The organism is Brockia lithotrophica (assembly GCF_003633725.1).
Classification (GTDB): Bacteria; Bacillota; Bacilli; order Thermicanales; family DSM-22653; genus Brockia; species Brockia lithotrophica.
Genome location: NZ_RBIJ01000006.1, coordinates 57672 through 114276 on the forward strand (window position 1 = coordinate 57672; position 56605 = coordinate 114276).

Below are 56605 nucleotides of genomic sequence, written 5' to 3' on the forward strand. Positions count from 1 at the left end.
GGGATCTACGAGCGCGTGCCGCGTCTTGGCGAGCCCGCGGCCGAAGGCGCTCCCGATCTTCTCCCCCGCATCGCCCAGGGTGCGGCGCAAGCGATCCCAAAGTCCCACAAAAACCCACCTCCGCGTCACCGGCCGTTTTCCCGGTCTCATCCCGCGCCCGGATGCGCCTTTCGTTCGCGCTCCTCCCCCAAGCAGCCCTACGGCCTACGGAGAAGTGCGGAGGGTCACCTCCGCTTCTTCGTCTACGTCTTCGAGGGAGACGGAGAGGATTCGGCTCGTGCCGTCGTCGTCCAAAACGACGCCGTAGAGGACGTCGGCAAAGGCCATCGTCTTTTTCCGATGCGTGATCACGAGGAGCTGCGTCCGTTCGCGAAAGCGGCGAAGGAGTTCGCCAAAGCGCCCGAGGTTTCCCTCGTCCAAAGCGGCCTCCGCTTCGTCGAGGATCACGAACGGCACCTCGCGCACCTGAAGGAAGGCGAAGAGAAGCGCCAGGGCCGCCATAGCCCTCTCGCCACCGGAGAGGAGCGTAAGCGGCATGCGCCGTTTGCCGGGCGGCTCGAGGACGACCTCTACGCCGCCCTCCAGAGGATGCGCGGGATCCGTCAGGACGAGATACCCTTGCCCGCCGCCGAAGAGAAAGGCCACGTGTTCGCGAAAGGCGGCGTCCACGCGCGCAAAGGCTTCGCGAAACCGCTCCTCCATCTCCCGCTCGAGCCGCCGGAGGAGTTCCGTGAGGCGCCGTTTCCCCGCCTCGAGATCCTCGAGGCTTGCGGAAAGCTCCTCCATGCGGCGCTCGATGCGCGCCTCTTCCTCGAGCACGTACGTGTTTACCGACCCGAGTTCGGCGAGGGCGGTTTCGAGGGAGGCGAGCCGTTCTCGGGCCGCCGGAACCTCGTCGTCCGACAGCGGTGCGTAGCGCTCGCGCGCCGCCTCCGGAGGTAGGCGGAGCGTCGCGCGCAGGCGATTCCGCACTTCCTCGGCGCGGAGTTCCGCCTCGCGCGCGCGGGAAGCGTGTGCCTCGCGCCGGCGCACGAGTTCTACGCGGGCGGCGTCCACGCGGCGAAGCCGTTCCTCCGCCTCCTCCGCACGGCGACGGACGGCGTGCAGGGCCGCGTCGTAGCCCGCGAGAACGCGCTTCCTCTGCTCGAGTTCCCCGTCGTACCGCACCAGTTCATCGGCGTACGAGCGGACTCGTTCCGCCTGCGCCCGGACGTGTCTCTTCCCCTCGCGGTAGGCTTCCCAGGTTCGCGCAATTTCGTCCCGAAGAGAGGCCGCAACCCTTTCGAGGTCCGCAAGCGCGCGCGCGTTTGCTTCGGACTTTTCTTCGAGCCGCGCCCGGCGGATCCGAAGCTCCCCCTGTCGCCTGTGAAACTCCTCTCGTTCCCGCCGCCGGCGCTCCGCCTCGCGGGCGCGTTCTGCGAGTTCCGCGGCGAGGGAAGTTTCCTCCGCCTCCGCCCGGACCAGTCCCGCCCGAATTTCGGCGAGTTCTCGCTTCAAGTCGGAACGCGTAGCCTCCGAGAGCGCGAGTTCCTCGTCCGCAGCCCGAAGCTCCGCCGCGAGGACTTCCGCTTCCCGCTGCGCCCGCAGGACCTCTTCCCGGCGATCCCGCTCCTCCTCCTGAAGGGAAAAAAGCCGAGCACGAAGCTCCTCTTCGGCGCGCGCGTTCGTTTCCTCGGCGGCGCGGAGTTCTTCCGTAGCTCGGAGGATCTCGCCGTGTTCCGACTCTGCCCGGCGGAGTTCGGCTTCCGCGGCGCGCAAGACCTGCTCCGGCGGGAAGGAGGTGCGGCCACCGCGTCCGCGCGGTCTCGGCGCCCCTCCCGTCATCGCTCCGCCGGGATGGACGACGTCGCCTTCGGGCGTGACGACGCGCGTGCGAAAGCCCAAGAGGCGGGCCGCCTGGGTGGCCGCCGCGAGCGTTTCGGCGAGCACCACCTGTCCGAGGAGGTGGCGGACGACTACGGCGTAGCGCGGTTCGGTGCGCACCCATTCGGCAAGGACGCCGCGCACCCCGGGTACGCGGGCGAGAAGATCCCGCTCGCGCGGCGGAAGCTCCCGCGGCCGGAGGGTGTCCAGAGGGAGAAAGGTCGCCCGTCCCTTTCCCCGCTCCTTCAAGAAGGCGATGGCGCGCCGCGCGTCGCCCTCGCTTTCCACGACGAGATGCTCCCACGCACCGCCCAAGGCGACGTCCACGGCGAGGCCCAACTCCTCCGGAACGTCGAGGAGGGAAGAGACGGTGCCCAAAATCCCGCCCAGTTCTTCCCGCGCCGCGAGGACGGCCCGCACGCCCTCTCCGTAGGCCAAAGAAGCCTGGTGGGCCAGTGCCGCCACGCGCGCCCGCAGCCGCTCGAGCTCCCGTTCCGCCTCGAGGAGCCGCGCCTCTGCCGTTCGGAGGGCGCGAGCCGTCTCCTCCCGCCTCTTCCTCCGTTCGGCCAGTTCCGCGCGCACCCGCTCGAGCTCCGCACGCACGCCGTCGAGTTCGGCCTTTGCCCTTTCGGCGGCGCGGAGGGCGCGGTCGTGCCGTTCGGTGAGCTCCTCCCGCTCCGCGAGAAGCTGACCGCGGCGACGGTCGAGGCGGGCGAGCTCTTCCTCGAGGCGTCGGAGTTCGCTTCGCAACCGGGCGGCTTCGCGCGCCGCGGCAAAGGCGCGGTCCTGAAGCTCGGGCAAAGGATCTCCGTCTTCCCCAAACGGCGCGGAAAGCTCGGACTCCTCGCGGGCGAGGGTCGCGAGCTCCGCGGCGAGCTCATCCCGTTCCGCCTTCGCCCGGACGAGGGCGGCGCGGACGTGCCGACGTTCGGCGAGCGCCTTGCGCAGTTCGTCGCGCATGCGGACGAGACCTTGCCGCCGCTCCGCGTCCGCAGCCTCGAGGGCGAGGAGGTCGCGCAAGACGGCCTCGCGGCGGGCGCGAAGGGACTCGTATTCCCCCTCCTCCCTGCGCTTCCCCGCCCGAAGGCGCTCTTCGGCGTCCCGGAGCCGGGAAAGCCGCTGCGCCAGCCGCGTGCCCTGCTCCCGCACGCGTTCCTCCGCCGCCTCGAGCGCCTGAGCCAGGCGAAAGGCTCGGGCCGCTTCCCGCTCGTGGCGCAAAAGCTCCGTGAGGAGGAGTCGGCCCTCGACCTCAGCGAGCTCCTCGCGAAGCGCGAGGTAGCGCCGCGCGCGCTCCGCCTCTTCCCGCAGAGGGGCACGCTCTTCCTCGAGGGCGGTCAAGAGATCGCGGACGCGGGTGAGGTTCGCCTCTACCTCCGCGAGGTCCGCCTCGGCCTCGCGCTTCCGTTCGCGGAAACGTCGGATGCCCGCGAGTTCCTCGAAGGCCGTACGCCGCGCCTCGGGACGTTCGGCGATGAGCGCGTCCACCTCTCCCTGCCCGACGATGGCAAAGGCCCCCTGCCCGAGCCCCGTGTCCAGGAAAAGGGTAGACAGATCCTTCAGGCGCACCGGAGACCCGTTGATCCACGCGGCGCTCTCCCCGTTGCGCAAGATCCTCCGCGTGACGGAAATCTCCTCGTAGGGCAGGGAAAAGAAGCCGTCGCGGTTGTCGAGGACGAGCGTGACCTCAGCGTAGCCGAGCCCCCGCCGCGCGGCGCTCCCCGAAAACACGAGGTCTTCGAGGCGGGAACCGCGCAGCGCGCGGGCGTTCGCCTCCCCAAGGACGAACCGCACGGCGTCGATGAGGTTGGACTTTCCGCTGCCGTTTGGACCGACGATGGCCGTTATCCCCGGCGCAAAGCGTACCCCGGTCTTCCGCCCGAAGGATTTAAAGCCGTAAAGCCAAAGTTCGCGCAGGCGCAAGCCTCCACCTCCCCGCGCGCTGCCGACGAGGAGCCCGGAGAGGATTCCGGGTCATTCCCCTCCGTCCCCCGCGTCGAGGTACGCCTCCACGCGTTCCAACGCCTCCCGAGCCGCCTGCTGCTCCGCCTCTTTCTTGGATCTTCCCGCTCCTCGCCCGATTTCCCTGCCGTTCAGGAGGACGACGGCGACAAAACGGCGGTTGTGGGCGGGGCCGCTTTCTTCAACGATCTCGTAGCTCAAGGCGTACTGCGTCCCGTACCGTTGGACGATTTCCTGGAGGAGGCTCTTGTAGTCCTGGTCGAGGCGAAATTCCCCCCGCTTCACGCGGGGAAACACGAGGACGTCCAAGAGGCGCCGGGCCGCCTCGAGCCCGCCGTCCAAGTAGACGGCCCCGATCACCGCCTCGAAGGCGTCGGCGAGGATCGAGGGGCGCTCACGTCCCCCGGAAAACTCCTCGCTGCGACCGAGGAGGAGGTACTCCTGTAGGCCGAGCTCGCGGGCGTAGAGGACAAGGGATTCCTCGCGGACGATCTGCGCCCGGAGCTTGGTCATCTCCCCTTCGGACAAGGGAGGCGCGAGGTGAAAGAGGAATTCAGAAACGAGGAGTTCGAGGACGGCGTCGCCGAGGAACTCCAGGCGTTCGTTATCCGGAGGCGCTTCCGCCGTTTCCTCCCAGTCGTGGGCGTAGGACGCGTGCGTGAGGGCTTCGCGGAAGAGCGCGCGATCGCGGACCGCAATTCCCCATGCGGTGAGGCGTGCGAGAAGGGCGTCGACGCTCGGCGTCGGGGCTTCCCAGTCTCCACTCACCGGGCTTCCTCCTCCGAACCTTCGTCTGCGCCAGTCGCACCGCCGCCCTCGTCGTAGCGCCTGAGGGCGAGGACCGCGTTTTGCCCGCCAAAGCCAAAGGAATTCGACAGCGCAACGCGGACGTCCGCACGCCGCGCGACGTTGGGCACGTAGTCGAGGTCGAGTTCTGGGTCGGGTTCCTCGAGGTTGATCGTCGGCGGTACGATTCCCGTCTTGAGCGTCATCACCGTCGCCGCAGCCTCCACGGCACCTGCCGCTCCGAGGAGGTGGCCGATCATCGACTTGTTCGAACTCACGAGGAGCCGGTAGGCGTGCTCGCCGAAGACCGATTTGATCGCCTTTGTCTCGCACCGGTCGTTGTATTCCGTGGCGGTTCCGTGGGCGTTCACGTAGTCCACGGCTTCCGGGGGAAGGGAGGCGTCGGCGAGGGCGTGGCGCATGGCCTCCGCCATTCCCCGGCCTTCGGGGGCGGGAGCCGTGATGTGGTAGGCATCGGCGCTCATTCCGAAACCCACGACTTCCGCGAGGATGGGTGCCTTGCGTGCGCGGGCGACGCTCAGACGCTCGAGAACGAGAACCCCCGCGCCCTCTCCGATGACGAAGCCGTCGCGACGACGGTCGAACGGTCGGCTCGCCCGTGGCGGATCGTCGTTGCGCGTGGACAGAGCCCGCGCCGCACCAAAGGCCGCAAAGGCGATCGGCCGCACGGCTGCCTCCGCTCCGCCGGCGAAGATGACGTCCGCCTTGTTCGCCCGGAGAAGCTCGTACGCGAGCCCGAGGGCGTGCGTCCCCGTCGCACATGCCGACACGGGGGCGAAGTTCGGCCCGCGGGCGCCGAGCTCGATGGCCACGTAGCCCGCAGGCATGTTCACGATCATCATGGGGACGAAAAACGGGCTTACGCGCCGCGGCCCGCGGGAGAAGAACGCGGAGAAGTTGTCTTCGAGGGTACCCATCCCCCCGACACCCGAACCGATGACGACGCCGACGCGTTCCGGGTCCCACGCTCCGGGATCGAGCTGCGCGTGGCGAAGCGCCATCTTGGCGGCGGCCACCGCAAAGAGGATCGTCCGGTCGAGGCGACGCGCCTCGCGGGCGTCCACCCACATCTCCGGATCGAACCCCTTTACCGTGCCCGCGATCTGCGTGGCGTACCCCGTGAGGTCGTAGTCCGTAACGCGCACAATCCCGCTCTTTCCGGCGACGAGGTTTTCCCAAAAGGTCTCCAAATCGTTTCCGATGGGCGTGACGACGCCCATCCCCGTGATCACGACGCGTTCCGACACCCGTACCACCCCTCTGCGCCAAGGCTCTCGCCGGAAAAACCCCTCCGGAAGCGCGAAGAGGGGGAAGGGCTTCCCTTCCCCCTCCCCGATCGGACGGGCCGCCGAACTTTCGGGCGGGAGCAAAGCCCGGCTTCCTTCCGGCAGAGTCCGCGTCCCCGCGGTCCCCGGGCCGCCTTCCTCCCGCAACCGCTCTTCCGGACGAAATGCCTCAGCCCTTGTGGTGCTTTTCAATATACTCGATCACGTCCTGCACAGTCTGGATCTTTTCCGCGTCTTCGTCCGAAATCTCGAGGCCGAAGGCGTCCTCGAGTTCCATGACGAGTTCCACGAGGTCCAGCGAGTCCGCCTTAAGGTCTTCGCGGAAACGAGACTCCGGCCGTACCTGGTCGGGCTCCACGTTGAGGCGTTCGACGATCACACCCTTGATCTTCTCGAAGAGTTCGTCGCTCATTGGGAAGGGCACCTCCTTGGGGGATTATACCACAGTCCGGGCAAGGCCCGCCCGACGCGCCAGAGGGCTCTAGCCTCCTTCGTCTACGTGACCATGCCCCCGTCGACGACGAGGACGTGCCCGGTGATGTACGCGGCGTCATCTCCGGCCAAGAAGCGCACGGCGCGCGCCACATCTTCGGGGGAACCGAAGCGCCCCGTAGGGATCAGGCGCAACAGCGCCTCCTTGGCCGCCTCGGGAAGCGACTCCGTCATGTCCGTCTGGATGTAGCCCGGAGCCACAGCGTTTACGGTGATCCCGCGGCTCGCGAGCTCCTTCGCCGCCGCCTTCGTGAGCCCGATGAGGCCAGCCTTCGCCGCGGCGTAATTCGCCTGACCCGGATTCCCTACGAGGCCGACGACGCTGGCGATGTTTACGATCCGCCCGCGGCGCGCGCGCACCATGTGCTTTGCGGCAGCGCGCATGAGATAGAAGGGCCCCGAAAGGTTCGTGCGGATGACCTCTTCCCACTCCTCGTCCTTCATGCGCAAGAGGAGGTTGTCGCGCGTGATCCCCGCGTTGTTCACGAGAATGTCCAACCTCCCGAAGCGCTCCAGGGCGAGGGAGACGAGACGATCCGCCTCCTCGGGCCGAGACACGTCCCCCTGCTCCGCAAGCGCTTCTGACCCCAAGCCACGGATTGCCTCCACCACGGCCTCCGCCGCGTCGCGCCGACCGCGGTAGACGACGAGCACGCGCGCCCCGCCCCGGGCGAGTTCGAGGGCGATCGCCCGCCCGATCCCCCGCGAGGCGCCGGTGACGAGGGCAACCCTCTCGGCCAGTTCCACGGATGTCACCTCCTTCGGGACCGCGTCCCGCTCGATCTTTCCCCAGCTCCTCACGACTCTTCCCGCACGCCTCCTGCGCTTCGGAGGCGATCCGCGACGGCTCGGGCCTCTGCCCACGAGGCGACGTTGTACAGAGAAAACCCGGGATCCGTCTTGCGCACGAGCCCCGTGAGGACGTTCCCCGGGCCCACCTCCACGATCGTCTCCACGCCGAGGTCGCGAAGGGCGCGAACCGTCTCCACCCACCGCACGGGGCGGACGAGCTGGTCGAGCAACGCCTCGCGAATTTCCGCGGCACTCCGCACGGGACGCGCCCAGGCGTTTACGAGGACGGGCACGGTGGGTTCCCCGAGGTCGATCTCGCGAAGGACCGCCTCCAACTCCTTTCGGGCCGGCGCCATATAGGACGAGTGAAAGGGCCCGGCGACGCGAAGGGGGACGACGCGCCGCGCGCCGAGCGCGAGAAGGCGTCGCCCCGCTTCTTCTACGCCCGCCGCACGTCCGGAGACGACCACCTGCTCCGGGGAATTCACGTTGGCCGCTTCCACGCCGAAATCCTCGCCGAGGGCGCTCACCTCTCGGCATACGGATTCCACGAGATCCGGGGAAAGACCGACCACGGCGGCCATCGTCCCCGGATTTTGCCGCGCCGCCTCCGCCATCGCCACCCCCCGGGCGTGTGTGAGGCGGATCCCCTGGGCGAAGTCGAACACGCCGGCGGCATAGAGCGCCGCGTACTCGCCCAGGCTGTGCCCGGCGACGACCGCGGGAGGAGGGGCACCGAGATCCCAGAGGACGTCGTAGAGAAGGGTCTCCACGAGGAAAAGCGCCGGCTGGAGGACGACGGTCTCCGTAAGCGCCGCTTCGGGGCCGCGAAGCACGAGTTCCGCAAAGGGAATCCCCGTAAGCTCTTCCGCCAAGCGGAAGCGCTCGCGCGCCCACGAAAACTCTTCCCAAAGGTCGCGCCCCATCCCCACCTTCTGCGCACCTTGGCCGGGAAAGACGTAGGCGACGGGAGGAACGGAGGATGCGCGGCTCACGGCTCCGTCTTCCCCCGCGCAAGCGCCGCCTCGAACTCTCCGGTCCTGAGCGGTGAGGGAACGCTCCAGCGAAGGACGGTGGCCGCCCACGTGAGCCCCCCACCGAAGGCGACGAGGAGCACGACGTTCCCCGGAGAAAGGCGGCCGGCGCGGTACGCTTCGTGAAGCGCCACGGGCGTCGAAGCGGCCGACATGTTGCCGTAGCGGTCGAGGTTGACCACGACCTTTTCCGGGGGGAGCTGAAAGCGCTCCTGCGCCGCGTCGATGATTCGGAGGTTGGCCTGGTGCGGAACGAGGAGGTCGAGGTCGTCCTTGGTGAGCCCCGCGCGCCGAAGGGCTTCCTCAGAGGCTTCCGCCATGATCCGCACGGCAAACTTAAAGACCTCGCGTCCGTTCATCTTGAGGAAGTGCTGGCGTTCCTCCACCGTGCGGTGGGATGCGGGAAGGCGCGACCCCCCGGCGGGAAGTACGAGGAGGTCAGCTCCCCCGCCGTCCGCCCCCAAGACGAAGGAGAGAAATCCGCCTTCGGCCACCGGTCCGACTACCGCGGCTCCCGCGCCGTCCCCGAAGAGGACGGCCGTGGTGCGGTCTTCCCAGTCCGTGATCCGCGAAAGGACTTCCGCACCGACCACGAGGACGTACCGCGCCCGACCAGACTCGACGAAGGAGGCGGCGACGGCAAGTCCGTAGATAAACCCCGAACACGCCGCAGACATGTCAAACGCCCAGGCGTTCCAGGCGCCGAGCCGACGCTGGAGGAGGGCGGCGGTGGAGGGAAACACGTGGTCCGGCGTGGTGGTCGCCACGAGGATCCCGTCCAGATCGGCCGCAGCAATCCCCGCCACGCGGAGTGCCTCTTCCGCCGCGGGAAAGGCGAGGTCGGAAGCCGCCTGGTCTTCCCGGGCGATGCGCCGTTCGCGGATCCCCGTGCGCGTCCGAATCCACTCGTCGGAGGTGTCCATTTTCCGCTCAAGGTCGAAATTCGTAAGCACCTGTTCGGGAACGTAGGCCCCCGTCCCGAGAATTCCCGCACGTACGGCCACGCGCTCACCCCCAACACGAACTCTCAGAAACCCGCATGCCACCTAAAAACCCCGGAGGGGGCCACGACCAAGATCCCCTCAGACCTCTCCGCCCGTCCCGTCCTCCTCCGTTTCTCCCTTCCCCGCCGCCAGACTTTCGACGAGCCTTTCTTGGAGGTCTGCGGCGAGAAAGCGGCGAATCGTGCGGAGGGCGGCCACGAAGGCCCGCGCGTCGCTCGACCCGTGTGCCTTAAACACAGGACGCCTGAGGCCGAGAAGGGGGGAGGCGCCGTACTCCTTGTAGTCGAAGCGGCGCAAGACCTGCTTCACCGCCGGGAGGGCGAGAAGCGCCCCGAGCTTCGCCCGAAACGTGGACGTAAAGGCCTCCTTGAGGGCGTCGAGGGCGAACTGCGCCGTGCCCTCCACGGCCTTGAGAAAGACGTTCCCGCTGAAGCCGTCCGTGACGACGACGTCGGCTACGCCGAAGAGGACGTCCCGCGCCTCCACGTTGCCCACGAAGTGCACCGCGGGCGTAGCACGAAGGAGGCGGTAGGCTTCCTTGGCCAGGGCGTTCCCCTTCCCCTCTTCCACGCCCACATTGAGAAGCCCGACGCGTGGACGATCGACGTCAAGGATGAAGCGGACGTACGTCTGCCCGAGGAGGGCGTAGTCGAGCAGGTGGTGGGGCTTCGCGTCCACGTTGGCGCCGATGTCCAAGACGAGGACGCCCCGGCCGTCGGCCGTAGGAAACACGGGGGCGAGCCCCGGACGCTCCACGCCCCGGATGCGCCCCACCTTGAGAAGCCCTCCCGCCATGACCGCCCCCGTGCTCCCGGCGCTCAGGAAGGCGTCCGCCTCTCCCGCAGCGAGGAGCTCCAGCCCGCGGACGATGCTCGCGTCGGGCTTGCGCCGGAGGGCGCGCACGGGCTCCTCATCGTTGGCAATCACCTCCGGGGCGTGCACGATCCTACAGCGCTCCGCCTTCGAAGCGAGCCCCTGGCGGGCTAGCGCGTCGCGCAAAAACGCCTCGTCCCCCAAGAGGAAAAACTCCAACTCGGCGAAGTCTTCGCTCCCGCACACCTGCTTCAGCGCTTCCAGAGGGGCCTCCGGCGCGTAGTCTCCACCCGTCATGTCCCACGCGATCCGCCAACGCCCGCTCACGACCGGTCCCCCCGCGCATGGGCAATCTCCTGAACGACGAACTCTCCGGAAAACACGACTTCCCGCACGCCTCCCGGCCGTAGGGCTTCTGTGACGACGCGCACCCGTCTACGCGGCCCTTCCCGAAGGACCACCTCCGCCTGAGCTACGAGGCGATCCCCCACACGGGCGGGGCGGAGGAAGCGGACGCTCGCGGAAACGGTGACGGCGAGAGGGGCATCGACGAGCGCCACGGCGAGAGAATTCGCTTGCGCGAAGAGGATGTGCCCGCGGGCGATGTCCGCGTGGCGAAAGGTGTGGACGCGTTCCACCGCGAGGTGCGAACGCCCCCGCTCCTCGAGCCGAAGCTCCTCCAAGAAGCCGAAGAGGTCTTCTTCCACGAGGGAGCGAAGGGAGTCGACTTCCCCCTGGGCTACCCGGCGCACGCGGGCCCGCATCTCGGGGATCCCGAGGGCGTGCCGATCGAGGCGGATCGTCTGCACGCTCACCCCGAGACGCCGGGCGAGTTCCTCGTCCGTAAGGAAGGGATCTTCCTCGAGAAGGCGCACGAGCTGCGCCCGTCGCTCCTCACGCCGAGACCGCCTCCGGCGCGCCTGCGCCCGAACGGAAGGAGCGGGCTCAGGGCTTTCCCTCGGCCCTTCCTCCCCGCTCGGGCCTACAGAATTAGCACCAGGTGATAAAAGCTCCTCCTTCACTTTACACCACCCCGCACTTCCGCACAAGAGGCCAATACGGTTTCCGAGAACAAGCGGTACCCGGATTCCGTGAGGTGGATCCCGTCGGCACCTACGTACGTGCGAAAGTCCTCCCGTCCCAAAAGGAAGGCGCCGCGCAAAAGAACGCGCGGAATTTCCAGACGCTCCGCGACCCAGGCCACGGCAGCCGCGTAGCGTTCCTGCCACCAGTGGATACGCGTCACGGTGCCGAGCCACCTCAAGATCGCGTCGGCACGCTCCGGAGAACCCCGCGAAATCCAGGCAAAATACCTCTCCGCCACGAGAGGCGGGGGGACGAGAAAGATCGGTTCCGCGCGATAGGCCCGGGCCAATCCCGCAATCTCTCCGAGGTCGCCCGTAAACGCGTCGAGGCGGCGACGCGGGAGGTGCTCAGAGTCGGGAGAGGCGGCGACGGCATCCCAATCGAAATCGCAGTCGTTCCCGCCGAAGTGGACGAGCACCCAGCTGCCCCGAAGCCGCTCGGGACTGCGGAGGGCGAACTCTCGCAAACGTTCCAAACCATCGCGCGCCGTAGCCCCCATGAACGCGAGGTCTGCGACGACTTCGTGCCCCTTACGGGCGAGGGCGTTGGCCACCCGTGTCCGCGCGAGGGCGTACCGACGCCGCACGTCGTCCCATACGATCCCACGAAGGAGGGAGTCCCCTATGAGAACAAACCGTCCCACCCCGTACGCCTCCTCGACGTGAACTCCCAAGCCATACCTTCGTCCGAAGCTTACCCCCGCCCTCTCCTCCCGAGACAACTTCGCATTCGGCTCATCCGAGCGCGACTCCAGCATACCACAAGACCCAATCTCCCCTCTCCCGCGGACGCGCTTGCATCGGAGACGGCGCCAATCCTCGCTCCCGTGACCCAGACGCGCCGACGCGCAAACGAAAAAGCCGCAAGGGGGCAATCCCCTTGCGGCCAACCGGACCGGGCGGCACACGCGACGGGAAGGAGTATTCCTCTATTCCTCGTCCTCGACGTCCAGAACGCGTACCCCCTTGTAGTAGCCGCAGTGGGGGCAGACGCGGTGGGGAAGCTTGTACTCGCCGCAGTGTTCGCAGCGCACGAGCCCGGGAAGTTCCAGCTTGTAGTGCGTCCGACGAAGGCGCTTCTTCGTCTTCGAAGTCCTATGAAACGGTACGGCCACGAAAGCTCACCTCGCCTCGATTTCCTTTCCCGCGTTTCGCCAACCGCTTCGCCTACTAGGAAGGATGTCCGTCCGGTTCCTCGGGAACCAAGAGCGCGCGCAACGCCTCCAGGCGCGGATCGACCGCCTCGACCTTACAACCACATGGCCCTTCGTTGAGGTTTTTCCCACATACCGGGCACAACCCTTTGCAATCTTCACGGCAGAGCGGCCGGTCGGGGAGAGAAAGGATGAGCCAGTCTTCCAAGTGCGGGAGAAGGTCGAAGGCGTCTTCCTCTACCCACTCGACGAGTTCGCGCACGGGAAGATCCTCCGCAGAAGCGGGAGGTGCCCCGCGGCGGAAGGTCTCGTCTACGGAGACGCGAAACGACCGTTCGAACTCGCTTAGACAGCGAACGCATACGAGCCGTGCGGCAAAGCTCAACGTACCCGCCAGGTAGATGGCACCGTCTTCCCACCATGCGGATCCGTCGAAACGAGCCGGAGTGACATTTCGTACCTCCGGCCGCGCGTACACGCGCTCCGAAGGGGAAAAGGTGACGTGGAGCTCAAGCGGCGGGCGCCCCTCGAGGGCGCGCTCGCGGAGCTCGGAAAACGAAAGGCGCAACGTCCTTCCCCCCGCATCCAGACACGCCGGTCATTATATCCCATCCGGTACGCCGTGTCAACGTACACCACGGACGTCGGTCCTTCCTGCGACACGCGGGCGGATCTCCGCCCTTTTGAAACCTGTTAGTACGGTATTTAACTTGATATCATGAAAAATCGAGCGTTGTTAACAATTCGTTCAAGAACTCTTCGCCTTTTCCCCTTTTCCTCGGGGTACCCCCGGACGTACAATCGGACCGGAGAGAAAGAATGTGAAACTTTTATCAAAGGAGGCGCAGTTCATGCAAGTGCGTCCGTGGACCCGCCGCGTGGCCTTCTTGGCCGCAACCTTTGTGCTCCTCCTCCTCCCGTTGGCCGCATGTTCGGGAAAGGCGAGCGAAACCCCCCAAACGCAGGCGCCGTCGGGATCGTCCGCCGTATGTCCCCCGTGCACGTGTGACAAGGACGCCTACCTCAAGGACAAGGTAAAGGAACTCTTTACCTTCATTCGGTCGAACGCAGGAAGCGTAGGCCTGAACGCGCAGGCGGTGAACGAGCACCTCAACGACTACATGATCGTCGACCTGCGCAAGCCCGCCGACTACGAGAAGGAACACATCCCGGGAGCGGTGAACATCCCCTTCCCGACCAACGGGACGCCGGACAACGACATCGTGGCGAAAATGGACACCCTCCCCAAGGATAAGCCGATCGTCGTCTACTGCTACTCGGGGCAAATGGGATCTTTTACCACCGCACTCCTCCGCCTCGAAGGCTACGACGTGCGGAACTTGATGGGCGGCTTCCCCTCCTGGCTCAAAGCCGGCCTGAAGACGGAAGGGACGGAGGCGGGTAAGTCCGCTCCCCAGAGCCAGACTCCCGCTTCGGGAGGAGCGCAGACGCCCGCGCCTTCCGGCGGCGGCTCGAGCGGCGGAGGCGGCGGCTGCGGAGGTTGATCGGCCGAACGGAAAGCCCCGCGTTCCGAACATCCGTCTCCGAGCTTACCTGCACGGACTCCCTAAGAGGAAGCGAAATCCCGAGATTTCTCCCGCCGTACGGGTCTCCCTGTACGGCTTTTTATTTTTACTATGCAAATATTGTAAATACGACAGAGGGGCGCTTCATAGTTCTGTCACAAAAAACGCTTTGTGAACGCTAACACAAAGAGAGGCGAAAGGTATAATAGAGGCGAATGCGGCCCGAGATCTCCTACGAGAATCCGGACGGAATTCGCCACCAAGGAGGGGTCACGATGCAGCGGAGACGCACCCGTTGGGCCCTTGCGACCTTCGTCGCGGTCCTCGCCTTTGCCCTCGTCCTCGCCGGTTGCGGGAAAACCCAAAGCGAAATTGTAAAGCCGCCCGAGGACGTCGCCAAGGCGAACCAGCCGCAGCCCGTACAGACGTGCAACGAGCAGGACATCCTCCTCCAAAAGGTGAAGGGTGACTGGAACGCCATGCGTTCCTCCTTCGGCGCCGTTTACCTCTCTCCGGACAAGGTGAAGGACAAACTCGGCGACTTCTTCATCGTCGACCTTCGGAAGCCCGCGGACTACGCCACCAGCCACATCCCGGGCGCCCACAACATTCCCTTCATGCCCTTCGGCACGCCGGACACGGACATTCTCGCCAAACTCGACACGTTGCCCAAGGACAAGCCGATTCTCGTCTACTGCTATAAAGGGCAAACGGGGGCTTACGTCACCGCCGGACTTCGCCTCCTCGGCTACGACGCCCACAACCTCTCCGGGGGCTTCGGGGCGTGGGTAGACGCCAAGTTGACCACGGAAGGTGCGCCGCAGGGTGAGGCTCCCGCTCCGGCGCAGACGGCTCCCGCACCTTCGGGCGGTGGCGGCGGCGGTTGCGGCGGTTGATCCGAAAGGTGTCCGTTGGCGCACGGCAAAACGGCCGGGAGATTCCCGGCCGTTTTGCTTTATCCGTCTTTCCGTTCGGGTTCCGGCTCCTGGCGCAGGATTTCCTCGAGCCAGGCGACGAGCTTTGCGTAGCGTTCCCCTCGCGGGGTCGCCTCGAGTTCCGCGCGAAAGTCGCCGAGCCAGTCGAGGTGTTCGCGGATGAACAACCGGGCGGCCTCCGGTTCGCCGGCTTCGAAGAGGAAGGCCAGAAATTCGAGCTCGAGCGTGAGGTGATCGGGCATGCTCGCGTATTCAGAAGGCAAGGTGATCCCCAATTCGTCGTACAGGTGGCGCATGTGCACCGCGGGATCCCCGTAGAAGTACCCTTTTTGCCCCGCCATAGGCACCTCCGCGTCGGGATCCTCCGTCCACGGCTTGTAGATAGACTCCACCGGCGGGGCATACGGGTGGACCGTACCGGAAACGGCGCGGCGGTAATCCTCCGCAAACTCTTCGAAGGAAGGCCAGAGCTCCCGCAAATTGGGAACCGTTGTGACATACCCCGCCTCGTGCAGCAAGCGGGAGAGGTCTTCGGGAAAGCGGGAAGAGGTGAACTCCCGGTAAAAGCCTTCCTCAGGGGGTTTGAAAAACTCGGCAAAGAAGCGGTAGAGTTCCGCCTTGGCGGAACGGGTACGCTCGTCCATTCGTTTTCCGACCCGACGGCGTGAGGTAGGGCGCACGTCGAACCGGACGCCACCTCCTCCCATGGAGTTTGCCTGCCCGTGCAAAAGCCCGAACGGGCAGACGGATGCCGACGCGACCGCGGGAGTCCTGCCCCGTCACCGGCTCGGGCGCGGGGCGAATTGGGCGGCAAAAAAGTCCGGTGGAAGGCGCCGCGCACGGCACACGGGACAGAGAGTTTCCGGATCGCTGGGGCGCGCGCGGAAGGGGCTGCCGCAGCGGGAACACGTCCGTTCTTCGAAGGCGACGAGCTCGCGCTCGGAAACGGGGGGAGAAGCTTCCCAGCGGACGTCGATCGCCTTGCGCGGACAGAGAACGGCGCACTTCTCGCACCCCAGGCAGCGTCCCTCATCGAGGACGAGCACCGCTTCGCCCCCACGGGAGCGCCAAGAGAGGGCTTCCACAGGACAGACGCGCACGCACACGTCGCATCCGTCGCACGTCTCTCCTACGGCGAGGGTGGCCGTGAGCGCGAACTTCTCTCCGTATCGGAACGTGCGGAGGGCAGGAACCGAGGAAAGCCGCCCCCGGTACAGGCGCTTTTTTGCCAGCGCCCGTCCTGCCCCGAAGTCGTTCGCTTGCCCTTCACCGGCGGAGGAAGGGCCTGAAGGCACAGGGGCCTTCTCTACCTCGCCTTCCCCGCCTTGCGAAGGAGAAGCCGCCTCCCGAGGTCCCGCCAAAAGCTCGCGAATCCTCGGCGGAAGGAGGTGGTGAAACACCTCCCGGCGCCCGATCGCCTCTTGCGGGACGGTTTCGCGCCCCGGGAGTTCGCCGCCGGCGGCCTCCTCGCCTTCTAAGGTATCCTCCGCCAGCGGGACGAACGTAACGGGCCGGCCGTAGCGGCGAAGGGCTTCCTCGAGGGCGCGGAGGTGGCCTTCCACCTCCTCGTACCGCACGCCCCGCGGGCAGCGGCGGCATGGGGAGAGATCGACGGCCACGCGGACCGGCGAGTCGTGGCGCGTCGAGAAAGGCGAATCGGCACCTTCCACGGTTGCCTCCCCCTGCGGGGAAGGTGGAGCCGACGAGGCGGCGCTTCCGGCGGCGAAAAAGTGCGCCGGTTCAAGTTCGAGGATGCAGGCGAGAGGCCACGACGAACGCTTCCCGTGGGGAGAGACCGTGCAGGCGAGAAAGGGGGAGACCCCTTCCCGGGAAACGGCGCCGGAAGCGTTCTCCGCATCTTTCGCGGCCCCGGCGAGCACCTCCCACCAGCGACGCGCGGAGGTCAGAGAATCGGGGGCTCCCTTTTTCGCAAGGGCTCCGGTCGGGCAAGCCCCGACGCAAGCCGCGCACCCCGTGCACGCCTCGGGATCGACGGCGACGACCGCCGACGACCGCACGTCGATGCGGATCGCAGCAAAGGGACAGGCCTGCACGCACTCGTCGCATACCGCTTCCCGGCTTTTGGCGTTCAGGCAGACATCGGGGCGGACGTCGATCTTTTCCCCCGGAAAGAGGAGGTCCATCCACACGGCCGCATCCCTTCTTCCGTGGACCCGATTTTTCCACCACGGCGTCCCGGTGTGCAGGAAAAAGAGGGCGGAAGGACTCGCCTTCCGCCGCCCGAGCGCCCAATTCTATTGTGCACGATCGAACCGCCACGCGCCTCAGTAAAACCGCCAGGTGGGAAGGAAGTAGACGAAGTGCCCGGCGAGGAGGATGAGGTAGCGGAGCACAAATCCACCGGCGATCGCAAAGAGGTGCATGAGTTGCGACGTAGAGAAGAGGCGCGCGCTCAGGTTTCCTGCGTCGACGGGCCCGTGGCTCGAAGATCCAGCCGCAGCGAGCGCCGGACCGTGGCCGGCAAGGAGGTGCTTGCGCTCCCGAAGTTCGTACCAGAGGGGCAGCGCGAGCCCCAGAAACACGAGGAGAACCCAGAACGGAAAGGCGAGCCTGCCCCACAGGAGGTCGGCGGCGGACGCCTTGGCAGCCTGGTCGCCGTACCACGAGAAGTAGAGGAGGGCGAAGAGGAGGAAGAGCTCGAAGCCCTTGAGCGACGTGGAGAGGGTGAGGTACGGCGCGTAGTGCTCTTGTACCTTGGGGTCCCAGGCAGTGGCCGTAAAGAGCGTAATGGCGATCCCCGTGGAAAAGGCCGACACGACAAAGAGCACGGGGAGCACGGAGTTGTTCCAGAAGGGCACGCCGTGGATGTCCCCGATGAGGAGCGCCGTGTACGTCGCCGTGGCGGCGGCCATCACGAGACCGAAGAAGTCGATCCAGTCACGCCCCTCCACGAGCCAGCGAAGCTTCTCCGGGGGCCGTGCGAAGAAACGATCGAGGTCGAGCGGCCACTTTTTCTCTCCGCCCTCTCGCCAAATCTCCGCCAGGGAAACCACGGTGCGGTAGAGGGCGAGCGGGGTGAAGAGGGTGAGGATGTACACGCCGATGGCCATGATCGACGTGGGACGGCCGATGTAAAGGAAGAAGAACCTCCAGGGGTGGAAGAACCCTGCCTCCGCGTCGATCATGAGGGCGGCGAGCCCGATGATCACGAGCGGAGGGGCGACGATGTAGCCGGCCCAGCGGACGACCTTAAGGTGCGGGTAGAGGCGCTGGGAAAGGTACGCCGTCGTGTACGCGCCGGCGCTCATCCCCGCAAGGAAGAGGTAGAGGGCGATGATCCAACCCCAGATCTGTCCCGGCATGATTTGCCCAGGATACATGCCAAACGCTCCGCTCGGCATCCCGCATCACCACACGTAGAAGATTTTCGGCTTCGTCCCGAGGTCCGGACGGAGGGGACGGGCCTTCTTCTCGTTGATTTGCTTGTTGAGCTCGCTCTCCGGATCGTCGAGGTCGCCGAAGACGCGCGCCCCACCGAGACACGTCTGAACGCACATCGGCTGCTCGCCTTCTTGGATGTGGTCGAAGCAGAAGATGCACTTCATCGGCGTGTGCGTTTCCTCGTTGAGCACGCGGGCGTTGTACGGGCAGGAGGTCATGCAGTACTTACAGCCGATGCACTTGGACTCGTCGATGAGGACCACACCGCCTTCGGCGATGTAGCTCGCCCCCGTGGGACAGTTGTACACGCACGGCGGGTTTTCGCAGTGTTGGCACTGCACAGGGATGTTCACGAGGGAGACGTCGGGAAACGTCCCGTACTCCTGCTGGTAGAATTTGATGAAGTGCACCTCGGGCGGAAGCTCGTTTTGGAACTGGCAGGATACTGTGCACGCCATACACCCTGCGCACTTCGTGAGGTCGATGAGCATTCCGTAGCGGGCCATTGGGTTTCACCCCCTAGATCTTCCGCAGGGTGACGATGACTTCCTGCGTCAGAGCGATTCCGGCGGCGGGGTCGAGCTTGTGGTAGGGAAGGAGCGTCATGAAGGAGAAGGCGAAGTTCCGCCCGGGGTTGTTCTTCGCGAGGCTGCCGTACGGCGCGTAGATGAACACCGCCTCGGGGTGGATCGCCTCCGTCAGGTGGACCTGGACGCGCCCCGTGGCGACTTCCGAACGCACCTCCACCCAGTCCCCCTCTTTTAGGCCCATGCGCTCTGCGACCCGCCGGTTGATCCACAGACGATCCCCGTGGTAGTCCTCCGTAAGCACGAGGAGGTAGGGGTTGCGCGTCGTGTTCGTGTGCGAGTGGTACGCCTGGCGTCCGTTGATCAGGCGGAATTCGCCCTTTGAGACGTCCGGCATGACGAGAGGCGGCTTCCAGTTGGGGATTGGATCGAGCCCCGCGGCCTTGAATTCCGTGCTGTAGAACTCCACCTTGCCCGTGGGGGTGTTGAACTTCGGCGTGCCGAGGACGATGGGCGAGTTGAGGACGATCGTCCCCTTGGCCTTGAGCTCGTTCAGGGAGAGTCCCGTCGGGGCGAGCATCGCCTGATTAACCTCGTCGAGCGTGAAGTTGAAGTACTTCCCGACCCCCGCGGCCTCGGCGATGCCCGTGTAGATCTCCCACGAAGCCTTGGTTTCGGGGTGGATCTTGCCAATCGCCTGCTGGCGCATGGCGACGATGGGCTTCTTCCCGCCCACGCCTTCGACGAGGTCGTCGCGTTCGAGATAACTTACCTCGGGAAGTACGTAGTGGGCGAGCTCCGCCGTCTCGCTCATGAAGATGTCCACGACCACCAAGAGTTCCAAAAGCTTGTAAGCCTCGCGGGCGTAGAGCGGGTTGTTGTAGTGCATGACGGGGTTCGAACGGTTCACGATGATCGCCTTGAGCGCCCCGTCGCGGATCTTGTCGGGAACGGCGGTAACCACATCGTGGGCGAGGGGCCACTCGCTGTCCACGCGCGGAATCGCCGGCTTTTCCGGTGCGGGGTACTTTGCCGGATTGAGGTTGCCCAGAGGAGGCGTCTTGCCGAAAATGAGCCCGCCTTCCTTTTGGTAGTTTCCGAGGAGGGCGTTCACGAGAGCGATGGCGCGCGCCGCGTCGACGCTGTTCGCGTATTGCGTTCCCGTGGCGCCGTGCCACCCCGGGTGGATGAAGGCGCGCGGCTTGTTCTTCCCGAGCCCCCGCGCAACCTCTTGGATCGTCGCCGCCGGCACGCCGGTGATCTCCTCCGCCCATTGGGGCGTATACTTCTCCACGGCCTGGGCGAACTGCTCGAACCCGTAGCCGTATTCCTGGACGAAGGCGGCGTCATAGAGCCCTTCCTTGATGAGCACGTGCGCCAAAGCGAGCACGAAGGCGAGGTCCGTCCCCGGTCGAATGGGCACCCACTTCGTGGCCATCTGGTACATGTTGTTCACCCGCGGGTCGACGAGGACGATCTGGGCGCCCTTTTCCCGCGCCTTGGCGAGTTCGAGTACGTCACCCGGGGTGATCCCCTCGGCGAGGTTTCTGCCGATGTAGACCATGTAGCGGGCGTTTGCGATGTCCGTACCCGGGGTTCCGCCTACGGTGTGCTCGAAGCCCACACCGCGTCCGGCGTAACAGGAGGCGGCGTGCGTAAAGGTGTTCGGCGAACCGAGCGCCCACAGGAGGCGTTGTCCGTACCATACGGCCGTCTTTTGCCCCGCGTAGCTGATGTGGGCGATGACCCCCGGACCGTACTTCTTGCGGATTTCCTGGAGCTTCTCCCCAATCTCGCGGAAGGCCTGCTCCCAGGAAATCGGTTGGAAGTTCCCGTCTTCCGTGCGCTTGAGAGGTTGGGTGAGTCGCTGCCGCAAGTACGGTGTGGCGAGAAGGCCGTGCCCGCGGGCGCAGATCTTCCCCTTGCTCTTGGGATGCTGCGGAAGGCCAACGGCACGCCACACGCGGCCGTTCTTCACGTAGACGTTGAGGCCGCAGAAGTTTCCGCACCCCGTACATAGGGTCGGGATTACGCGGATGTCGTCCTTCTTTTCGGCCTCGGCCTTCTTCCACGTCTCAAAGGAAAACGTCCCTACCGCCCCTACGGAGAGGGCACCTGCGGCGAGGGCCGTCGCCTTGAGAAACGTGCGGCGGGAGATCTTCTCCTGAAGCATGTACTTTCACCCCTTTGCCTACCTCGCGTATGCCTTTCCGGATCCTCCGTTCTCGACCGCTTCGGATGGTGTGCGGACCGGCGCACGAAGAAAGCGCTTGCGCCTTCGTCCAACCCCGCCGTTCGGCCCGAAGCGCGAAAATCCATACCCCTGCGGGCTTGTGAATACCTCCACTACTACTCTACGCCCGGGAAAAAACGTTGTCTATAGAAGGAAGTACGTCGTCATAAAGGTTTTAAAAAGATTTGTCCGTTTTGTGACCTTATCTGTTTTTCACTATGACAAACGTGGTAACCTCGGGCGCCCCCTCGGCAAACGAAGGCAAAACAAGGACAAAAGAAAAGGCCCCCGAAGGGGCTCCCTGCGCACGGGCGGAGGCATTCGAATTCATAGAAGCTCACGCGGGTAAAATTCCGGGGACCCGCACGGACGGGTCATTCGTCTCCTTCCCAAGGTTCAACCCCGCGGCCCCGTCTGCGTCGTCCCCACCCGGGCGGCCACTCCGGAGGGCCAGAATCGGCACCTGCAAATTGATCGGGACACCTGGAATCTTCTTTCCCTTCGAACTCCGGGGCGTCGCCGTGAACAACCAACCGCTTTCCGAGGACGAGGGATTCCGCGATTTTGCGCCGCGCTTCCTGGTACATCCGCTGTACGGTCGAACGGGCGACGCCCATGCGGGCGGCGCATTCCTCTTGAGTAAGCCCCTCGAGGTCGATCAGGCGAATCGTCTCGAGCTCTTCGAGGGGCATGTGAATCGTGCGCTCCCGCGTCCACGGCCCCTGCCCAAGGGGACCGAATTCGCGGTATTCGGGCGAAAAGCACACGCGGCGGCGTTTGCGCGGTCTGGGCATTGCGCGACTGGCACTCCTTTGTGAGGTCTGTCGTCTCCTATGCTCTCACGAATCGCCGGTCGAGGCAAGTCGCCGTTCCCGTAAACCGCCGCCGCACCTTATGGCGTCGAACTCTCCGGTTTTCTACTTTGCCGTTTCGGATGTCCCATCGTGTTCGACGCGGAGGGCATCTTCGATCCAACGCAGCTCGGCAAGAAGTCGCTCCTTACGGAGCTCCAGCGCACGCCGCGTCCAAGAACGCGCGAGCTCCGGATTCACCGCTTCCGCCCAAGCCCAGCGGCCCAGCCCCTTCCACGGGGGCGGACCGTAGGGAGCGGCGTTCCAGCCCGCACCGAAGCGACCGCCGTACCACCCCCAACCGCGGCCGCCCCTGCCCCAAGACCATGGCCACATCGGAAACACCTCCCAAATGGTAGGCATGTTTTGGGCAAATGACCGTTTCAAATCCATTGTACATGCCCCGACGGAAGAACGCAAGGGAGATCGCGGACCGGCCCCGGACAAAACGAAACGCCCCGGGGTCGCCGTGCGACCCCGGAGCGCAAGAACCCGCCACATCTCACTTCGTCTTTGCGCCCAAGAGCTTGGCAAAGCCCTCCATGTTTTGGCGGAACAAGTCTTGGTACGTGACACCCTTGTCGAACTGCTCCTTGGTCACCGTTCCCAACGCGTACAGCGGGACGACCTCGACTCCGGCCTCGCGGGCGACGGTTTCCGCCACGTCGTCCTTGGTCCCGTAGATCGACCCGATGGCGGGGACACCGCTCGCCTTGATCTGTTCCACGACCTTTTGAATCTGTTGCGCTGTAGGCGCTCCCTCCGTACCCAAAAGCCCCGCGATGGAGATCTGCTTGAGCCCGTACTCCTTGGCCAGGTAGGAAAACGGAGGACGAGAGACGTAGAATTCCTTGTACTTCGCCTCGTTCACGAGGTTGCGAAAGTCCCGATCCAGCGCCTCGAGGGAGGCGATGTAGGCGTCGCGCCGTTTCTCGTACTCCGCCTTGTGCGCGGGGTCGATTGCCGCGAGCGCCTCCGTAAACCGCTTGGCAACTTCGATCATATTGCGGGGCGTCCAGAAGTGGGGGTCGGCCTGCCCCTGCGCCCCGGCTTGTCCGGACCCTTCTTCCTGCTTACCCGTGGCGCGCCGGATGAGCTCGATGCCCTGCGCCGCTTCTACCACCTTGGTCTTTTGGGGATCGACGTTGTCGAGCGCCCGCCGAATCCACGCCGCTTCCATGCCCGCCCCGTTGTAAACGAACAGGCGTGCGTCGGCGACCTTTTGGAGGTCCTTGGGTGTAGGTTCGAAACCGTGCGGTACCTGTCCAGGAGGTACGAGTTCGTACACCTCTACGTACTCGCCTCCGATCTGGCGGGCAAGGTCGTAGAGGGGATAGATTGTCGCTACGACCAAGGGCTTCTGCTCCGAAGCCGCCGTTCCTTGCGTCCCTTGGGTCGACGGCGTAGATGAAGACCCCTCTCTGCGCCCGCCGCACGCCGCAAGGGGTAACGCAAAGAGTGCGAGGAGCAAAATCCCCGCCAAAACCCGCTGCCATCGCCCAGCGAAGAGCGCGCGCATTGTTTGGCAACCCCCCTTTGCCGTGTCCCGGGCGTCCGACGCACCGGGACCTTCGGGCTTCTAATCGTAATCGTTACGATTCATATCATAGAAAGCCGGCCGAGCTCCGTCAAGGGCGGAAGGGCGGCCCGCCCCCTCGTCAGGCGCCGCCGAAAGAAGAGGTCTCCCGAAATCGGGCAAGAATGGCTTGGATTTCCGGGAGCTTACGCCGGGCGGCGCGGCGGCCTTCTTCGATGATATCCGCAACGTGTTCCAGGCGAAGGGCGGGAAAGTGCCCGACCTGGGGGGTGATGAGGACGTCTGCAAGGTGGGCCTTTGTGCGGAAGATGTGGTCTTCCATGATTTCAAGGCTTTGGTAGATCACGTCGTAAAGACCTGAGATCCGCGGTTTTCCGGGCTTCACGGCTACGTCCACGCCGATCACGACGTCCGCGCCCATCTCCCGCAAAACGGCGAGGGGGACACGTTCCACAACGCCGCCGTCCACGAGAATCCGCCCTTGGTAGAATACCGGCTCGAAGATCCCGGGGATCGCCGAGCTCGCCCGGACGGCGATGTCTGCGGGCCCCTCGCGGAAGACCACGGGTTCACCCCGCTCGAGGTCCGTAGCTACGACCGCCGTAGGGATCGCCAAAGCCTCGAGGGGCTTCCCGTGGGTGAGAAGGCGGACGAACTCGCCTACCCGTTCCCCTTTGAGGAACCCCCAACGGGGCGGGGTGAAGTCGAGGAAGAGACGACGTTCCACCGAAGTGGCAAGGCGCTCGAGGCGGTCGAGCGGGAGACGGTTCGCGTACGCCACGGCGATGACAGCACCCATGCTGCTCCCCGCAAGGAAATCCACGGGAATCCCCGCTTCCTCGAGCACCTGAAGCACACCCAAATGCGCGAGGCCGCGGGCACCTCCGGCCCCCAAGGCAAGACCGACGCGTAAACGCATGGTTTTCCCGGCCGCCGACGGGATTTCCGCCGCGTCCGGCGATCCCCCCTTCCTGGGTTGCCGTGCCACGGGTTTATTGTACCACGTTTTCCCGGACGACCATTCCCGGATAGGACTCGGAGGAGGATCGTCGGAAAAATCTCAGGCGAAAGCCCTACGGAACCCGGAGGGGGAAGTTCGGCGGAGAGTGCGCGGGACTGGAGGGACAGAAGCGGAGATATACATCATGTACAGACCCCGGAGGAGGTAGGCAAAGGTGACCAGATCGGCCCCCGCCCGCGAACTCACGATCGCCCTCCTCGTGGCCGTCGCCTTGGGAATGCTCGCCCAACCCGCCGAAGCGCTGCGCGCTGCCCGCCGGGGACTGGAGTTGTGGGCCAACGTGGTCCTCCCCGCCACCTTTCCCTTCCTCGTCCTCGCAGAACTTTCCATCGCCTGGGAAGTGCCCCAGGCCCTCGCCGCCGTCAGCGCTCCCGTCGTCCGTACGGTCTTCCGCCTGCCGGGAACGGCGGCCTTTCCCTTTCTCTTCGGGCTCTTTTCGGGTTACCCCACGACGGCAAAGGTCGCCTCTCGCCTCGTGCAAGAAGGGCTCCTCGACCGCGCGAGCGCCGCGCGCCTGACGGCCTTTCTCACGAGTGCCGACCCCCTGTTCCTCGGTGCCGCCGTGGCCGCCGGCCTCCTCGATCGGCCCGAACTCGCCCCCTACCTCTTCGCCCTTCACTACGGGACGGCCCTGGCCCTAGGCTTTCTCTCCCGCTTTTTCCCCTTCGAACGCAGCGGGCGCGCAGAAGGCGCCTCCCTCCGGCGTTCCCCGGGTGCCTCCGATGATCCCCTGCCTCGGAAGCGGCCCTACGAACCCCCGGGGAGAACCCTCGCCCGCGCCGTTCACGAAGCCGCCCACACCCTCATCGCCATCGGCGGGATTATGACCTTTTTCGCCGTAGCGCTTCGAGTCGCTGCACTCGAAATTTCTTGGTGTGCGGGGAGGGCTTCCGAGGCGTTCCTCCCGAACGCGGCAGGGGGGATCCTCATGGGGTTGTTCGAAGTCACGCTGGGGCTTGCGCAAATCGCGAGCTCTCCGCTTTCGGAAAACCTCCGAATTGCCTTCGTCCTCTTCCTCCTCGGATGGGGAGGTCTTTCCGTGCACGCCCAGGTCGCCGCCTTTCTCGCGGAAGCCGGAGTGAGCTTCCGCGCCTTTCCCCTCTATCGCCTGCTTCACGGGGCTCTTTCCGGAGCGCTCTCCCTCCTCGTGTGGCCGTACGTCGAACCGCACATGAACCCCGCAGGTGTGGCGGTGGGAAATCCCGGCGAAAGGTTCCCCGGGACCGATCTCGTCTTTTCGGGAAACCTGTGGCTCTTTTCCCTCGCCCTCGCCGCACTTCTCGCCCTGGGACTCGCGTTGGGAAGCCGCGGACGCAACCGCTCAAGCGCCTTCTGAAGATCCGTTTGCGAGAAACTCTTCGTCGGAGAGGACTTCGATCCCGTTTTGCGCGAGGAAGTAGGCGGCGATCCCCATCCCGGGAACGCGGCGACGTTGGAACGTACCGTCGTACACCTCGCGCACACCGCAGGAGGGGCTCCTTTCTTTGAGAATCGCCGCCTGCGCTCCGAACGCCCGGGCAAGGCGGAGCGTTTCCTCGGCGCCGCGGAGGAAGAAGGACGTGACGTCCTCCCCGGCCGCATTCCGCACGGAGGCACGGCCCTCCCATACCGCCCGCGCATCTCCCCCTTCGATTTCCGCGGGAACGCGCGGCGTGGGAAGTCCTCCGAGCTGCTCCGGACATACGGGAATCGCCTTCCCCTGCCGGACGAGCTCGAGCAAAGGCTCTCTGAGGTTCGTCCCGCCGTCGTAACGGCAGCGGACGCCTAAAAGGCACGCGCTCACGACGTAGCGCACAGACGCTACGTCCTTCTCCGACGACGAGTGGCCCAAGGAGAAACGCCCCCTCAAACGAGATTTCAGGACCTTCCAAGGGACGTACGAAACGGCGGCCTTCCCTTCACCCTTCCCTGCACGACGATCCCGATGCGGAAAAGAAGCGAACGAGCTTTCCCAACGCCTCCTCCTCGTCCGTTCCGTGGAGGACGAGGGTAAAGCGCTCCCCCCGGCGCAACGGAACGCAGGCGAGGCCGAGCAGGCTCTTCACGTTTACGTGCACGCCGCCCTTGTGAAGGTAGATCTCCGAGGAAAAGCTTTCCGCCAAATCCACCAGCGCGACGAGGTCTTCCAACCCCAAGCAGCGCTCCAGCGTAACCTCGGCCATGCGCACGGCGTTCCACTCCCCGGAGGTCTTCTTCGCCCTACCCCCTTCACCTAAAGCCCCGTTCCCCTCGGAAACGCTTTCACGTCTATCTGTCAAACACCCTCTTTTTGTCTCCGGCGCGGCGAAGCGCCGCAACCCCGTAGGTAAGGGATAATCCGGAAAACGTGGTCCTACTCCGTACTCTACCGGGGGCAACCCCCACAGTCAAGGTTACTTTTACGACGGAGGAGGATTTTCCCCGCCAGACCCATCTCCCCTTTGCGAAAGGCCCTTCCCCTGACCTTCCTCCAAACGGGGATAGAGCTTTTCCAGGACAAAGGCGTTCGCCAAAAGGAGCGCCGCGGAGAGCGGAAAGACCGTCCGAAGGGAACTCACGTCCGCCACCGCACCGCCGAAGAGGGGGCCGAGGAAATTCCCAAGATTGGCCGCGCTCGTGGCGTAGCCGAAGGTTCGGCTTTCGAACCCTTCGGGAGCCCGCAGGCGAAGGACGGCGTTTAACGAGGGGCTAATGCCTCCCAACGCCACCCCGAGAACGACGCGCAACGCGAGGAGGGAGGCGACGCCGCGGACGAATGCGTGGGGGAAAAGGGCCATCGCGGCAAGGACGAGGCTTCCCACGAGCACGCGCCGTGCGCCCAAGCGGTCCGTGGCCCGGCCTAAAACCGGCGCCGCAACCATGTTGGCGAGCGCCGTAAGCCCCATGACCACACCCGCCCAGAAAGAAGCCCCGAAATCCGATCCGACCAGTTCGGCGACGAAGAGCGAGAGGAGGGGGTAGATCGCGACGAAGGCAAACTGCACCAGGAAGTTCGTGAGAAAGAGCACGACGAGGTCCGGACGAAGGAGGATGGATCCCGCGCGACCGCCTTTTTCGCGGGCGGGTGGCGGGGGCGTGCGTACGTCGCTTACGCCGAAGAGGGCGAGGAGGGAGACGGCAAACAGAGAAGCTCCCGTGAGGAGGAAGAGCGTGCGGTAGCCGAAGTGTTCGGCGAGAAGCCCGCCAAGGGCGGGACCGACGATCGTCCCAGCAACGCTTCCGGACTGCAGCACGCCAAGGGCCCACCCTACGCGCTCTCTCGGAGCAGAAACGGCCATGAGCGATACCGAGGCGGGGACGATGCCGGATATAAACCCATTGAGGAAGCGAAGGACGAAGAGCTCGCCCGGCGTATGCACGAACGCCATGAGGGTATTCGTAACCGCCATGCCGAACCCGGAACGCAAGACCATGAGCTTTCGGCCCATGCGGTCGGCAAGGGCGCCCCAAACGGGTGCCATGAGGAAAGAGGAAAAAAAGCTCACGCTGTAGATCGCCCCGGACCAAAAGTGGAGGTGCGGGGAGTTGCGGAGGCCCAAATCGGAAGCGAGAAAGAGCGGCAAAAACGGGATCAGCTGGCTAAACCCCACCGCCACGAAGAAGAGCGAAATCGTAAGGACGACGAGGTTCTTTCGCCAGGGATGGGAATCGAACTGGGGCTCTTCCGAAGGACCCATCCGGGGAGAGGCGGAGGAGAAAGGCGGCGTCGGTACGCCGCGCGCGGCTTTATCGGAACCGTTCACGTCTGCGTTCTTCCCTTCCCGTGCTGCGAAACGTCGTCCGTCTGCCAAACGGCAGAGGGGGCACAGAGCTTTGAACCCTGTGCCCCCTTCCCGCCGATCGCGCGATCTCCGTAGACCTATTGTATATTTCGAGCTACGAAAAATTCAAGAGGCGAACCTCCCGCCCGGCTCTCGACGCGTGGTGCGGGACACGCGGTACACGCTTCTCCCCCTTCGGCACGTACCCGAAAGGGGTCGTCGGCAAAAACTTCGCGGAGTTCTTCCTCTACGGCACGGAGAAGGTCGTCCACGGGCCGCTGCAGGTGAAAGGGGGAGGAGGATGCGGAAACCCCTTTCCCTGCCCCTCGCACCGCGCGGGAGAACTCCCGCCACGCCCGGGTAGACAACACGGCGTCCACCAACGCGTCTACCGCCTGCCAAAATGCTTCCTCGTCCACGCCGTACCCGGCTCGGAATCCGCCTTCCGACGCCGGTCGTCACCTCCCCGCTTCCGAGGGCTCGTCACAGGGGAGCGCTGCGCGGAGCCCCGCCGTGCGGAACCGCAATTTCCGAGACGTGCTCGGAAAGAAGCTCCCCTAGGGAATTGTACATCCGTACCCGAACGGTGTGCTTCCCCGGAGAAAGACCGCGCACGACGTAAGCCCTGGCCGTCGTTCGCCCTACCTCCCGACCGTCGACAGAGACCGCAAACTCTAGAGCGAGACCTTCCCGCGGAACGGAAAACTCGAGGAAGAGGTCGTACCCGCGGACTGCGGCGCGAACGGAAAATCCCTGCGACTCCATCGGCGCGCCGGCGAATCGCCATGCGATTGCGCCTTCGTCCTTTGCGGGAGGGGGAGCCGAGTGAGCTGCCCCCGGCCACGCAGCAAGCCATCCGATACCCGCGAACAGCGCGACAACCCCCTTCCGACCTAGACCAAGCCGCAGCCATCGGTTCACGGAACCCTCGCCCCCTTTTGCCGCTTCCCAAGTGTCGTTTCCTGCCTAGTTTTCCCCGAAAAGCGACGAATCCACGCGTTCGGGGCCTTGCGACGGTGCGAGGACGAGGACGGCGAAGCGCTCGCCCATCCCTTCGGGATGAACGAGGTAGGCGAGCGAACGGAGCAAGGCGTGAGACTCGCTCGCCGGGAAAAGGGCCGCCAGCTCCTCCATCCCTCTTTCCCCTAGCGTACGTACGAGCCACGTTCCGAGAGGCGAAAGCGAAACGGAGGCAAATCCGGCCTTTCGGGCCGCCACACGCACGTACTCCCAGGGTACGTCGTACGTGAGGTCGCACGTACCCGGCACGCGACGCTTCGGATCGACGATTTGGTGGGCGGCGTAGGCGCGAAGGGTCCCCTCCCGCGGCCAGGGAGACTTGCCTTCGCGGCCGTAGTCGACGAAGTAGAGAAGCTCCGGGGAAATGCGCCGTCGGACTTCGGACAGCCAAAGGGGGAGTCCTAGGGGAACCTCACCGACCGATCCTTCTTCGAGGACTTCCAGCGCCTGTTTTTCTTCTGGGGACAAGAAGACGGGTTCCCCGGGTTCTTCCGTGAAGACCACCCGATCGCCGCGGGCGAAAGTCTCGGAGACGCACCACTGGAGGCGGACAAGTTCCCCCTTGCGCCGAAGTACCCGTTCCGCGGGGAAGGCGTCGAGGAGTTCGTGGGCAAACACCCAAACCCGCTTTCCGTGCAGGTCGGGGAGTTCCCCCACATCGGAGAAGACCTCGGCTCTCGTTTCGGCTCCTGCTTCGGATAGGGCGGAAAGGCGGTCTTCGAGCCGGCGGCGGAAGTGAGGGTTCCCCTCGACCGCAAACGCGAACGAGGGAAGGCCTTCCTTCGGGACGAGGCGGACCCACGTCCGCAAAACCGTCTCGAGGAAGCGTCCGTCCCCCGCCCCAATTTCGACGAATACCTCCGGAGGGCGTACGCCAAACCTCTGGGGCAAGGAGCGGGCCACGGCATACGCCCACGCGGCGCCGTACCCGCGTCCCACGTGACTTGCCGTAAAGAAGTCGCCGCCGCGGCCCAGGGCTTCCGCGGTGCGGTAGTACCCGCATTCCGGGTGGTACAGCCAAAACTCCATGAGTTCCGCAAAGGGAATGCAGCGACGCCCGCCGCGCCAGGACTCCCAAACCTCGAAACAGTCCCTTCCGTTCATCGGACGCATTCACCCCTTCGTCGCACGCGACGCGCATCCGGGTGGAGCGGGGAACGGGGAATCCGCGCCTTCACCACGGGGAATGCGCGAAACGGCGACGCACAAACTAAGGAAGGTCTCGGCAACATGCGGCGGGACGCGGGAATTCGCGCCCGTTCGGAAACGGAGGGTTTTCCATGAAGCGAATCCTTCTCGCCGTCGGAATCGTCGCCCTCCTCTTTGGGCTCCTCTGGGCAAAGGAAAGCGGCCACATCTGGGCTTCCGGGCAGGCCCGAGACGCCGCACCCCAACCAACCCCCGCAGGAAGTCCGCCGACAGAAGGCCGACCGCCCGAAACGGTCACGGATGCAAAGGCCGCCCGCGAGGTTTCCGATCGCCTCGTGTCCCTCGCCCTGCGCGACCCCTACGTCACTCGGGCCGCCGCGGTCGTCGCCGGCGACTTCGCGGTCGTGGCCATCGACGTTCCTCCGAACCTCGACGCCTCGCAAGTGAACACGACGAAGTACGCCGTAGCAGAAACGCTCCGCCGAGACCCTTACGGAGCCAAGGCCGTTGTCGTCGCCGATCCCGATCTCTACGGGCGCGTCGAAGAGCTCTCCCGCGCCATCCAAGAAGGAAGGCCGATCCAAGCGGTGCTCGACGAGCTCGCGGACATCGTTGCCCGCATCTCTCCCCAGCCGTCGCAGCCCCAACTCCCGGAAAGGTCCGGGCCGCAAACTCCGGAGCCCCCGGCATCTTCGGGCCAGTAGGCTGCGTCTTTCGCCCGAGACGGGCGAAACGTCGGGGCCCGTCCCACACCTCCGCGCTTGACGTACAATGAAAGGAAGTGGCCGCTCCCGTTTCCGGTTGCGTCTCCGAACGAGAACGGCGCGGAAGGGAAGGGCAAACATGGACAAAACCTCCGGAGCGACGCAGGGAAAAAAGAAAAAACTGCCGGCGAAATCCGATCTTCCGCCCGGGGGGTCGGAAGGGGAAAGCGGCGAACTCGCGGCGCGCCAAAGGAAGCTACGAGAACTCGAGGAACGCATCGCCCGCCAGATCTCTCAGGTGGAACTCCTGGACGCCTTGTACACGCTCACCTCACCTCGGCGGGTAATCTGGCTAAACTTTCTCGCCGGAATCAGCCGCGGCCTCGGAATTACGATCGGAGCAACGATCGTCTTTTTCGTAGTCGTCGTCCTCCTCCGCCACTTCGTCACGCTGCCGGTGATCGGAAAGTTCATCGCGCAGATCCTCGACTTCGTCGACGTCTACCGAAACCTCCCACGCTAGTCCGCCCCGTTCGGACCTGTCGGTGCGGCTCCGTACGTCTTCTTCCGCCGCCGAGACGGCGAGCACGGCTTCCAGAGGGACGAATTCCCCCTCCCCGCCCCCTTCGGCGAGATCCTCGGTGAGGCTGTGGGCTAGGAGGAAATCGGAGGCGGTGTCGGCGGAAGCGGCGACTTCTTCAGGAAAGATCGCCCCGTAGCGCGGGTCGCGCCGGATCGCCTCGATCAGGAGGTCTGCGGCCCACCTTTCGACCTCCCAAATCGCCTCTTCTTCCCCACGGAGGTAGCGTACGCGCACGCGCCGAGGACCGAGCGCCACGGCAAGAGGGACGATTCCGTGGTCTTTCCGGAGGATCTCGCGAAAGAGGGCCTCCGTCCGCCGCGCCGGGCGGTCGGCGGGTCGTTCCTGTACGACGCGGAAGATCTGCAGCCACTGCATGAAATCTCGCTCGCGCAAGCTTTCTTCCACCGTCTTCCCTCCCGTGTAGGGCCGCATGCGGACACCCCGACCTGGTTTTGGCGATTCCGGTTCGGAAACGGCGCACGGGTTTTCCAACCGATGCGGCCGAACCCCTACGGGCGTAACGATACACGAACGGACCTCACGGCGCCTCGCGCCGGAGGTCCGATGGACAAACGCCTTTTTCGAATTCGAACTCCGCGTTAGGGGAGAAGGAAGCCCGCGCGCTCGCCTACGTCCCAAAGTCGCACGCGCCTACAATTCGTAGAGGAGCATTTCGCGGCGAAGGACACGCAGGCGCGCCTTGGCGCGTTCCGCGGCTTCCGCGTCGCCCCGTCGCAAAGCCTCCCCTAGTTCGTCAAGCGCGGCGTCCAGCTCCGCGCGCAGGGCGGGGATCCGCTCCTCGACGTCCGTGCGCGTGAGGGCCTCTATGACCTTTTCCGCCGACTCCCAATCCTTCTTGTCGAGTAGGACCTTGCGCTGGTTTCCGCTGATCTCCGTGATCCTTACGACTTCTCCGTACTGGACGTGCTGGACCACCAAAACTTCCTTGCTGTAGTACTTGATCGTCGCGTGCCCGCGATGGCGTACGACGAAGTCGCGAAACGCTTCGGCCGCACTCTTTTGGGAAAACTGGACGCGGCGGGTGACGAGGCGCAGTTCTCCGTTGCGGCGACGAAACACGAGCTCGACGGCTTGCTCGCCCTCGATCCGGAGAACGCGATCGCTCCCCCGCTCGATCTCCTGCACCCGAACTCCACGGTTTCGCAAATCCTCCAGGAAACCGCTCACCTCGTCCTCGGTCACCCAGAGCTCGACGTCGCTCGCTTCCAAGAGGAACGCCGCCACCGCGCCCTCCCCCTTCCGGGCCTATGTTCTGTGAATTCAAACATCTGCCGGAGAGTAGTCCTATTGTACCACTGCGACCAACCGCTGCGCAAGACGCGATCCTTCCGGCAAATCCTGCCGCGGCGGGGTACGGGCTACGCGTGCGTTCGTCCGCGGCCGTCTTCCGAAGGTTCGGGGCGCGGAGCGGCAAAGGACTGCCGGAAAGCGTGCCCCTCGGCGAGGAGACGGGCACAATACTCCATGATTTCTTTTCGGCGGACGATGCCGATGAAGATGTCCCGCGCATCGACGACGGGAACGAAGTTTTGCTCCGTGGCGAGCGAGATGAGGTCTTCGATGCGCGCGTCGATGCGTACCGCCGCGTGGTGTTTGTACCAGGGTACGTCGCCCACACGCAACGTGTGAACGCTTTCAAAAGGATGCTCCTCGTTTTCCACGAGGTAGCGCAAGGCGTCGCCCTCAGAAAAGGTACCCGCATACCTTCCGTCGTCGTCGACGACGGGCACGGCGTTGTACCCGTGTCCGTGCATGAGTTCGATCGCCCGCCGCAGGGTCATTCGCGGCGTTACGTACACGACCTCGCGCTTCGGAATCAAGAAAAAGGCGATGTGCATTGCTGCACATCCCTCCTTCCCCGCTAAGGCCATTATACTACACACCCCACCCCCGCTCATGCCGGAAAAGGCGGAGAAAATTCCCCGGCGGGGGAAGAAAAAAACTTGGCCCGTACCGGTCAAGGGTCTTCCCCTCGCGGCCGACGGGTGCTATACTCTGCCCGTACTCAAAGCGGAGCTCTTCCTCGCCGCCGGAGCGTGGGGAGATGCGCCATTCGATCGATTGTTTTGACGTTCCGGTCCCGGCACTCGGGTCCGAGCAACGGCCGTGGAGGTGAGGGCCGTGTCCAACTTCCCGTTCCCCCCCGCATCCGGTGAACACCCGTCGTACGCGCCGGAAGAACCCCAACGCGTCCTCGACCCCGCGCGGCATCGCCGCGCCCCCATCCTCGAAGCGCTTACCGCCCACGTCGCGCGCACCCGGGCCGCCTTTCACATCCCGGGACACAAAGGCGGCCGGGGGATGGACCCCGAATTCCGGCGCATTTTGGGGCGTCAAGCCCTCGCCTTCGACCTGATCAACATCGCCCCGTTGGACGACCTACACGCACCTACGGGGGCGATTCGCGAGGCGGAAGCGTTGGCCGCGGAGCTCTACGCCGCCGAAGACGCGTTTTTCTCCGTGCAGGGGACGACGACGGCCATCGAGGCCATGCTCCTTTCGGCCCTCCGCCCGGGAGAAAAGGTGCTCCTCCCGCGCAACGTGCACAAATCCGTCCTTTCCGGGCTCATCCTGAGCGGTGCGATTCCCGTTTTCCTCACCCCGGAAGCCGACCCTGTCCTCGGAATCCTCCACGGGCTTACGCCCGAGGTCGTCGCCCGCGCACTGGACGAGCACCCCGATGCCCGCGCCCTTCTCCTCGTACATCCGACGTACTACGGCACGGGATCCCCCCTCGAAACGATCGTCTCCCTCGCCCACTCCCGAGGAATTCCCGTGCTCGTAGACGCCGCCCACGGGGCACACCTCCCCTTCCATCCCGACCTTCCCGTATTTCCCACCTATGCCGGGGCGGACCTCGTGGCGGTGAGCATGCACAAACTCGGCAGCGCGCTCACGCAGGCCTCTCTCCTCCTCCGTCAGGGACCTTTCGTATCCCGGGAGCGCGTGCGGGCGAGCATGAACCTCCTCCAAACGACGTCTTCTTCTTACCTGCTTCTCGCCTCTCTCGACGCGGCACGCCGCTTCCTCGCCCTCGAAGGAAGGCGACGGGTGGGGCGTGCCGTGCGCCTGGCGCTCCGCGCCCGCGATAAGGCGGGGCGTCTGGACGGGCTGTACGTCCCTGGGCCGTTCCGTCCGGAATTGGGGTTCAGCTTCGATCCGACGAAGCTCCTCGTCTACGTCGCCGATCTGGGTCTGAGCGGCGCGGAAGTCGAGCGCATCCTCCGCGAGCGCTTTGCCCTGGAGGTCGAACTTTCCGATCCCTTCAACGTCCTCTTCGTGATTTCCATAGGCGATACGGAACGGAGCATCGCCCTTCTCCTTCAGGCCTTGGAGTACCTCGTGCGGGAGGAGAGACGAGACGTCCCCAAGGTCATGCCCTTCCTCCTCCCCCCCGAGGCCCCACTCGTGATCTCGCCCCGCGAGGCCCACTTTGCCGAAGGCGAGCTCGTCCCCCTCGAGGAGGCCGAGGGGCGAATTTCGGGCGAGGCGGTCGTCACGTACCCGCCGGGAATTCCCCTCGTCCTCCCGGGAGAACGCTGGACCTCCCAACTCCTCGCCTACGTGGAGTTTGCCCGTTCCCGAGGAGTGGAAGTGCGAGGCACGTCGCATCCGAAGGCGCACGTCGTGCGCGTCGTGGCCGAATGACAAAAGGCGGCGTTTTTCAAACGTGCGCGCAGAGAGGGTCGGGGACGTCCCCGACCCTCTCCGTCGTTTTGCCTTAGTCTTCGTCCTCGCAGGGCTCTGAACGGTGTTCACACTCCGGGTCCACGCCGTAGAGAACCACCACCCGATCGCTCTCGAAGTACTCGATCGTCCGCCCGCAGTACTGGCACACGACCTGACCGAGCATCCCCCGGTCCCCCTCCCGTTCCTTCCTCTCGCTCTCTGAATTTCGCGCAGCGCGCGGAAGCGCTTTCCAAGTTGGGCGGAAAAGACCCGCACCAAAATAGCACAATGGCCGATGGATTCGTGATTGTGTCCCTCTATAAGGATATTCCGTATGTCACATTTGCGTCAAGGGGGAGGGACATCTGCGACCGAGTGCCCTTGGCTGCGCCTCGGCGTTGTCTCGGAAACGGGCGGTCTGGTAAGATGAAGGCAAACACGCAAGGGTGAGGGGGGAATCCGGGTGCGGCGGAGCACGTTCGTCGTCTGGCCCAAGGGCGAAGGAGAAGGAATTTCCCTCGAAGCGTTGCGCGCGGCCCTCGAGGAGTACCGCGGGCGCTTGGAAAAGACCGGCGAGCAACTGGACGCCCCTTACGCCAGCTGGGCTTTCCCTTACGAAATCGAGGAGCGGGAACGCCACGGCATCCGCTATCTCTACCTTCGCGGGAAGGGAGTAACCCCTCAGGAATACACGGGACTCCTCCTCACCGCTGGGAGCGCAGACGGACAAAACGTCGTCCAGATCACCGTCGTGCGGGGGGCCACGGACGGCGACTTCGCCAAGGCCAACGAACTCGCCCGGTACCTTGCGCGCAGGTGGAAGGCAGAAATCGTCCTCTTCACGGGCAAGGTGAAGCGGCAGTACGCCCACGCCAAACGCTGATCTGGCGCCCGACGATGGTCCGGAGGCGAAGAAACCGTGGATCGAGCACAGTCCCGCTCGGGCAAGGGCGGGATTTCCGTCTTGCCCGTCGTCGACGAAGCGGACATGCGCGAGTGCTTTGCCGTACGGCGGGAGGTCTTCGTAGAAGAACAGGGCGTTCCCGAAGAGCTCGAATGGGATGAGGTGGACCGGCAAAGAAAGGCTGTGTATCTCGCCGCCTTCGCCGAAGGAAAGGTCATCGGCTGCCTGCGCCTTCGGCCCGTTGGGGAATCTGCACTCAAGGTCGAACGCCTTGCCGTGCGCGCCCCGTGGCGGGGACGCGGCATCGGCTCGGCGCTCATGGAAGCCGCGGAAAGTTGGGCGCAAGGCCACGGGTACCGCCGTATGGTCGTGCATGCCCAGGTTCGGGTCGTCGACTTTTACCTGCGCCTCGGGTATACGAAAAATCCCCGCCCTCCCTTCGAAGAGGCGGGGATCCTACACGTAGCCATGGAAAAGACCTTATCCACCGAGGCAAACCGCCTGCCTCTTACAGGCCCATGATCCCGTAGCCGGCGTCGACGTAGAGGACTTCGCCGGTAATCCCCGAGGACCAATCGGAGAGGAGGAAGAGGGCGGCATTGGCCACCTCTTCCGCCGTGATGTTCCGCCGGAGAGGGGCGCGCTCCTCCACGATCCCGAGGATCCGAGTAAACCCAGCAATCCCCCGGGCGGAAAGGGTACGCACGGGGCCGGCGGACACGGCGTTTACCCGGACTCCGTCTCCGCCGAGATCGTAGGCGAGGTAGCGCACGGACGCCTCGAGCGCGGCTTTCGCGACACCCATCACGTTGTAGTGCGGTACGACGCGTTCGCTTCCGAGGTACGTGAGGGTGACGACCGCAGCGCCAGGACGAAACGCCGGGCGCAAGGCGCGGGCGAGGGCCACCAGCGAATACACGCTCACGTTGTGCGCGAGGAGAAATCCCTCGCGCGAGGTGTCAATAAAGGCGCCGTCGAGTTCCTCTTTCCGGGCGAAAGCCACGGAGTGCACGAGACCCGCGAGGGAAATCCCTTCCTCGCGTACGAAGGTGGCGAGCGCTTCGATGTCCTCGTCCCGTTCGACGTCGAGGGAAAAGAGGCGATGGTTCCCCTCCCCAGGAAGCGAGGGAATGAGCTTTCGGAGCGCTTCGCCGGAACGTTCGAGGCGGTAGGTAAAGAGGAGGTTCGCCCCGCCTGCGGCGAGCTTTTCCGCGATCGCCCAGGCGATGCTGCGCTCGTTCGTCACGCCGGTGACCACGTACGTACGTCCGCTTAGGTCGAGACAGAGCATGGCGGCCACACCTCCCGACGTTGGCCCGGAGTATACCAGAGCGCGTCCCCCGTCGCAAGACGGCCGAGGACGCGCTCTTCCTTCATCGGGAGATCGGTACCGCGAGGGATTCCGCCGGCACCGGCTCTACGTCCGCAACTACGTACTCTACTTCCCGCCCGGACTTCCGGTAGAGCTCGGATGCGCGCATCAATCCGTGGTAGACGGCGTACGGAAGGGTCACGTCGCGAAGGCGGAGGATTTCCGCGTACTCTCCTGGACGGTTTCGCGGGGCAATGCGGACGAGGTACACGGTACCCGACCGGAAGTCGCGGCCGCCCGCCAAGACCACGTATCCGAGGTCTTGCAAGATTTCCCCGAGGTCAAACACCCCCAAATCGTCGTAGTCGCGAAGCCCCTTCCCCTCAAAGAGGGCGTACCAGGCGTCCTCCAGGGTACGGAGGGGGCGATCGGGGGGCCGCTCTACGCGGACAACGGCTCCGTCTGGATACACGAAAACGAGGGAGCTGCGGTAGGAAAGCACGGCCTCGTCGCCCTGCAAGCGGTCGGCAAAGAGGAAGTGGCGGGCGGGGAAGAGCAGGCGAAAGATCTGCGCCACAGACAAGGCGGCGATTTCCATCCCTTCCCCCTCCCCTCCGGTCTTCCGAAACACGCTGGGAGGGGCGCCGGCCGACCGAAACGGGGTGAGGGAAGGTCGTCTACGCGTACGGACCGGGCGGAACTTCGCGGCTCGGATTCCGGCCTTTGCCCCGGCTGAGGAGGTCTTCGATCTTCTGAAGGACCTCGGGGGCGAGGTCCAAGAGCCGGTCGTAGAGGTGAATGCGCGGCTCGAGGGGGACGAAGCGCACTTCCTCCCGGCCGATCACGAGAAATCCCACAGGCGTGATCGTCACCCCGCCTCCGGACCCTCCGCCGAAGGGGAGCGTCTCTTCCGAGGCATCCGCCGTCTGAAATTCCGAGCCTCCGGCGACGAAGCCGAAGCCCACGCGGCTTACGGGAAGGACGACGCTTCCGTCGGGAGTTTCGATGGGGTCGCCGACGATCGTGGAGACGTCGACCATCCCTTGAATGTTTTCCATGGCCGTGCTCATGAGGCTCTGGATCGGGTGCTCGCTCATCCTCCGTCCCGTCCTTTGCGGTACATCTGGTAGAAGAACAGCGCCGCACGTATAGCGTGAACCGGAGGGATCTGCACTATTCCTTCCGCCTCGCCGGTGAGTCCGGCTCGGGAAAACACCGGGCGAATCGAGAGTGCAGGCCTGTGGGAGAGGGGGACGTACGAGCTCGCCCATCCCACGAGGACGCCCAAAATTCCCCAGAGGAGGCCCACAAGATACGCCGTCGTCACCGCGTCTCCCGTCCCGACCGCAAGCCGAACGGAGAGGCGTTCGATGCGGCCGTGGCGTAAAGCCCGACGAAGGCGTGCGTATGCGGCCGGATATTCCCGCCGCCCGTGCAACACTGCCCGCACGCGTTCGCCGACCTCCGCCAGAGAATACCTCCCCCGTTCCGTCTGCATGACTCCTTCGGCGGAGGCGGGTTTCCCTTCTTCGTCGGAGGTTCGAAGGGTGTGCTCCCCTACGAAGGGTTCCGGATCCGGGGTACGGTGGTCGTCAGAAGGAACGGGCGAACCTCCGGGTCTGGGAGAAACGAGGTTGCAAAGCGGCTCGGGGGGCGCAAGGCGAAAACGAAGCGATCGGCGCACGATCCCCAGGGCCAGGACGACGTCCGCCTCGCCCAAAAGGCGCCGCTCTCGCTCCTCCCAGGTGAGGGCAAGCCGGAGGCGAATCGGTGCGAGAAAGAGAAGAAGTCCCGCAAAAAGCGCCGCAATTCCCGCTACGCCGAGTGCGAACCCCAGCCGACCTCCAAACATCTCCAAAGACGCTTCCCCCCGCACATCGCCGGGTACCGTATATCCTGCCCCAAAGCGAATCCCACGTGCGGCGCGGGGATGCGGCTCCGCTTGGAAAGACAAGGAAGATGGAATCGTTCGCCCGTTTGCATGCAAAGAGGTGGCGGCCGAAGCCGCCACCCGAGCCAGCCGTATGTTGTTGGAAATTCCGGATTTCGCTTACGGGGAGTTCGCGGTCGCGACGGGACCGAGCGGGAAAACCGCTTAGCGGCCGGCGAGGTGCTGCTGGGCGTACTGAACGAGACGCTTCGTGATCTCCCCACCGACCGAACCGTTCGCCCGCGACGTGGTGTCGGCGCCGAGCTGCACCCCAAATTCCGAGGCGATCTCGTACTTCATCTGGTCGAGCGCCTGCGCCGCCTGAGGAACGAGAAGCCGGTTCGTGCTGCGCGTGCGGCTTTCCTGCGCCATCTCTCTCACCTCCCTCGCGTGGGCTACTCATATCGTCTTCGCCTCTCCACTCTTTCATGCGCTGAAACTTATGCCATGGAAGGGGGTAGGGAAAGGAGAACCGCATCCCACGCCTTGGGCGAGCGCGTGAGAACTTCCGCGCCGCCTTCGGCGAGGGCCACGACGTCCTCGATGCGCACCCCGCCCACGCCGGGAACGTACACCCCGGGCTCCACGGTAAACACGTGCCCGGGAGTCGCCCGATCTTGGGAATCGGTAGAGACCTGGGGTGCCTCGTGGATTTCGAGCCCGAGTCCGTGGCCGGTTCGGTGGACGAAGTACTTCGCCAACCCGTATCGTTCCAAGACGTCGCGCGCCGCGCGGTCAACCTCCGCATATGGGCGGCCTACGGCCACCGCGGCGAGCGCCGCTGCCTGAGCTTCTTCTACGGCGCGGTAGAGGCGCTCCCACGTCTGCCGCTCTTCCCGAGGCGTGGGGGCCGCTCCTGTGAGGACGTAGGTGCGCGTGAGGTCGCCGGCGTACCCGCAGCACGTGACGCCGAGGTCGACGAGGAGGAGCGACCACGGGCGAAGAAGGGCGTCTCCGGGAACGCCGTGCGGAAGGGCCGTGCGCTCGCCCACGAGGACAATGGGGGCAAAGGCAAACGGTCCATACCCCGCCTCGTCCCGAAGGCGTTCGAGGAGGCGCACGGCCTCCCGTTCGCTCATTCCCATGCGGAGTTCCCGGATCCAGGTTTCAAGAAGCGCGTCGGTGTCGCGTGCAGCGCGGGCGAGGGCCGCGAGTTCCTGTGGATCCTTCACGGCGCGCATGTCGCGGAGGATCCCGTCCACGGAGACGAGGCGAAGGGGGACGAGCCCCTCTCGGGCGAATGCCGCGGTAAGCCCGGCGGCACGGGCGAGCGTGAGGTGCTCCTCCTCTACGCCGATTTTGAGTCCCTCCTCCTCCCCGCGGGACGGGAGGACCTGACGCACGTATGTCCCGACGGCGCGGTAGGGATCCTCCCCGTCGCGGTAGCGGAGCACGGGCAGCTCTTCCGCGACGTCTTCCACCGCCGGGACGACGAGGAGAAACTCCCCTTCCGGGAAGACGATAAGCCCCGCGAAGCGCTCGTGCGGTTCGAGAAACACGCCCGTAAGGTAGCCGATGTGGAGCGGACGCGTCACGAGGGCAAAGGCAATCCCCTCGTCGCGCAAAGAACGGGCCAACCGGCGGCGCCTTTCGGCAAAGGTACCCGCACCGTCCGATCGCAGGTCGTTTGGAAACTCCGGGGAACCGGGATTCCCGCCGTCCACGTTCCGCACCCCTTCCGACAAAGGTTCGGGAAACACGGATGAGTGGGAGTATTTCGGTATGGTACAATACCCGCAGAGGCGCCTTTTTCCGACCGTGCACCGAAGGTGCCGAAAGGCAAATTTGCGAGGGAGGGAACCTCCGTGTTTCAACGCATCCTCGTCGCCTACGACGGATCCGAACACGCCAAGCGCGCGCTCGAAACCGCCGCAAACATCGCCCGCATGACCTCCGGTGCGGAACTCCACGTCGTACACGTCGTCCGCTTCGACCGCTTCGAAGAAGGCGTCTTTACGGAAATGCAGTCCCTTTCCTCGATGTCGCGCTCCGACTATCGCGAAATCGTCCTCAAAGAGGGCGAGCGGCGCCTCGAGGAAGCGAAAAAACGCCTCGAAGGGGAGCCCTTTACCGTACACTCCGCGGTCTTGGAAGGCGACCCTGCGCGGAGGATCGTAGAGTACGCGGAAGAAAAGGGGATCGACCTCATCGTCGTCGGCCGGAGAGGTCTCACCATGCTCCAAGAGCTCTTTTTGGGGAGCGTAAGCCACCGCATCGCGCAACTCGCCAAGTGTTCGGTCCTCATCGCGAAGTAGTTCGCGGACGAAGGGGCTCTCCCCGCCTCGCCGTCAGAGGTAGGAGGAGAGCCCCTTGTCGTCTTCGACGTTCGGCGCCGACGAAAGCGCCCCGAACTCCGCCGGAAGTGTCACGGTTTCTGCCGTCCCCAACGCCCGATCCACAAGAGCGGGGATGTCGAGGCCGCTTCGCTCTTCGGCAGCCCGCACTTCCGCAAGGCGCGGCCGCGTCTTGGGGTGGCGCGGGAGAAAGAGCGTGCACGTGTCTTCGTAGGGGAGGACGGAAGTTTCGTACGTCCCGATCTTCCGCGCCCGCTCGATGATCTCCGTCTTGTCCAAACCCACGAGGGGACGGAGCACGGGGAGCTCGGCTGCGTCTTCGATTGCCGCCATCGCCTCGAGCGTCTGCGAGGCGACCTGCCCGAGGCTCTCGCCGGTGACGAGGGCGAGCGCCCGCCGCTCTCTCGCGAGTCCGACAGCAATGCGCATCATAAAGCGCCGCAAGATCACGGTACGTAGGCTCTCGGGGACCGATTCGCGGAGCGCGAGGAGGATCTCGGTGAGCGAAACGAAGTGCACGGAAAATTCGTCCGACCAGGAAGCGAGGATGCGACCCAAGGCGAGAACCTTGTCCTTCGCTTCCGGCTTCGTGTACGGCGGGCTGTGGAAGTGCACGGCTTCGACGCGCACCCCGCGCCGCATCACGTACCAGCCGGCCACGGGGCTGTCGATGCCTCCGGACAAGAGGAGGAGGGCCTTCCCGTTCGTCCCCAGGGGAAGGCCACCTGGCCCGGGGATCCGATCCGCGTATACGAACGTGCCCTCCGGACGGATTTCCACGGTGATCTCGAGGTCCGGTTGGTTCACGTCCACCCGTAAGCCTCCGGATCGCGGGAGGAGGTATCCTCCGATCGCCGGGAGTAGATCGGGAACGCGCATGGGGAAGCGAGGATCGGTCCTCCGGGCCGACACCTTAAATGTGCGCACCCCAGGCCGCCGCGCCATCTCCGCCCGAAGGACCGCAAGGGCGGCGGCGCGGATCGCCTCGAGGTCGTTTTCCGCACTTCGGGCAAAGGAAAAGGAAAAAATCCCAAACACCCGCTCGAGACGCCGCGCCGCCTCCACGAGCACGGCCTCGGGGGCGTGCACGTACAGGCGCCCGAACGTCCGCCGAATGCGCACGGGCCCGAGTCCTTCCAACGCGCGGCGCACGCGCGCGAGGAGCACCCGCTCGAAATCTTGACGGTTTTTCCCCTTAAGGGCGAGTTCTCCGTAGCGCACGAGAAGCGTGTCGTAGGGGGACGATTCCGCCTCGTCCCCCCGAAGACGTTCCCGGGTCGATTCTTCGCCCACACCCACCCTCCTTTCCGACAAAAAGAGTTTCCGGCTTTCCGTGTCTACGAACGGCTCCGCAGGTCGCGCAAGGCGCGGTCGAAGCGGGAGAGGATCTCCTCCGCCGCATCCGGTTCCAAGTCCTCGGCAAAGCTCAGGCGTATGCTCCCGGAGATGAGCTCTCCGGGAAGGCGCATAGCCGTAAGCACATGAGAGCGAGGTGCGCGGCTTCGGCAGGCGGAGCGCGTCCCTACGTACACGCCATGCGCCGACAAGGCGCGAACGAGCACCTCCCCACGCATTCCGGGAAACGAAACGTTCAGGATGTGGGGGGCACGGGCGAGGCGCGGCGAAAGCACCACCGCCCCTCGGGCTTCCAACCCCTCCCTAAGCCGCTCGGAAAGGTCGCGCACGCGTTCGACGAAGGCCGTACGGCGTTCTTCCGTTAGGCGGAGGGCTCGGGCAAACGCCGCGGCCGCGGCGACGTCGGGCGTACCCGGGTGCAGCACACCCCCCTCCGGGACGCCGTCTCCATAGAGCCGAGGCGGGGGAAGCCCCTTTCGGACGAAGAGGATCCCCGTCCTTCGGGGACCGTGGATCTTGTGCCCCGAAAGGGTGAGGTAGTCGATCCTCGCCGTGCGAATGGGGAGAGGAAGTACCGCGGCGGCCTGCACGGCGTCCACGTGGAAGCGCACGTTCGGGCGATCGCGAAGCCCCGCGCCGATTTCTTCGACGGGGTGGATGCTGCCCGTCTCGTGGTTTACGTACATGACGCTCACGAGAAACGTCTCCGGCGTGAGCGCTGCAAGCACGTCCCGCGCCCAAAGCGTTCCGGAACGATCGGGTGCGACGTAGGTCACGCGGAATCCCCGACGCTCGAGGCGCGCGAGCGGTTCGAGAACCGAAGGGTGCTCGACGGCGGTAGTCACGATGTGGCGCCGCCCTTCGGGAGCGGAAGAAGCCGCACCCAAGATGACCGCCGCGTTTGCCTCGGTCGCACCGTTCGTAAACAACACCTCTTCGGGTTCCACGCCCAAAAGTTCGGCAACCTGCCTGCGGGCGGCATCGAGCAGTTCTGCGGCCCGAAGGCCCAATTCGTGCGGCGAACCCGGATGCGCGAAGCGTTCCTGCCAGGCTCGGGCATACGCCTCTACGACTTCCGGCCAAGGCGGCGTCGTCGCCGCCGCGTCGAGGTAAAGCATGGATCGCTCACCGCGTTCATTGTAGCACAAGGAGGACAAAAAACCGGTCCTCCCGTCTGCCCAACGGACAGCCGATCGGAGGACCGAAAATGCGAAGCTCATCCCCACGAAGCGGGCTTGCGCCCGCCAAAGGCGCTACCACGCGCGGATCAAGGGGCCAAGGAAAAAGGTGACGACGATCGAGACGAGGCCGAGCCCCATCGCCCAAGCTCCCAGGCTTCGGCTTCCCTGGTGGTAGGCAAGGTAACCCAACAGAACGCCGCCGGCCCCCAAAAGGTAAGGCGCGAAGAAGAGGGAGAGAACCGAAAGCGCGAGGGCCAGCGCCCCGAGGCCAAACCCCGTCTCTTCTCGACGTTCTTCGATGGGATAGGCAGCACCCGCTTCCGCGCGGGGTGTCATTTCGGCGGCAAACTCTTCGTACGCCGACCGGCGAGCGACGGGACCCTCACCAGCCGGAAGGGCGTCCGTAGGGGACGTATTTCCCTGCCCCGTCTGCCCTTCTGACGTCCGGGACGTATCGGTCCCCTCGGCGGGTGTCTCGCGGGTTTCCTGTTCCGTCACGAAAGATCCCTCCCTTCGGCCGTCCGGCGCAGCTGAAAGGTCGCGCAGCGCGTATCCGAAGAGCTCTGCGCCACGGGGCCGCGGGCCTGTGCACCGAGAAGGGCAAATTCTGCGTGAAACCGCTCTACGGCCGGCGCGTCGACGTCGATCCGTACCTGGGGCGCGGCACAGCGATTTCCTTCGCGCCAGTAGGCACACGACGTCACCGTACAAAAGACTTCTGGCGCCACGGGCGTTCACCTCGCACAGCGCGTCTTCGTTCGGGGTCAGACGGCGACCGCTGCCCCTGTTAGCGTGCCTCGGACCGTCGTAACCCCTCCCGCAAACTTTTTTCCAGAAAAGTAAAGGCCGGCGCGCGTCGGGGAAGAACCCGAACACGCGCCGGCGCATAGGCTGGGGCGGAACAACCACCCCCTCACCCCACCACCGTGGGCCGCTCGGGCGGCCCCTTTTGCGTAAGCCCGAAAGTTCGACGTACGCGGGCTTCTTATTCCTCCAAGCGAAGTTTACGAGGTGTGAAGCGGCGCATACCCCGTCTCGACGAGAAAGTCGTAGAAGATCTCCTCCAAAACGCGCGCGGCTCCCTCTTCGTCGTTGGAAGGTGCCACAAGATCGGCTACGGCCTTTATGGCGTCCACGGCGTTCCCCATGGCGACGCCCAGGCCAGCCTTTTGGATCATCTCGAGGTCGTTCCACTCGTCTCCCAACGCGACGACGGAGTCGAGAGGGATCCCGTACGTCAAGGCGATGCGCTCCATGGCGGCTCCCTTGTTCACCCCGTAGCGTACGCCTTCGATCCACTCCCAACTCGTCTTGAAAAACCGGATCCGCCCGTCCAGGGCGGCGTTCAGTTCTCGGTAGAGGAGTTCCTTATCCTCCGGGATCCTCCGGGGTCTAAGGAGGAGGTTGGTCACCGGATCGGAAACTGGCTTATCGAGGGTGATCACCTTGGGAGGAAGGTTGCGGTAGTCCGTGAACGTTTCAAAGATCTCGTGATCGTAGGTGAGTACGTAGTACCCGTGAATCGATTCGAAGAGGAGGTTCTGCAGTCGGCCGCTCTTTTGCACGACCTGAAAGAACTCCTGAAGCCACGCCCAAGGGATCGGATGGTATTCCTGAGGCGCGCCGTACAGGTGGGAAAACACCACGGCGCCGTTTAACGTGACCACCGGGGACGCCAAGCGAACGTCGCGGAGAAATTCCCGGACGGCAAAGATCGCCCTCCCCGTAGCGATGACCACGGGCACCCCGTGGGCCTCCAGGTGTTGGACGAGGTGCGCGGTGCGCGGCGTGATCCGCTTTTCCGACGTGAGGGCCGTCCCGTCGAGGTCGAGAAAGATCATCCGGTACCGCATTTTCATCTCCTTCCGCACGGCCTCCCCACAACCTCCCAGACGGGTAGGGGAAAAACCGCGCGTGGTACAATGAAGCGGGCAGCGTAGATCTTACCACAAAATCCTCTCGGACGGCACGGGGCCGCGCCTCGGAGGGATCGCGCGTGTCGGAAACCCACCACGTGGTAATCGTCGGCGGCGGTGCGGCGGGGATCGGAGCGTCCTTAGGTCTCGCCTCCTTGGGCATCCCCCACCTCCTCGTAGAGCGAGGAGAGTTGGGGGGACAACTCCACGCCGTCGGAGGACTTTTGCGCGACGTCCCGGGCGCCGAGGACGTCGAAGCCGAACGGTTGTGCGACCTTTGGCGCCGTCGCCTCGACGCGGCAGGAGTTCCCGTCCTCCGAACGGAGGTCGCGTACGTCGACGTACAACCCGACGCCGAGGCGCGCTACGCCTTGCACCTCGCGGGAAGCGGAGAAGTTCTCCGCACGCGGATCCTCCTTCTCGCCACAGGTGCCTCGCCGCGCCGCCTCGGAATTCCTGGGGAGGAACTCGTTCCGGAGGCTTACACCCTCTCTACGAGCCGAAACCCGGAACGCTTTGCAGGACTCCACGTGGCCATCGTCGGCGGAGGCGACCGCGCCCTGGAAGGCGGCCTCAACCTCCTCCCTCACGCACGGCAGATCACGCTCATCACCCGCAGCCGACGCCTCAGGGGGCGGCCGGCGTGGGCGGAGCGGCTCGTTTCCGCACGGCACGTCACGTGGCGGCCCGAAACCCGCCTCGTCCGCATCGCGCGCGACGCGGACGGCACCCTCCTCCTCACCCTCGCACCCGAAGGCGCCCCCGAAGAGGTCCTCCGCGTCGACGCCCTCCTCCTCCGCCTCGGCATGGCTGCCCACGTTCCCCCCCTCGGCGAGGCCATCGCCTCCGCCCTCGAGCGCCGCGAAGACGGATCCCTGCGCACGGGAGAAGGGGGCGAAACCTCCTTGGTGGGAGTATACGCCGCGGGCGACGTGGCCACGCCTTCTCCGTTTCGCAGCGTGGCCAACGCCTGGGCTCAGGGCCTTCGGGCGGCCAAAGCCATCGCTCTAAAGCTTTGGGAACGTCGATGAACTCCCACGCACATGCGAAGCGCGGAGGAAGTCGCATGTACCCGCACACGTTTTCCGACCGCTTGGGCAATCGAATCGAACTCGTCTGGGAAGAAAGCGGAAAAGGGCTTCCGCCCGAAGCCCCCACCGACGTACTCGTGGTCCCCCAGTTGGGCAGGGGGCTCGTTTTCACCCGCCACCGAACCCGGGGAATCGAACTTCCCGGAGGAAAAATCCACCCCGGGGAGCCACCCCTTCTTGCGGCGGCGCGGGAAGCCTACGAGGAGGCGGGGATTTCCTTCCGCGCGCTCCGCAGAATCGGAGCCTACCGGATTCGCGCTCCGGAAGGGACCCTCCTCCACGTAAAAATCGTCTTTTGGGGAGAGGTAGACGCCCTCCTGCCGTTTCCCGCGGCGAGCGACGGCCTGGAGGCCTTGGTCTACCCGGAGCCGCCGTCTCCCCCCCTCCCCGTCCCTCCGTTCAGCCCGTACCTAGGGGACGACCTGTACGCCCACATCCTCACCTACGGGAGGAAAAAAGGTTGGCTCCCCCCGTGAAGCGTCGCCGCCCAAGGCGGATTACGGAGCCGTCCCTTGGAAAACCCCGAGCTTCGCCCCCGTTTCTAGGGCGCGCCGGGCAAACCCTTGAGCCTCCCGAAAACGCCCATCCCAGAAGGCGTTTTCCGCCTCCATGAGCCACCGGCCGACCTCCGGCACGTCGAAACGGTAGGCGTTGAGGTGAAGGACGACCCGCTCCGCCTCCCGAAGGGCCTGAAGGTCGGCGTGCGTCTCTTCTTCCACGGCCTCGACGAGATCGAGGTACGTCCGAAACTCCTCCTTCACCTTGGCGAGGTCGAGGGGACGCAAGGAAAGACGCCCTTCCCATGTGGGGAGCTCCTGCTCGAGGGTGGCGATGCGCTCGTGGTACGGCGTGCGGTCCGTGTAAAAGACGCGCTCGATCTCCTGTGCGAGGCGGCGAAGTCGCGAACCGACCTCTTCGAGCCGGCGCCGGATCTCGGCTTCTTCACGGGAAATCCCATCCAGCCACTCGAGAAACGCGCGCATCCCCCGTCTCCCCTCTGCACTGGCCTCGAGAAGCTGGCGGAGGGACGCCTCGGCTTGGCGGAATTCTCTCGCGCGCACCTGCCCTTCCGCCGCTTCGCGGCCGCGCAGCAGGGATTCGTACTCCGCCGCCCGTGCGGCCAGCTCCGGCCGCACCTCTGCGGGCAAGATGTACCGCTCCTGGAGCCTTTCTACGAGCGCGGCGGCGGCGGCGAGGAGCTCGCGAAACTCGTCCAGCTCTTCTCGAAGGGCCGCCAATTGCCCGTCCACCTTCGCCCGCCGATTCCGTTCCGCGGTGAGGAGCTCCTCGAGGAGCTCCTTCCTCCGCGCAAAGGCCTCTCCTACGTCGCGGAGCGAAGGAAGGTCCCCGCGGTCCCAGAGCGGAGGCAGGCGATGCCAGAGGAGCTTCATCGCCCGGAGGTGCTCTTCTGCCTCTCCTGCCTCGGCCAACGGGGCGACTTCCGTGAGCGCCTGCAGTTCGGCTTCGAGACGCTTGATCGCTTCCGGCATCTCCCCTTCGATTTTTTCGCCCCAGGCCACGAGTTGGCGCACCTCGTCTCGAATTTCGCCATAGGCGTTCCGCAGGCGGCGGAGCGTTTCGGGCAGAGGCGGTCGGCCTTCGTTCCACCGGAGGGCGAGATCGGCGACTTCCTTCTGCAAGGCGGTCCGCCGCTCCTCAAGCCGCGTAAGGCGTAAGCCGAGCTTTGCACGGACTTCGGTAAGCAAAGCTGCGGTACGCTCGTCCTCCTCTACGAGTGCCCGCAATTCCCCCCCACCCGAAGCGGCCGCGTTTCCGAAGGAGAAGCGGGTGGACAACGCCGGGACCGATGCGGACGCACGGGCTTCGCCCTCCGCTTCTTCCCGTTCGTCCACCGCACGGGATACCTCGCGCTCCTTTGTCGGGGACTCTCCGCCTTCCGCCGCACGTGTTTCTTCTCGCGAAGGCTGCGAAGAGGGGGTACCGCCGTCCTCCCTTGTCACGGCTGCCTCGGTTCTGGGAGGACGCACCACCGACGGGGGCAAGACGAGGTAACGTCCGCCTTCTTCGAGCAAGCCTCGGGCAAACGCGATCGCCGATTCCAACGCGAATACCTTGCGAAAGAACCCGGCCGCCTGTGCGCGCGCGAGTTCTTCGACGGCCTCCGGAATGGAACGCGTCCGAAAGTCTTCGATCCGGTGAAGGAACGCCTCCCGACGGAGAAGGAGGGTCGGATCTCCTTCCAACTCCTCCCCTTCTCGAGGAAAGAGGTCCTTTTCTACCTTTTTCATGGCCTCCTCGAGAAAGCGGAGCTCCTCGAGGAGCTCGGCAGCTTCTTCTTCTAAGGAGCGCTTCTTTCGCCACATTCCGTAGGGCAAGGTGGCGAGAAGGAGAAAGGCCAAGGAAAAGAACAGGATCCCAGGCCAAGAGGTAAACACCGCCCGAAGCCCTTCCCCTCCGATCGGCATCGTGCCGAGGGGAGCGAGAAGGGGCGTAAGGACTTTGCCCTCGCGCACCGACGCCGTACCCCGGCCGCTCTTTCCCGCCCGTTTTGCCTTCCTTCGAGCCATTCTCCCTCTCCCTCCCCCTCACCCGTTCCCCGCTTTCCTCCGCCGCGCTTCCCGTTTCCCGGACTGCGGACCCAATTGTCGAAATCGAAGCGTTCGCACGGAACTCTTCGCGTATTGGGTTCGACGCCCAACACCGCGGTTCCTGCTTTGTCGAGAGGGATGCACGGGTTCTCGGAAATTGGGGCGGAAGGGGGCGCCTACGGCTGTTCGATGCCCAAAAGATCGGGAAACTGCACTTCCCGGTCGAACGCGTGAAAGCGCAACGCCAAGGTGTGCACTTCTTCCTCAGGAGAAAACGCCGCCCCTTCCGGAGGCTCGAGGTGGACCCGCTCCTCGTACCGGAGTTCCACGGGATTTCGGGTTTCGGCGTCGAGAACGAGGAGGTACCGCGCTCCAACCGTCGGCGGGGGAGAGGGTGGCTCCGGAGAAAGGGGGGCGGAAAGGCGGACTCTCGACCCGGTAGGAGTTCCCGCCGCCCGGTCGCGGGCGAGAGCGGTGCCGTCGAGGAGGATCTCCCAAACCTCGCGGTTTTCGCGGGAAGACCCACGGGTTACCGGGGTGACGCGGACGGCGTAGCGCACGAGACGTTCCGCATGGTCTCGGGGATCCCAACGCGATAGCTCTTCGCGGGCGACGCCCTGTTCTTCGGAAGAGACCGGGCGCCAGGCGGCCTCGTCGGCGAACCGCATGTACGTCCGCCCCTCCCGTTCGAAAAAGGCGACCTCGTCGTAAGGGGCGACTTCCTGCGCCTCCGCCTTTGCCTCGGGCGTTCCGCTCACGACGGCGACGGAAAATCCTCGGGAGGGATCGTGAACGCCCGTGAGGCGAGCCGCGAGGACGGGGTATCCCTCTTTCGTGCGAACCTCCACCTCGCCGGAAACGGTGTAGCTCTTTTCGGACAAAAGGCGCAGAGGATCGACAATTCTCTCGAGATTTTCGACGTGCGCGGACCTCTCAATCCCTGAAGGCATACCGTCCGCACGCGCGGTCCCGAGGAAATGCCGCTCTCCGGGACGCGCGAACGCCTCGCTCCCCAACGCGAGGACAAAGAGTGCTCCCAAGATAAAGGGAAAGAAGCGCCGCGCCGACGAAGATCCCATTTTCCCCATTCCTCCCCTTCCGAAGGTTCGTCCGTACTTTCCCCAAAACGCACGAATTTATGCCCTCTCGGAAAGGGGAGGTCGGCGAACGCGGTCGGAAGGCAGGAGCCGAGCACGCGGAGAACCAGAGGGACGCATCTCCCATTCGAGTCGGAACACGCCCTCCCGGACGAGGACGTCGAGGTACAGGGCGACCTCGACGGTCGTCTTTGCCGGATCCTTCCGTACCGCGCGAGGGAAGAGTTCCCGGGCAACTTCAAAAGGCGTCCCGGGGCGGCGCACGCGGTCACGCAAGAGGAAGAGCCGGTCGTCCACCTGCCGGACGACGTGGCGGAGCACCGCCCTCCCTTCTTCCACGGGTTCTCCGTGGCCAGGATACAGGACGAAATCCCCGAGGGATTCGATCTTTCGTAAGGAATCCCGAAGGGCGGCGAGGAGGTTTGCCGAAAAGAGGGTGCCTTCGCCGGGCGAAAGGTAGGCGAGGGCGTCGTCGCAGGAAAGCGTAGGGACGGAGCGGCCCGAAAGGAGGAGGTCGCCGGAAAGAAGCGCCCGGCGGCAAGGAAGGTAAACGCCCAGACCGTCCCACGTGTGTCCCGGGAGCGCGAGGAGCAGCGCCTCCTGCGCCTCGGGAAGGTACGACTCCTCCCCGACAAAACGCACCCCTTCCGGCGGGATTTCGATTTCCCGGGAAATACGGGCGCAGGGCGAATCCGTACCGAGAACGTCGAGATCCAAAGACAAAGACCGCGAAACCGATGGGCGGGCGTACACAGGAATCCCCCGAAGCATCAAGGACCGCGCACCGCCGGCGTGGGCGGGGTGGCGGTGGGTAAGGACGATCCCCCGGAGATCTCCGAATCCCGAGACCGCGTCGAGCGGAAACATCCCGTACCCCGTATCGACGAGCCACCGCACGTCTCCTCGCTTCAGGAGGTATGCGTTGGCGGGCGAGGCGGGCACCCCTCCGGCGGAGGGAGGAGGAAGAGAAAACCGACGAACGTCCATCGGCGATCACCAAGCAAAGATTGTACCAGTTTGCCGGACGCGGCGAAGCGAAGCGGCGAAACCGCAGGGCAACCTTGACAAACCAAGGTCTACAAGGTATTCTGTACGTTGTGACTCTACCGCCGGGAGACGAATGTACCCGCATACTGCGGTCGAAAGAGCAGTGCTTACGGAAAGGGGCAAAGACGTATGGCGCGCTACACGGGTCCGATTTGGCGGATCAGCCGCCGCCTGGGGATCTCTCTCACGGGAACGGGGAAGGAATTGCAAAAGCGGCCCTTCCCGCCCGGCCAGCACGGAGCCCAGTCCCAACGGCGGAAGCTGAGCGAATACGGCATGCAGCTTCAGGAAAAGCAGAAGCTGCGCTTCCTCTACGGCGTTCCCGAGAGGCAGTTCCACAACCTCTTCCGCAAGGCTTCGCGCATGCCCGGAAACACGGGAGAAAACTTCCTCATCCTCTTGGAACGGCGCCTCGACAACCTCGTGTTTCGCCTCGGCCTCGCCCGCACGAGGCGGCAGGCGAGGCAGCTCGTCACCCACGGACACATCACCGTCAACGGCCAACGCGTAAACATCCCCTCCTACCTCGTAAAGGTTGGGGACACGATCGGCCTCACGGAAAAGGGAAAGCAGCTCCGCGTGGTGAAGGAAGCGTTGGCCGAGCGCGTGTATTTGCCCGAGTACCTCTCCTGGGACGAGGCGAAGCTCGAGGGCCGGTTGGAGCGCCTTCCATTGCGCGAAGAACTGCCGCAGGAGATCAACGAAACGCTCGTCGTCGAGTTTTACAGCCGCCGCGGATAACTCTCCCGAAGGAAAATCCCCCCGGAGCTTTCTCCGGGGGGATTTTTTTCGCCGCGCCGCAGGAACGTCACGGGCCCACATCCTGAGACAGACGGATCCGGCGGAAGTTCCGCCGACCCACTTGGACGACCTGCCCGTCGCGGGGAAAGATGCGGGCGCGGGGATCCTCGACGCGCACGCCGTCGACGCGCACCGCCCCCTGTTCGACGAAACGGCGCGCTTCGCTCGTCGAGGCGGCCAACCCGAGGCGCACGAGGAGGGACAAGAGGCCCATCCCGCCTTCGGGGATTTCCGCGGAAGGCAACCACACCTCTTCGGGGTGTTCGGGAAGGTCGCGCCTTTGAAAGACGCGGGTGAAATGCTCTTCCGCCCGCCGCGCCGCTTCTTCCCCGTGGTACTGGGCGACGATTCGCCGGGCTAGGTCCTTTTTGGCGTGCATGGGATGGACCGTCCCTGCCGCCATCCCTTCTTCCAGACGCCGTACCTCCTCCTCGGGCATGTCCGTAAGAAGGAGCGCGTACCGCGGTACGAGGAAGTCGGGGATGGACATGATCTTTCCGTACATTTCCTCGGGCGGTTCCTGAACCCCGACATAGTTCCCCAGGGACTTCGACATCTTGCGTACGCCGTCGAGGCCTTCGAGAAGGGGCATGAGCATGAGGATCTGCCCGGGCTGCCCGTAACTCTCTTGAAGGTGACGGCCCACGAGGAAGTTGAACTTTTGGTCCGTCCCCCCGAGTTCCACGTCGCACCGAAGCACCACCGAATCGTACCCTTGAAGGAGGGGGTAAAGGAATTCGTGTAGGGCGATGGGGCGTCCGGACGCGAAGCGCTCGCGAAAGTCTTCGCGCTCCAACATTCGCGCCACGGTCATCCGGGACATGAGCTCGATCGTCTGGGCGAGGGTAAGGGGGGCAAGCCACGTAGCGTTAAAGTGCACCTCGACGCGCGAGACGTCGAGGACGCGGGAGAACTGTTCGAGGTAGGTGCGGGCGTTTTCCCGCACTTCCTCTTCTGTGAGCGCGCGGCGCGTTTCGGAACGCCCTGTCGGATCGCCGATACGCCCCGTAAAGTCCCCGATCACGAGCTGTACGACGTGGCCGAGTTCCTGAAAGTCCTTGAGCTTGCGGAGGACGACGGTATGCCCCAGGTGGATGTCCGGAGCAGAGGGATCGAGGCCCAACTTCACCCGAAGGGGGCGGCCGTCGCGCACGCTCCGCGCCAGGCGAACGGCGAATTCTTCGAGCGGCGTAATCTCTGCTACCCCGCGAACTAGGCGCAAAAAGGCCTGCCTAAAGCGCTCGGCCGCCGCGGGTTCGAGGTTTTCCTCACGAATCACCTGCTCGAGTATGGCAGAAGCTTCCGGCATCCTCGACGTTTCCGGTTGGGGGTGATGCTCCCTCTCCTCCTGCGATGAAGCAAAAGAGCGTTCGCCGTTCACCCGCGTTCCTCTCCTTCTCCCTCTCCTACTCGCGACCCATCCTCTGACCGAAAAGCACGGGCGCCCTTGGGAAAAGATCGTCGGGCACAAGTATACCAAAGGCGGCCGAGGAGGGAAACGCGGCCCCCTCCAGAACAGACGTGGTATAATGAACCCGCCAAAGGAGGGGTGCGGATGTCCACGCACGGAAATTCCGGCGGCGACGAACCTACGCTCGTGTTTCCCTCGGCAAATCGTCCCCCGGAAGGCGAACAGTCTGGAAAAACCCCGAACGGAAAACGAAGGCCGCCGATTTGGCGGTACGTAGGATACGGTTTCGCCACGTTTGCCGTCTTCGTCGTGGCCTTTGCCTTGGCCGGATTTGGCATCGCCTTGGGGATCGTAGCTTCCGCCTTTCAAAAGGAAGAACTCCCTTCCTACGAGGCGATGAAGGAAGCGCTGTTTTCCGGAAACCTCGCGAGTTACGCCTACGACCGAAAGGGCAAGCTCATCGGACAACTTCCCTCGGTAGAGACGCGTATCCCGACGAAGCTGTCCGAGATTTCTCCGTACGTCGTCGAGGCGCTGATCGCCGCAGAAGACAAGAACTTCTACTCCCATCACGGGGTAAGCCTTCGCGGGATCGCCCGTGCGGCGTTCCAACAGTTTACCCGAAGCGAAATTCAGACCGGGGGAAGCACGCTCACCCAACAGCTCGTCAAGCAGACGCTTCTCGAGGATCTCTACCGCCAAGAAATCAGCGGCGAGGTAAAGGGCGAAGAGCTCACGCGCCTGAAGTACAGGCGAAAGTTTGCGGAGATCTTCCTCGCCCTCCACGTCGAACGCTATTTCACCAAGGAGCAAATCCTCGAGGCCTACCTGAACAAGATGTACTTCGGCAAAGTCCAAGGCCAAAACCTCTACGGCATCGAAGCCGCCGCCCGCGGGTACTTCGGTGTACCCGCCAAGGAGCTGAACCTGGCCCAGGCGGCTTACCTCGTAGGCATGCTTCAATCCCCGGGGATGTACGACCCAAACGATCCGGAAGGGCTCAACCGCGGCATCGATCGCATGCGCTACGTACTCGAAAGCATGCGAAAGCTCGGCAAGATTTCCGAAGAAGAGTACCGAGAAGCGCTGAACTACGACATTGCGGGAAACCTGAAGTCGGACCTTCCCGAAGTGAGCTCGAACCGCTACCCGATCCTCACGGAAGAAATCCTCGAGGAAGCTGCCGAAGCGCTCGCTTCCCAAGAGCTCAAGAAGCTCGGGCAAGATCCGGAACACGTCCGTCGGAATGCCCCGGCGGAGTGGACGGACCTCGTGCAGCGAAAGCGCGACTTCTTGAACACGGCTGGTGTCCGCATCTACACGACGATCGATCTCGACCTGTACGACGCCTTTCAAGACGTAGCCCAAACTGCGGTGAAGTACCTTCCGGACGCAAAGGTCGTCGTACCCACGAAGGACGCCCAGGGAAAAGAAGTTCGAAAGGAAATGCCTTCGGTACAGCAGTTTGCCGCCGTGCTCATCGACAACCGCACGGGGGCCGTTCTTGCGGAAATTCCCAACCGAAAGCCTCCGACGGTGGACCCGACGTACGGAAAACGCTACCTCTCCTTTGCCCGCAACCAGCCGTACTCTCCCGGGTCTTCCATTAAGCCCATCCTCGCCTACGGCCCGGCGCTCGAGGAGGGGGTTCTCCCCGGCATCGACTCTCCCGTGGAGGATACCCCCGTAGTCCTTCCCGACGGCCAAAAGGGCGAGCACGTCGTCTACAACTACAACCTTTCGCCGTTTAAAGGCCTCATGACCGCCCGTCAGGCGCTCTGGGAATCGCGGAACCCGCCGGCCGTCCGCCTCTTCCTCCAGGTGGGGATGGAACGCGCCTTCTCCTACGCGGAGGCGGCGGGGATCTCTACGATCACCCCGGAAGACAAGCGGGAATCCCAGGTGGCGGCCATCGGAGGGTTGCGCAAGGGGACTACGCTGTACGAGCTTACGGGCGCCTACACGGTATTCCCCAACCAGGGGCTCCTGAAAAAGCCGTACATGGTGGAACGGATCTCCGACGCGGGCGACCGCGAGCTCTACCGCCACGAAGAAGAGGTCCGGCAGGTGTTTTCCCCAGAGACCGCCTACATGGTCACGGATGCCCTGCGCGGCGTCGTCACGAATGGGACGGCTTCCGCCTTGGGCGCCAAGCTGCGAAGCGCCTACGGCGACGTGCCGGTGGCCGGCAAGACCGGGACGAGCGAAGACGATCAGGATTTCTGGTTCATCGGCTACACGCCGACCTTCACCCTGGGGGTTTGGGGCGGGTACGACATGCGAAACAAAGACCAACCGAACGCCACGAGCCTAAACCGCGGCGGAACCCGCTTCGACCACCTCTCCCCTTGGTTCACCCTGTACCAAAAGACGGTGCAAATCCTTCCCGACCTCAACCCCCAAGGGAAATCCTTCCCTCGTCCGAATACCCTGGTTACGGCGAGCATCTGCCTCCCTTCGGGAAAGCTCCCTTCGGAAACCTGCCAAAAGGCCGCAGGCAAGGTCCCCA

At 64.9% G+C, this 56605-nt stretch carries 59 protein-coding genes (2 of these 59 only partly in view); 13 read left to right on the forward strand and 46 right to left on the reverse strand.

Translation table 11 applies throughout. The annotated features are described in order from the left end of the window. The 13 genes from ftsY to C7438_RS08265 all read right to left on the reverse strand — a co-directional run. Window positions 1–108, reverse strand: partial view of a signal recognition particle-docking protein FtsY gene (gene ftsY, locus C7438_RS08205; RefSeq protein WP_245956595.1) — the 5' end (the start) only. 876 nt of this gene lie to the left of the window's left edge; only the first 108 of its 984 coding nucleotides appear in the window; it begins with the start codon at window positions 106–108; the stop codon falls past the left edge of the window. 96 nt (window positions 109–204) lie between these two features. Beyond that, on the reverse strand, window positions 205–3783 hold the full coding sequence (gene smc, locus C7438_RS08210; protein WP_170143659.1) for a chromosome segregation protein SMC: 3579 nt from the start codon (window positions 3781–3783) through the stop codon (window positions 205–207). Window positions 3784–3834: 51 nt separating this feature from the next. Continuing rightward, window positions 3835–4590, reverse strand: coding sequence for a ribonuclease III (gene rnc, locus C7438_RS08215; RefSeq protein WP_245956596.1), 756 nt, complete (start codon window positions 4588–4590; stop codon window positions 3835–3837). Next, the gene (gene fabF, locus C7438_RS08220) at window positions 4587–5876 is read right to left on the reverse strand and encodes a beta-ketoacyl-ACP synthase II (RefSeq protein ID WP_121444963.1); all 1290 of its coding nucleotides are present in this window, start codon (window positions 5874–5876) and stop codon (window positions 4587–4589) included. Before fabF ends, rnc begins: the two co-directional genes overlap by 4 nt. A 208-nt stretch (window positions 5877–6084) precedes the next feature. After that, window positions 6085–6327, reverse strand: a complete 243-nt coding sequence (gene acpP, locus C7438_RS08225; RefSeq protein ID WP_121444886.1) for an acyl carrier protein — start codon at window positions 6325–6327, stop codon at window positions 6085–6087. An 83-nt stretch (window positions 6328–6410) separates the two neighbouring features. Further along, window positions 6411–7148 (reverse strand): 3-oxoacyl-[acyl-carrier-protein] reductase, encoded by a 738-nt coding sequence (fabG, locus tag C7438_RS08230; RefSeq protein ID WP_252393341.1) that lies wholly within the window; start codon window positions 7146–7148, stop codon window positions 6411–6413. 56 nt (window positions 7149–7204) lie between these two features. After that, the gene (gene fabD / locus C7438_RS08235) at window positions 7205–8194 is read right to left on the reverse strand and encodes an ACP S-malonyltransferase (protein ID WP_121444887.1); all 990 of its coding nucleotides are present in this window, start codon (window positions 8192–8194) and stop codon (window positions 7205–7207) included. Continuing rightward, a complete protein-coding gene (locus C7438_RS08240; RefSeq protein WP_121444888.1) occupies window positions 8191–9237 on the reverse strand; it encodes a beta-ketoacyl-ACP synthase III in 1047 nt (348 codons plus the stop codon). The genes fabD and C7438_RS08240 overlap by 4 nt, the downstream gene beginning before the upstream one ends. A gap of 78 nt (window positions 9238–9315) precedes the next feature. Beyond that, window positions 9316–10377 (reverse strand): phosphate acyltransferase PlsX, encoded by a 1062-nt coding sequence (plsX, locus tag C7438_RS08245; protein WP_211322157.1) that lies wholly within the window; start codon window positions 10375–10377, stop codon window positions 9316–9318. Then, window positions 10374–11072: a transcription factor FapR gene (gene fapR / locus C7438_RS08250; RefSeq protein ID WP_121444889.1), complete on the reverse strand. Its 699-nt coding sequence runs from the start codon at window positions 11070–11072 to the stop codon at window positions 10374–10376. Before fapR ends, plsX begins: the two co-directional genes overlap by 4 nt. After that, window positions 11069–11779 (reverse strand): SGNH/GDSL hydrolase family protein, encoded by a 711-nt coding sequence (locus C7438_RS08255; protein WP_170143660.1) that lies wholly within the window; start codon window positions 11777–11779, stop codon window positions 11069–11071. The genes fapR and C7438_RS08255 overlap by 4 nt, the downstream gene beginning before the upstream one ends. Before the next feature lie 285 nt (window positions 11780–12064). Then, a complete protein-coding gene (gene rpmF, locus C7438_RS08260) occupies window positions 12065–12250 on the reverse strand; it encodes a 50S ribosomal protein L32 (RefSeq protein ID WP_121444891.1) in 186 nt (61 codons plus the stop codon). 55 nt (window positions 12251–12305) lie between these two features. Continuing rightward, window positions 12306–12857, reverse strand: a complete 552-nt coding sequence (locus tag C7438_RS08265; protein ID WP_170143661.1) for a YceD family protein — start codon at window positions 12855–12857, stop codon at window positions 12306–12308. Window positions 12858–13140: 283 nt separating this feature from the next. Between C7438_RS08265 and C7438_RS08270 the strand changes: the two genes are divergently transcribed. Beyond that, window positions 13141–13794, forward strand: a complete 654-nt coding sequence (locus C7438_RS08270) for a rhodanese-like domain-containing protein (protein WP_121444893.1) — start codon at window positions 13141–13143, stop codon at window positions 13792–13794. Between the two features lie 296 nt (window positions 13795–14090). Then, window positions 14091–14711 carry a rhodanese-like domain-containing protein gene (locus C7438_RS08275; RefSeq protein ID WP_170143662.1) on the forward strand — a complete coding sequence of 207 codons (621 nt, stop codon included), beginning with the start codon at window positions 14091–14093 and terminating at the stop codon, window positions 14709–14711. A 59-nt stretch (window positions 14712–14770) separates the two neighbouring features. On the opposite strand, the gene C7438_RS08280 is transcribed toward C7438_RS08275, so the two are convergent. The 9 genes from C7438_RS08280 to C7438_RS08320 all read right to left on the reverse strand — a co-directional run bounded on the left by C7438_RS08280 (window position 14771) and on the right by C7438_RS08320 (window position 24219). After that, window positions 14771–15394 carry a TorD/DmsD family molecular chaperone gene (locus C7438_RS08280; protein ID WP_170143663.1) on the reverse strand — a complete coding sequence of 208 codons (624 nt, stop codon included), beginning with the start codon at window positions 15392–15394 and terminating at the stop codon, window positions 14771–14773. A 135-nt stretch (window positions 15395–15529) separates the two neighbouring features. After that, a complete protein-coding gene (locus C7438_RS08285; protein ID WP_245956602.1) occupies window positions 15530–16894 on the reverse strand; it encodes a 4Fe-4S dicluster domain-containing protein in 1365 nt (454 codons plus the stop codon). A 141-nt stretch (window positions 16895–17035) separates the two neighbouring features. Then, window positions 17036–18091, reverse strand: coding sequence for an NrfD/PsrC family molybdoenzyme membrane anchor subunit (gene nrfD / locus C7438_RS08290; RefSeq protein ID WP_170143664.1), 1056 nt, complete (start codon window positions 18089–18091; stop codon window positions 17036–17038). A gap of 27 nt (window positions 18092–18118) precedes the next feature. Beyond that, window positions 18119–18658: a 4Fe-4S dicluster domain-containing protein gene (locus C7438_RS08295; protein ID WP_121444898.1), complete on the reverse strand. Its 540-nt coding sequence runs from the start codon at window positions 18656–18658 to the stop codon at window positions 18119–18121. Window positions 18659–18671: 13 nt separating this feature from the next. Beyond that, a complete protein-coding gene (locus tag C7438_RS08300) occupies window positions 18672–20852 on the reverse strand; it encodes a molybdopterin-dependent oxidoreductase (RefSeq protein WP_121444899.1) in 2181 nt (726 codons plus the stop codon). A gap of 434 nt (window positions 20853–21286) precedes the next feature. After that, window positions 21287–21706 (reverse strand): DUF134 domain-containing protein, encoded by a 420-nt coding sequence (locus C7438_RS08305; RefSeq protein ID WP_121444900.1) that lies wholly within the window; start codon window positions 21704–21706, stop codon window positions 21287–21289. A gap of 123 nt (window positions 21707–21829) precedes the next feature. Further along, window positions 21830–22099: a hypothetical protein gene (locus C7438_RS08310; RefSeq protein ID WP_121444901.1), complete on the reverse strand. Its 270-nt coding sequence runs from the start codon at window positions 22097–22099 to the stop codon at window positions 21830–21832. Between the two features lie 166 nt (window positions 22100–22265). After that, window positions 22266–23117 (reverse strand): metal ABC transporter substrate-binding protein, encoded by an 852-nt coding sequence (locus C7438_RS08315; protein ID WP_170143665.1) that lies wholly within the window; start codon window positions 23115–23117, stop codon window positions 22266–22268. A gap of 304 nt (window positions 23118–23421) precedes the next feature. Then, the gene (locus C7438_RS08320) at window positions 23422–24219 is read right to left on the reverse strand and encodes a patatin-like phospholipase family protein (RefSeq protein WP_121444903.1); all 798 of its coding nucleotides are present in this window, start codon (window positions 24217–24219) and stop codon (window positions 23422–23424) included. Between the two features lie 256 nt (window positions 24220–24475). Here C7438_RS08320 and C7438_RS08325 point away from each other — a divergent pair, with 256 nt between their 5' ends. Next, complete coding sequence (locus tag C7438_RS08325) at window positions 24476–25657, forward strand: hypothetical protein (RefSeq protein WP_121444904.1); 1182 nt, start codon at window positions 24476–24478, stop codon at window positions 25655–25657. On the opposite strand, the gene C7438_RS08330 is transcribed toward C7438_RS08325, so the two are convergent. From C7438_RS08330 to C7438_RS08355, 6 genes are all read right to left on the reverse strand, one after another. After that, window positions 25643–26152 carry a 2-thiouracil desulfurase family protein gene (locus C7438_RS08330; protein ID WP_245956597.1) on the reverse strand — a complete coding sequence of 170 codons (510 nt, stop codon included), beginning with the start codon at window positions 26150–26152 and terminating at the stop codon, window positions 25643–25645. The two genes, C7438_RS08325 and C7438_RS08330, sit on opposite strands and share 15 nt — an antisense overlap. Before the next feature lie 67 nt (window positions 26153–26219). Further along, window positions 26220–26483 (reverse strand): HPr family phosphocarrier protein, encoded by a 264-nt coding sequence (locus tag C7438_RS08335; protein WP_121444906.1) that lies wholly within the window; start codon window positions 26481–26483, stop codon window positions 26220–26222. A gap of 216 nt (window positions 26484–26699) precedes the next feature. Then, window positions 26700–28043: an MFS transporter gene (locus C7438_RS08340; RefSeq protein ID WP_121444907.1), complete on the reverse strand. Its 1344-nt coding sequence runs from the start codon at window positions 28041–28043 to the stop codon at window positions 26700–26702. A 116-nt stretch (window positions 28044–28159) separates the two neighbouring features. Next, window positions 28160–28480, reverse strand: coding sequence for a hypothetical protein (locus tag C7438_RS08345; protein ID WP_121444908.1), 321 nt, complete (start codon window positions 28478–28480; stop codon window positions 28160–28162). 64 nt (window positions 28481–28544) lie between these two features. Further along, entirely contained in the window at window positions 28545–28982 is a 438-nt protein-coding gene (locus C7438_RS09050; RefSeq protein ID WP_147402030.1) for a phage tail protein, read from the reverse strand. A gap of 45 nt (window positions 28983–29027) precedes the next feature. Further along, window positions 29028–30185, reverse strand: coding sequence for an SAM-dependent methyltransferase (locus tag C7438_RS08355; protein ID WP_170143666.1), 1158 nt, complete (start codon window positions 30183–30185; stop codon window positions 29028–29030). Window positions 30186–30361: 176 nt separating this feature from the next. On the opposite strand from C7438_RS08355, the gene C7438_RS08360 reads away from it, so the two are divergent. Together C7438_RS08360 and C7438_RS09655 are read left to right on the forward strand one after the other, a co-directional pair. After that, window positions 30362–30934, forward strand: a complete 573-nt coding sequence (locus C7438_RS08360) for a YhcN/YlaJ family sporulation lipoprotein (protein WP_121444911.1) — start codon at window positions 30362–30364, stop codon at window positions 30932–30934. Window positions 30935–31073: 139 nt separating this feature from the next. Then, on the forward strand, window positions 31074–31457 hold the full coding sequence (locus C7438_RS09655) for a DUF5665 domain-containing protein (RefSeq protein ID WP_353653315.1): 384 nt from the start codon (window positions 31074–31076) through the stop codon (window positions 31455–31457). 711 nt (window positions 31458–32168) lie between these two features. On the opposite strand, the gene C7438_RS08370 is transcribed toward C7438_RS09655, so the two are convergent. Further along, entirely contained in the window at window positions 32169–32762 is a 594-nt protein-coding gene (locus tag C7438_RS08370; RefSeq protein ID WP_121444913.1) for a YkzI domain-containing protein, read from the reverse strand. Between the two features lie 134 nt (window positions 32763–32896). Next, on the reverse strand, window positions 32897–33376 hold the full coding sequence (locus tag C7438_RS08375; RefSeq protein ID WP_121444914.1) for a CBS domain-containing protein: 480 nt from the start codon (window positions 33374–33376) through the stop codon (window positions 32897–32899). Window positions 33377–33659: 283 nt separating this feature from the next. Between C7438_RS08375 and C7438_RS08380 the strand changes: the two genes are divergently transcribed. Further along, window positions 33660–35186 (forward strand): aminotransferase class I/II-fold pyridoxal phosphate-dependent enzyme, encoded by a 1527-nt coding sequence (locus tag C7438_RS08380; protein WP_211322158.1) that lies wholly within the window; start codon window positions 33660–33662, stop codon window positions 35184–35186. Between the two features lie 73 nt (window positions 35187–35259). Here the strand turns inward: C7438_RS08380 and C7438_RS08385 are convergent, their stop codons facing one another. Continuing rightward, window positions 35260–35391, reverse strand: a complete 132-nt coding sequence (locus C7438_RS08385; RefSeq protein WP_121444915.1) for a GapA-binding peptide SR1P — start codon at window positions 35389–35391, stop codon at window positions 35260–35262. A gap of 279 nt (window positions 35392–35670) precedes the next feature. On the opposite strand from C7438_RS08385, the gene C7438_RS08390 reads away from it, so the two are divergent. Further along, entirely contained in the window at window positions 35671–36090 is a 420-nt protein-coding gene (locus C7438_RS08390; RefSeq protein ID WP_170143667.1) for a DUF1885 family protein, read from the forward strand. A 36-nt stretch (window positions 36091–36126) separates the two neighbouring features. Further along, window positions 36127–36633 carry a GNAT family N-acetyltransferase gene (locus tag C7438_RS08395; protein ID WP_211322159.1) on the forward strand — a complete coding sequence of 169 codons (507 nt, stop codon included), beginning with the start codon at window positions 36127–36129 and terminating at the stop codon, window positions 36631–36633. Here the strand turns inward: C7438_RS08395 and C7438_RS08400 are convergent. From C7438_RS08400 to C7438_RS08425, 6 genes are all read right to left on the reverse strand, one after another. Beyond that, a complete protein-coding gene (locus C7438_RS08400; protein ID WP_121444917.1) occupies window positions 36620–37402 on the reverse strand; it encodes an enoyl-ACP reductase FabI in 783 nt (260 codons plus the stop codon). The two genes, C7438_RS08395 and C7438_RS08400, sit on opposite strands and share 14 nt — an antisense overlap. Before the next feature lie 82 nt (window positions 37403–37484). Beyond that, window positions 37485–38021: a hypothetical protein gene (locus C7438_RS08405; RefSeq protein WP_121444918.1), complete on the reverse strand. Its 537-nt coding sequence runs from the start codon at window positions 38019–38021 to the stop codon at window positions 37485–37487. A gap of 79 nt (window positions 38022–38100) precedes the next feature. Next, window positions 38101–38520, reverse strand: a complete 420-nt coding sequence (gene ytfJ, locus C7438_RS08410) for a GerW family sporulation protein (protein WP_121444919.1) — start codon at window positions 38518–38520, stop codon at window positions 38101–38103. Further along, complete coding sequence (locus tag C7438_RS08415; protein WP_121444920.1) at window positions 38517–39275, reverse strand: DUF2953 domain-containing protein; 759 nt, start codon at window positions 39273–39275, stop codon at window positions 38517–38519. The genes ytfJ and C7438_RS08415 overlap by 4 nt, the downstream gene beginning before the upstream one ends. A 243-nt stretch (window positions 39276–39518) precedes the next feature. Further along, the gene (locus tag C7438_RS08420) at window positions 39519–39725 is read right to left on the reverse strand and encodes an alpha/beta-type small acid-soluble spore protein (protein ID WP_121444921.1); all 207 of its coding nucleotides are present in this window, start codon (window positions 39723–39725) and stop codon (window positions 39519–39521) included. A gap of 68 nt (window positions 39726–39793) precedes the next feature. Continuing rightward, on the reverse strand, window positions 39794–41026 hold the full coding sequence (locus tag C7438_RS08425) for a M24 family metallopeptidase (RefSeq protein ID WP_170143668.1): 1233 nt from the start codon (window positions 41024–41026) through the stop codon (window positions 39794–39796). Between the two features lie 132 nt (window positions 41027–41158). Here C7438_RS08425 and C7438_RS09055 point away from each other — a divergent pair, with 132 nt between their 5' ends. Beyond that, entirely contained in the window at window positions 41159–41608 is a 450-nt protein-coding gene (locus tag C7438_RS09055) for a universal stress protein (RefSeq protein WP_170143669.1), read from the forward strand. 33 nt (window positions 41609–41641) lie between these two features. Here the strand turns inward: C7438_RS09055 and thiI are convergent, their stop codons facing one another. The 5 genes from thiI to C7438_RS08450 all read right to left on the reverse strand — a co-directional run bounded on the left by thiI (window position 41642) and on the right by C7438_RS08450 (window position 46043). Continuing rightward, window positions 41642–42940, reverse strand: coding sequence for a tRNA uracil 4-sulfurtransferase ThiI (gene thiI / locus C7438_RS08430; protein WP_121444923.1), 1299 nt, complete (start codon window positions 42938–42940; stop codon window positions 41642–41644). Between the two features lie 44 nt (window positions 42941–42984). Beyond that, window positions 42985–44121: a cysteine desulfurase family protein gene (locus C7438_RS08435; RefSeq protein ID WP_170143670.1), complete on the reverse strand. Its 1137-nt coding sequence runs from the start codon at window positions 44119–44121 to the stop codon at window positions 42985–42987. A gap of 135 nt (window positions 44122–44256) precedes the next feature. Then, entirely contained in the window at window positions 44257–44682 is a 426-nt protein-coding gene (locus C7438_RS08440; RefSeq protein WP_121444925.1) for a hypothetical protein, read from the reverse strand. Further along, complete coding sequence (locus tag C7438_RS08445; protein WP_121444926.1) at window positions 44679–44912, reverse strand: DUF1540 domain-containing protein; 234 nt, start codon at window positions 44910–44912, stop codon at window positions 44679–44681. Before C7438_RS08445 ends, C7438_RS08440 begins: the two co-directional genes overlap by 4 nt. 276 nt (window positions 44913–45188) lie before the next feature. After that, entirely contained in the window at window positions 45189–46043 is an 855-nt protein-coding gene (locus C7438_RS08450; protein ID WP_170143671.1) for a Cof-type HAD-IIB family hydrolase, read from the reverse strand. 137 nt (window positions 46044–46180) lie between these two features. Here C7438_RS08450 and C7438_RS08455 point away from each other — a divergent pair, with 137 nt between their 5' ends. Both C7438_RS08455 and C7438_RS08460 read left to right on the forward strand, forming a co-directional pair. Then, window positions 46181–47131: an NAD(P)/FAD-dependent oxidoreductase gene (locus C7438_RS08455; RefSeq protein ID WP_121444928.1), complete on the forward strand. Its 951-nt coding sequence runs from the start codon at window positions 46181–46183 to the stop codon at window positions 47129–47131. Window positions 47132–47166: 35 nt separating this feature from the next. Then, complete coding sequence (locus tag C7438_RS08460) at window positions 47167–47667, forward strand: NUDIX domain-containing protein (RefSeq protein ID WP_121444929.1); 501 nt, start codon at window positions 47167–47169, stop codon at window positions 47665–47667. 21 nt (window positions 47668–47688) lie between these two features. On the opposite strand, the gene C7438_RS08465 is transcribed toward C7438_RS08460, so the two are convergent. From C7438_RS08465 to C7438_RS08475, 3 genes are all read right to left on the reverse strand, one after another. Then, window positions 47689–49719 (reverse strand): septation ring formation regulator EzrA, encoded by a 2031-nt coding sequence (locus C7438_RS08465; RefSeq protein WP_121444930.1) that lies wholly within the window; start codon window positions 49717–49719, stop codon window positions 47689–47691. 197 nt (window positions 49720–49916) lie between these two features. Then, the gene (locus C7438_RS08470) at window positions 49917–50819 is read right to left on the reverse strand and encodes a hypothetical protein (RefSeq protein WP_121444931.1); all 903 of its coding nucleotides are present in this window, start codon (window positions 50817–50819) and stop codon (window positions 49917–49919) included. A 57-nt stretch (window positions 50820–50876) separates the two neighbouring features. Beyond that, window positions 50877–51779, reverse strand: coding sequence for an MBL fold metallo-hydrolase (locus C7438_RS08475; protein WP_170143672.1), 903 nt, complete (start codon window positions 51777–51779; stop codon window positions 50877–50879). Between the two features lie 234 nt (window positions 51780–52013). On the opposite strand from C7438_RS08475, the gene rpsD reads away from it, so the two are divergent. Further along, window positions 52014–52625 carry a 30S ribosomal protein S4 gene (rpsD, locus tag C7438_RS08480; RefSeq protein ID WP_121444933.1) on the forward strand — a complete coding sequence of 204 codons (612 nt, stop codon included), beginning with the start codon at window positions 52014–52016 and terminating at the stop codon, window positions 52623–52625. Window positions 52626–52692: 67 nt separating this feature from the next. Here rpsD and tyrS read toward each other — a convergent pair whose 3' ends face one another. Next, window positions 52693–53994 (reverse strand): tyrosine--tRNA ligase, encoded by a 1302-nt coding sequence (gene tyrS, locus C7438_RS08485; RefSeq protein ID WP_121444968.1) that lies wholly within the window; start codon window positions 53992–53994, stop codon window positions 52693–52695. A 246-nt stretch (window positions 53995–54240) separates the two neighbouring features. Here tyrS and C7438_RS08490 point away from each other — a divergent pair, with 246 nt between their 5' ends. Beyond that, window positions 54241–56605, forward strand: partial view of a transglycosylase domain-containing protein gene (locus tag C7438_RS08490; RefSeq protein ID WP_121444934.1) — the 5' portion only. 941 nt of this gene lie beyond the right edge of the window; only the first 2365 of its 3306 coding nucleotides appear in the window; the start codon lies at window positions 54241–54243; its stop codon lies beyond the right edge, outside the window.

Excerpts from the sequence above, each read along its gene's own strand:
- C7438_RS08305 (WP_121444900.1), bottom strand. The coding sequence starts at position 21,706 with ATGCCCAGACCGCGCAAACGCCGCCGCGTGTGCTTTTCGCCCGAATAC.
- C7438_RS08465 (WP_121444930.1), bottom strand. The coding sequence starts at position 49,719 with ATGGCTCGAAGGAAGGCAAAACGGGCGGGAAAGAGCGGCCGGGGTACG.
- C7438_RS08385 (WP_121444915.1), bottom strand. The coding sequence starts at position 35,391 with ATGCTCGGTCAGGTCGTGTGCCAGTACTGCGGGCGGACGATCGAGTAC.
- C7438_RS08275 (WP_170143662.1), top strand. The coding sequence starts at position 14,091 with ATGCAGCGGAGACGCACCCGTTGGGCCCTTGCGACCTTCGTCGCGGTC.
- C7438_RS08280 (WP_170143663.1), bottom strand. The coding sequence starts at position 15,394 with ATGGACGAGCGTACCCGTTCCGCCAAGGCGGAACTCTACCGCTTCTTT.
- C7438_RS08470 (WP_121444931.1), bottom strand. The coding sequence starts at position 50,819 with ATGGGATCTTCGTCGGCGCGGCGCTTCTTTCCCTTTATCTTGGGAGCA.
- ytfJ (WP_121444919.1), bottom strand. The coding sequence starts at position 38,520 with ATGAGCGAGCACCCGATCCAGAGCCTCATGAGCACGGCCATGGAAAAC.
- tyrS (WP_121444968.1), bottom strand. The coding sequence starts at position 53,994 with ATGCCGGAAGCTTCTGCCATACTCGAGCAGGTGATTCGTGAGGAAAAC.
- C7438_RS08460 (WP_121444929.1), top strand. The coding sequence starts at position 47,167 with ATGTACCCGCACACGTTTTCCGACCGCTTGGGCAATCGAATCGAACTC.
- C7438_RS08450 (WP_170143671.1), bottom strand. The coding sequence starts at position 46,043 with ATGAAAATGCGGTACCGGATGATCTTTCTCGACCTCGACGGGACGGCC.
- C7438_RS08285 (WP_245956602.1), bottom strand. The coding sequence starts at position 16,894 with ATGGACCTCCTCTTTCCGGGGGAAAAGATCGACGTCCGCCCCGATGTC.
- C7438_RS08300 (WP_121444899.1), bottom strand. The coding sequence starts at position 20,852 with ATGCTTCAGGAGAAGATCTCCCGCCGCACGTTTCTCAAGGCGACGGCC.
- nrfD (WP_170143664.1), bottom strand. The coding sequence starts at position 18,091 with ATGTATCCTGGGCAAATCATGCCGGGACAGATCTGGGGTTGGATCATC.
- C7438_RS08415 (WP_121444920.1), bottom strand. The coding sequence starts at position 39,275 with ATGTTTGGAGGTCGGCTGGGGTTCGCACTCGGCGTAGCGGGAATTGCG.
- C7438_RS08320 (WP_121444903.1), bottom strand. The coding sequence starts at position 24,219 with ATGCGTTTACGCGTCGGTCTTGCCTTGGGGGCCGGAGGTGCCCGCGGC.
- acpP (WP_121444886.1), bottom strand. The coding sequence starts at position 6,327 with ATGAGCGACGAACTCTTCGAGAAGATCAAGGGTGTGATCGTCGAACGC.
- C7438_RS08375 (WP_121444914.1), bottom strand. The coding sequence starts at position 33,376 with ATGCACATCGCCTTTTTCTTGATTCCGAAGCGCGAGGTCGTGTACGTA.
- C7438_RS08400 (WP_121444917.1), bottom strand. The coding sequence starts at position 37,402 with ATGCTCTGTCTCGACCTAAGCGGACGTACGTACGTGGTCACCGGCGTG.
- C7438_RS08420 (WP_121444921.1), bottom strand. The coding sequence starts at position 39,725 with ATGGCGCAGGAAAGCCGCACGCGCAGCACGAACCGGCTTCTCGTTCCT.
- C7438_RS08435 (WP_170143670.1), bottom strand. The coding sequence starts at position 44,121 with ATGCTTTACCTCGACGCGGCGGCGACGACGCCGCCTTGGCCGGAAGTC.
- rpsD (WP_121444933.1), top strand. The coding sequence starts at position 52,014 with ATGGCGCGCTACACGGGTCCGATTTGGCGGATCAGCCGCCGCCTGGGG.
- C7438_RS08335 (WP_121444906.1), bottom strand. The coding sequence starts at position 26,483 with ATGGCCGAGGTTACGCTGGAGCGCTGCTTGGGGTTGGAAGACCTCGTC.
- C7438_RS08295 (WP_121444898.1), bottom strand. The coding sequence starts at position 18,658 with ATGGCCCGCTACGGAATGCTCATCGACCTCACGAAGTGCGCAGGGTGT.
- C7438_RS08355 (WP_170143666.1), bottom strand. The coding sequence starts at position 30,185 with ATGAACGGAAGGGACTGTTTCGAGGTTTGGGAGTCCTGGCGCGGCGGG.
- C7438_RS08270 (WP_121444893.1), top strand. The coding sequence starts at position 13,141 with ATGCAAGTGCGTCCGTGGACCCGCCGCGTGGCCTTCTTGGCCGCAACC.
- C7438_RS08310 (WP_121444901.1), bottom strand. The coding sequence starts at position 22,099 with ATGTGGCCATGGTCTTGGGGCAGGGGCGGCCGCGGTTGGGGGTGGTAC.
- C7438_RS09655 (WP_353653315.1), top strand. The coding sequence starts at position 31,074 with ATGGACAAAACCTCCGGAGCGACGCAGGGAAAAAAGAAAAAACTGCCG.
- C7438_RS08405 (WP_121444918.1), bottom strand. The coding sequence starts at position 38,021 with ATGGAAATCGCCGCCTTGTCTGTGGCGCAGATCTTTCGCCTGCTCTTC.
- C7438_RS08360 (WP_121444911.1), top strand. The coding sequence starts at position 30,362 with ATGAAGCGAATCCTTCTCGCCGTCGGAATCGTCGCCCTCCTCTTTGGG.